Genomic DNA, 40914 nt, shown 5'->3' on the forward strand with positions numbered 1-40914 from the left:
TCCCACAATAAATATACGCAATTTGACGTTTCAAAAAACGGTGTCATTTTGAATAACTCCCCAAACGGCAGTAAAACGCAATTAGCGGGTAATATTAATGGTAATGCATCATTGCAAAATAGCGCCAAAGTTATATTGAACGAAGTGAATTCACAAAATATCAGCCAATTAAATGGTTATATCGAAGTGGCGGGTCAAAAAGCTCAAGTTGTCATCGCCAATCCGGCAGGCATAACCTGTAATGGTTGTGGTTTTATTAATGCAGACCGGGCAACCTTAACGACGGGTAAACCGATAATAGAAGATGGAAAATTGATGGGTTATCAAGTAGAAAGGGGGAAGATAGCCATTACAGGGGAAGGGTTAAAAAATTCAGGGCAGGATTATACCGATTTAATCGCACGCAGTGTCAGTGTTAATGCTGAGTTATGGGCGAATAAAGAAATTAATATTGTGACAGGTAAAGCGAAGGTGAGTGCGGACCTGACAAAGATTGAAAAAGTCGCCTCAGCCACCAATACCGAACAGCCTGAATTTGCAGTGGATGTTTCAGCATTAGGCGGAATGTATGCAGGAAAAATTAAGATGGTGGGCACCGAAGCAGGGGTAGGTGTTCGTAACAATGGGACACTTATGGCAAGTGCGGGAACGTTGAATATCTCGGCGGATGGTAAAATTTTAAATAATGTGGGGGGTAATCTTAAGGCAACACAAGATATCTCACTAAACAGTCAACATATAGAAAATCATGGCACGATTGCCAGTCAAAAAAGTGTCAGCTTAACGGGAAAAACAGACGTAAAAAATTATGGCACAATAGAAGCAAAAGAAGACATCCAACTTAAAGCTAAAGCATTGGTAGCCAATGAAAATAGATTATCAGCAGGAAAAAATCTTAGTGCAGAAAGTGATGAATTTCTGAGTACCTGGACAGGGAATGTGAACGCTAAAAATATTACATTAAATGCAATGCACACCAAAAATGTGGGCAAAATGAATGCGGTTGAAAAGGTGGAAATTAAAGCATCATATGCCGAAAATGCGGGTGACTTATCATCAGGAGAAAGCGTTACTGTATCGAGTGATAAAATCAAAAATGATTGGTTTGGCGTGATTCAGTCGAAAAATATTACTTTAGAAGGGAAAAATTTTGAGAATTATAGTGAAGTGAATGCCAAGGATAAATTAAGCATTATTGCTGATGTTCTGAACGTAAATAAACTGATATCTGAAAATGAAATATCGGTCGAAAATGAAAATAATATTATCAATAAGGATACAGGCTTAATTCAAGCTGGAGAAGTTGTTTCATTATCTGGAATAAATATAGTTAATGAAGGTAATATTAAAAGTTCATTTGTAGGTTTAGGTGCCGGACATGTTGGAACCGTGGTTAATACTTGGCGTGGAAAAATAGAAGCCGATCAATTTGTTTCCATAATAACAGATCAATTTGATAATTGGGGATTAGTAAGTAGTGAAGATGGGCGTATTGTATCGTATGGGAAAATGTATAACCAAGGTCAAATAGCGATAAAATCAAAGTTACATTTTCAACATAGTGAATTTAAAAATGATTGGAACGGTAAACTATCTTTCAACTATGCTATGATTGAGCCTAGTTCTGGGGATTTGGATAATGATATTATTAACTATGGTCTAATAGAGGCTGATACGATGAATTTGTATTATGCTAATGTTTTTAATTATGGAAAAATTTTAGCGACTAATTTAAATTTAGGTGGCAATCTTTTTGTAAATAGTTGGCAAGGTCTAATAAAGGCTAATGAAATATATACTGAGTTTGAAAATTTTAGAAATTACAATGAAATCACTGCTGCTAACAATTTAACTATTGCTGGTAAAGATGGCTATAACCAAGGAAAAATTCTCTCATCAGGAGAATTAGATATAATCAGTAACAACTTTAAAAATGACTGGCAGGGAGAAATCAGTGCCAACACGATTAAAATAGCAGGACAAAAAAATGAAGAAGGAATAATTGAAGGACGATTTGATAATCGAAAAACCATTCATGCTAATGATACATTGATGATAGACACAATTGAATTTTACAATAATGGAGAGTTATTTGCCCAAAATAAGATAGATGTTGTCAGTCAAAATTTTAAAAATGATTGGTTTGGCGTTATCGATACCAAACACCTAGTTTTTAAAGTTAAAAATGGGGTTGAAAATTATGGAAAAATCAAAGCAGATGAATTATTAGAAATAAGTGATTAATATTCATCAAAGATTAACGACTATAAACAGTAACAAATAAAAGTTTATATCGTTAAAATTATCTTTCTGGTTTATCGGTTATGATTCAATAATGGGTAAACCAGAATTAAGTTCTTATAAATTGAATAACTTATTAAATTGCATTCCGTATTAATAGATTAAAAATTTTATCGATCAATTATATTCATTAAATTTTAACGCAGCAAAGTCGGCACTATTTTTGATTAATGGATGAAAGTAAAGCTATCTAATATTCCCTGTTTAAAATATAATTAATTTAATAGTTAAAGTACCAAAAATACCAAAATTGACAAAAATATTAATAAATTCTTTGACTAAATATAACACTAAATTTTATTATACAAATATTAAGTTATCTAAACAATATAAAAAGATTTATTCTTGTTGCTAACTTAATGATAGTCTCTAATCATTATGCAAGCAATTTGTAGTAATTGTCCCAAACGTGTAAACCATATCGCAGTCGTTTTAGTTATATTAATTTCAAACTTTTTTGTGTTGTCTGATGTTGAAGTGATTTTAGAAAGTTTGTTGTACATTATTTAATGTTTAACCTTAGTATGATTGATTACGGCTATTAAGAAATAGATGAAAGGTGAAATAATTCTATGAATAAAGATTTTTATCGTATTATTTTCAATCGGGTTCGAGGGTTGTTCATTGTTGTATCTGATATTGCTCAATCAAATCAAGTTGTGGTTAGCAAACATCTGCAAGCAAAGAGCATTCACGTCAAGGATGATTCAATCAAAACTACTCAATCTTATGTATTAAAGCCGTTAGTTTTTTTATCCTACGTAGCATTAGGGCTTGTCAGTATGATTGGCATCAGTTACGCAAATAATATCGTTGTCGATCAAAAAGCCAATCAAGCTCACCAACCAACAATTCAAGGTTTACCAAACGGCGTGACACAAATCGATATTGCCGCACCATCAAAAGGGGGCGTATCCCATAATAAGTATACGCAATTTGACGTTTCAAAAAACGGTGTCATTTTGAATAACTCCCCAAACGGCAGTAAAACGCAATTAGCGGGTAATATTAATGGTAATGCATCACTGCAAAATAGTGCCAGAGTCATATTGAACGAAGTGAATTCACAAAATATCAGCCAATTAAATGGTTATATCGAGGTGGCGGGTCAAAAAGCTCAAGTTGTCATCGCCAATCCGGCAGGCATAACCTGTAATGGTTGTGGTTTTATTAATGCAGACCGGGCAACCTTAACCACCGGTAAACCGATAATGGAAGATGGAAAATTGATGGGTTATCAAGTGGAAAAGGGGCAGATAGCCATTACAGGGGAAGGGTTAAAAAATTCAGGTCAGGATTATACCGATTTAATCGCACGCAGTGTCAGTGTTAATGCTGAGTTATGGGCGAATAAAGAAATTAATATTGTGACAGGTAAAGCGAAGGTGAGTGCAGACCTGACGAAGGTTGAAAAAGTCGCCTCAGCCACCAATACCGAACAACCTGAATTTGCACTGGATGTTTCAGCATTAGGTGGAATGTATGCCGGAAAAATTAAGATGGTGGGCACCGAAACCGGCGTGGGTGTGCGTAACAATGGGACAATCATGGCAAGTGCGGGAACGTTGAATATCTCGGCGGATGGTAAAATTTTAAATAATGCTGGGGGGAAGCTCAAAGCCAAACAAGATATCTCGCTAAAAGGTAAAAGCATTGTAAATCATGGCAAAATTGCTAGTCAAAAAAATGTCAATTTAGCAGGAAAAAATATTGAAAATTATGGTGAAGTTAATGCTAAAGAGCAATTAAACATTGTTGCTAATGATGTTAATAATTTAAATAAACTCACATCTGAAAAAAATATATTAGTCCAAAGTGATAATATTATTAATAAGGAAACAGGTTCGATAGAAGCTAAAGAAAATATTTTTTTAAAGGGAAACGATATTATAAATGATGGTACTGTAAAGTCGAACTTGATAAGTTTAGGCGATTATGATGAATCCAAATTAGTCAATACGTGGCAAGGTAAGTTGATTGCAGGTGAGCTAATAAAAGTTTTGGGTAAGCAATTTTTTAATTATGGTTTAATTAATGGTGATTCTGCCAATATCATATTAAAAGATCTTATGAATAATCAGGGTAATATCATATTAAGGAAGGGGATAGAACTATTATCTAAGGAATTTATCAACGATAAGAATGGTAAGTTACAAAGTCAATTTCTAAAAATTGATAATAATGATAAAAACTCAAAATTCTTCAATTATGGTTCCATTAATAATGAAAATATATTTGTAAAAATTGGTAAAATTTATAACTATGGCCAAGTGTTAGTTAAAGATATGATTTTTTTAGACACTTCCATGCTTGAAAACAATAGTAAAGGGATAATAAAATCCGATAAAGTCTTTTTATTTTCTTTAAAACTCTATAATTTTAATGAAATTCTTGCTGAAGAATTGCTTCAAATTAACTCATTAGAGTTGTTGTATAACCAAGGTAAATTATATTCTAACGATACATTATCTATACTAAGTTATAATTTTAAAAATGATTCACAAGGAAAAGTTAAAGCCAATCAAATAATTTTTAATGGTGTCTTAGTGACTGATAAAAATAAATTTGAAGAGAATGAATTCGATTATCAAAGTAGCTCTACCGGCAAAAAAGATTTAAAATTTAATATTGATGATTTATACAATCAAGCAAAAGCAATGTCATTAGAAAGACTAAAAGCTAAAGGAGATAACTTCAAAAATGATTGGCAAACAGATACAAACTCAACCAAAACTGAAACAAAAGAGATAAAAACTGATAATAAAAAAGAGATAAAACCAAATGATAAAATAATAATAAATCCTAATGAAATTAAATATAATGGTCAATCATTAACTCAAAATGTGATAATGATTGATAATAAAAATTCAAACAGTGAAAAGTTGGGTATCCTAAGGTCACACCAGCTTGAATCCACTTTTGATTATGGAATGGAAAATTTGGATACGATCAAGAAGACAGATTTACACTCAGGCATTAATAATTCGCAATCTACAATTGATCATTCAGTTTCTAATCTGTTCCAGAATTTAAACAATAATACATTTATCAATGATGATCTAAATTTAAATAAAGCAAAAATGATAATATCCAACATTACTGATATGATTATTTTCTCTCTAATTAAAAGTAATAGTGTCAGTACCAAAATGGATAATCAGCCCAGTGAACTTTCTCATCCATAGAATAGTTCACTGATTATAAATCAGAACCTAATTTAGGTAGTAATAAATCACAGACTAAATTAGGTTCGATAAATTCAAGATTTTTTATACCGACCTCAAATTATTTAATGTAATTTTTTTAAATTTTTTCAGTTAAATTAGTATTAATAATTGTTATAAATTCAATTAGTAATATTAAAACCATAAAATTCTCTATTTCGTTGTAATAGTTCTTGTTTATTTATTGATCTATATGTTTCTTTATGTTTCTTAGGCAGTTATGTTTTTAATTAGCTGTATATAACTTAATGCATTAACAATTGATGAAAGGTGGAAATAAAATGAATAGAAATTTATATAGAATTATTTTTAATAAAGCTCGAAATTTATTTATTGTTGTATCCGAACTGGTTAAATCGCATCAAATGGTGGCAAGTAATAAAAATAAAGTTGAAATTATTCATCAAAAACACGACTCAATTTACCCAACAAAATCCTTCAAAATAAAGCCATTAATATTTATATCGTATATCGCATTGGGAATGGTTAGTCTGATTGACAGCAGTTATGCTAACAATATTGTCGCAGACAAATCAGCCAATCGTAATCAACGTCCTGATGTTTATCAACTTTCTAACGGAACCTATGTAAGTAATATTGCTACTCCATCGAGTAGTGGGGTTTCACATAATAAATATACTCAATTTGATGTAGCCAAAAATGGTGTCATTTTAAATAATTCCCCAGACGGTAGCAAAACGCAATTAGCGGGTTATCTTAGTGGTAATGCATTAATCAAACAAAGTGCTAAAGTCATTTTGAATGAAGTCAATTCACCTAATATTAGTCAGTTGAATGGATACATTGAAGTAGCTGGTCAAAAAGCACAAGTAATCATTGCCAATCCAGCGGGTATAACCTGTAATGGATGTGGTTTTATCAATGCTGACCGAGCAACCTTAACAACCGGTAAACCGCTAGTAAAAGACGGTAAATTGACTGGGTATCAAGTTGAACGTGGACATATTTATGTTACCGGGCAAGGCTTAAAAAATACCGGGCAAGATTATACGGATATCATTGCTCGAAGTGTAAAAATTAATGCTGAATTATGGGCTAATAAAGAAATCAATGTGATAGCAGGTCAAAATAATGTCGGTACAGATTTAAGCTTTACTGAGAATAAAAAAGATAATATTTATGAAGATAAATATAATTTTGGTATTGATGTATCTGCGTTAGGTGGTATGTATGCTGGTAAAATTACATTGAGTGCAAATGAACAAGGTGTCGGTGTACGTAATTCAGGAACATTGGGTGTAAGCGCTGGAGACCTTAACATTAATACCAAAGGTATGATTGTTAATAACCATTATATATCGGCAAAGGGTTCAATCAATGTTAATAGTTCTGCATTTGAAAATAATATGACCATCACCAGTGGAAAAAATCTTAATATAAAAAGTCATGAGGTAAACAATTTTGGTAAGATTTCCGCCGGAGAACAATTCACTGCTGATAGCTCTACTATAATAAATACCAATAACATCAAATCAAAAAACGTTCAATTAAAAGAAGTTAAACAATTTAAAAATTATGGTGTTATTGAAGCAAGTAATGATTTAAATATAAAGGCTGGAACGATACATAATGCAAATAAAATATTGGCGGAAAAGAATATTGCCATATCTAGTTCCTCATTATTCAATGATAAACAAAGTTTGATTCAATCAAATACTCAAAATATTAGTTTAGATTCTAATAATTTTGAAAATCAAGGCACGATAAAGTCATATCATCTTTATGTAAATAGTCAACATTTTATAAATCAAAGTACTGGAAATATAGAAATTGGTAAATATATCGGTTTAAAGGGTTCGACATTTGATAATTATGGTTTAGTTAAGTCTTCACTTGATTTAGAAAGTTCGGTAAATTACTTAAATAATTATGGAAAACTCTCATCCGATCGCATTAAAATCGATGCTAGTGAATTTAAAAATGCTGGAAAAGGTGAGTTATTCGCTAATGCGATATCTTTATCAAGTTCTAATTTCGAAAATCACAATTATATAAACGCGACAAAAATTCTGAATCTTACGGTGAAAGATAACTTTTATAATCAAGGCATTTTGAGCGCTAAAGAAAAGTTGAATTTTTCGACTTATAAACTTAAAAATGACTGGAATGGTACGATTGTTGCTAACGAAATATCAATTTCTTCAAGTCAAAAACTTGAAAATCATAATTTAATTGAAGGGTTAAGTAACTTAACAATTAACGCTAATGATTTATATAACCAAGGGAAACTAAATTCTTTTGGAGAAATCTTTTTTAAAGGTCTCAACTTTAAAAATGACTGGAATGGTAGGGTTAGTGCTAAAAAAATATCACTTTCAAGTGAAAAACTCGAAAATCACAACTCTATTAGTGCAATTAATGATTTAGCTATTACCGCTACTAATTTATATAACCAAGGCGATTTATCATCTGATAATTCAGTGTTGATAAGTCAAGGTTATTTCAAAAATGATTGGAATGGATTCGTTAAAGGTAAGAATATCACGATTACTGGACAAAATTTAGAAAACCATAATCAAGTTAATGCAGAAAAGTTATTAAGTATAAATTCAATAAAAGTTTATAATCAAGGAACATTAGCTTCTAAACAAACCTTAGATACAAATTCAAATTATTTAAAAAATGATTGGAAAGGGCAAATGCAAGGCTATGATATCAATATTTCAGGAGAAAAGTTTGAAAATCATAATATTGTCGATGTATACAAAACAATGTCTATAAAATCTAAGGATGTTTATAATCAAGGAAAACTTATTTCTGAACATTTTATAGATTTTACCCCAACTAAACTATTTAATGATTGGAAAGGTGAAATAATTGCTAGACAAGGAGTAAATTTTGCCGGTAAAGAACTTGAAAATCATAATTTTATTAAATCTAGTGATACAATAAATATTAACGCTGATAAAGTTTATAATCAGGGGCAAATAATTGCCAATAATAAAATGTTTTTAAAAGCGAAAAAAGTTAATAATGATTGGAACGGTAAAATTTATAGTAATACAATTCATATTAAAGTTCCTGAACTAATCAATGGTGGCTTTATTATTGGAGATATAAAACATGACGAATTTTAAGTGAATCATTGAATTGCTTATTTAACTAGAAATAACTACGATCCTAGCTTATAGATAATATAAATAGGATCGTAGTTAACTATTTATTAAATTATAAATAGTTTTAAATCTATATTCTTTTAATAATGATTAATTTAACATTAATTTTTACGCAGATAGCCTAAAACCCGAAATGAATCAATATTCCATAAACCGTCTTTATAAATTAAAGGAAGCAAGGCACGAGAGCTAGCATTAGGACCTGGGTTTTGCTGGACAATTTCAATCTCATTATCGCTGACTTTACTGATAATAGCGACATGACCATATCTACTCCATCCCATTACAATAATATCCTCAACTTGAGGTTTTGACGGTGAACCATTGTGATATTGCAGTAGATTGCGTTTGGGATTGATTTTTCCGTCGGCGATAGAATCATCAAAAAAATCTTTTGCATGACCATAACTATCTGGCATCTTATGATTAAAGCGCTCATAGTAATAACGCTTAATAAATTCGACGCATTGGTATTTCAAACCGAGATTATATCCATCCTTAGATGTATTGCGCCCACTCACATTATCTACGCTACCATTATAGTAAACTTTAACACCATTAAATTCATCGACAACAACGCCTATTTTATCTTTATCAATCAGAAAATACGCATCAATTTTTTGACCAAAAAGGTAGATACTTAATGACAAAATCAACATAATTAAAAATAGACTTTTTTTATATTTGAAAAATATTTTCATTGTTTTCTTGAAGTCGATAATTTGAATTCATCCTGATATTTTATTTGAAGTATTTTTTAATTAAAATCGCTTTTTATAAGAAAATCTAAAAAGAAGGTTAAATAATTTAATGTAAGATCTGAAAAATTTTTTCTCCATACATTGAATGGTCGAAATATAATCAATGTGGATATAGATATTTTGAAAATTATAAGATTATTTATTTAATTTACGATAAAACTGAATTATTATTGATTAAGCAAAAAAGTTAAGGAAAATCATCAAATGATAAGGCTTGTTAAGTTTATAATAAGTGGCTCGGTTCAAGGTGTGGGTTTTCGTTTTTTCACTTATCAAAAGGCTATTAAAATCGGTCTGGTTGGATATGTAAAAAATCTCGATAATGGTGATGTTGAAATAGTTGTTCAAGGTAGTAGCCATCAAATATCTTCAATGACACAATGGCTTAACCTAGGTGGACCTCGTTCAGCCAATATTGTTAAAATAAATATTTATGAATTATCGTCTAAAGAAAATTTAACTTCTTTTAATGTCAGATATTAATTTGATAAAAAATGCAGTAAAATGATATAAATATTTGGCTCTTAGAATAATTGCTTCTCTTAATCATTAACTAACTTTATTAGCGTAATTGAATTATGTTATGAACAAAAAAAATTTTATCTGTATTTTACTTCTGATCATAGTTGTTGGTGTTTACTATTATTATCAAAAGGGTGATGATAGAGTTGAACAATCGCCAGCAGATTTATCAACCATGCCCATTTATCAAAGTGATGCTATGGTTACTAATGTTTATGATTTATCAGGAGAAATTAGTTATAAAATTGAATCTGCGCATGTGAAGTATTTTGATAATTCAGACTATACCGAATTTGATTTACCAAATGTTACCCTTTATGATGAAAACCATGTCACAACATGGAAAATAAAGGCTAAGAAAGCCACTTTAACAAATGATAAACTAATTTACCTTTATCAAGATGTTCAATTAGATAATCTTGTTCCTGATGCTCAGTTACAACAAGTTAAAACAGATAATGCACTAGTAAATTTGAACACGCAGCATGTAACATCTAAAGATCCTGTATTTCTTAAAGGTATCGGATTTTATTCAACGGGAATTGGTTTAGACGGAGATTTACAGGCGAAAACGGCTGATATCCTTGAAAATATAAAAACATATTATAAAACTGAGGCAAAATAAAAAATGAGTTTCCCCAAAAAAGCTTTTTTACCATTATTTTTAATATTAACTATATCATTGAGTAGCTATGCAGAAGAATCCATCACTCAATTACCACCTGTAAAGCAAGAGCCAACACAAAATACAACGATTAACAATAAACCTATTGCTATTGATGCAGATAATCAACAAATTGATATAGAAAATAATACTGTTACTTTTAGTGGGAATGTCCATATTACGCAAGATGATTTAACCATTATTGCAGATAAAGTGGTGATTACGAATATGCAAGATTCGTCAAAACAAAAAATCACAGCTTATGGCAAACCCGTTAATTTTAAGCAAATTTTGCCTGAAAAAAACACAATTGTTACCGGTCATTCTTCACAAGTAATCTATAACGTTAAAGAAAACATGGTAACGTTGCAAGGCAATGCGAATATGTATCAACAAGATAATCATGTAAGTAGTGAAGTCATTACTTATGATGTAAAAAAACAACATATTGCAGCACATCTAAGTAAAAACGTGCGAGTTAAAAGCACTATCTTCCCAAACCAAGTTAAAGAGATAAATAAATAAAATGTCAATTTTAAAGGCGGAAAATTTAGCTAAAGTTTATAAAAAACGGCGAGTGGTTGAAGATGTCAGTTTAACGGTTAATTCGGGGGAAATCGTTGGATTATTAGGGCCTAATGGTGCAGGTAAAACGACCACGTTTTATATGGTTGTAGGAATAGTGACGTTAAATGCAGGTAAAATCTATTTAGATAATGATGATATAAGCGTTTTACCCTTACATGAACGAGCGCAAAAAGGTATTGGTTATTTACCACAAGAAGCCTCAATATTTAGAAAGTTGTCGGTTATTGATAACATCATGGCTATTTTAGAAACTCGTCAAGATATCGATAAAAACGAAAAAATCGAAAGAGCTGAAGAATTACTCGAAGAATTTCATATTACGCACATACGAGATAGCATTGGACAGTCTTTATCGGGTGGTGAAAGGCGACGTGTTGAAATTGCCAGAGCTTTAGCTGCAAATCCAAAGTTTATTTTATTAGATGAACCATTTGCAGGCGTTGATCCAATTTCTGTAATTGATATCAAAAATATAATAAAACATTTAAGAGATCGTGGTCTTGGTGTTTTAATTACCGATCACAATGTGCGTGAAACGCTAGATGTATGTGAAAGAGCATATATTGTGAATAAAGGACATTTAATCGCTGAAGGAACACCAAATAGTATTTTAAATAACGAATATGTTAAGCGTGTTTATTTAGGAAATGAATTTAAACTATGATAAAACCTAGTTTGCAGCTGAAAGTTTCTCAACAATTATCGATGACGCCACAATTACAACTTGCTATTCGATTACTTCAGTTGTCAACATTGGAACTACAACAAGAAATTCAAACCGCACTGGAAAATAATCCATTATTAGAAATTGCTGAACACTATGACGAAATTAACGTTGACGACAGTGAAGAGACTGAAGATTTAGATACCCGTGAAGCATTAGATAGCCAAGAAATACCTGATGATATACCATTAGATGCTTCTTTAGATGATCTTTATTCTGCAGGGACACCGTCTGGTACTTATTCGGATTATCGTAACGATGAATTACCTATCTATCAGGGTGAAACTCATGAAACGCTATACGATTATCTAAAATGGCAACTTGATCTTACCCCTTTTAGCGAGACTGATCGCGCCATTGCAATTTCAATCATTCAAGCCATTGATGATCGTGGTTATTTAACGGCGACAACGCAAGAACTGCTTGAAGCACAAGGTAATAATGAAATAGAGCTTGATGAAATTGAGGCTGTTTTAAAGCGGATTTGGCATTTTGACCCAATTGGCGTGGGAGCAAGAACGCTACAAGAGTGTCTGTTAATTCAAATTCAATATTTAGATGCCCCAAAATTAGTTAAACAGATAATTGATAATCATTTGGATTTATTGGCAAACCATGATTATCGGACATTGAAAAAATTACTCAATGTGAGTGAGGAACAACTTAAAGCCTCGATTGAATTTATCAAGCATTTACATCCTTATCCTGGTGACATGTTGAATACGACGCAACCTGATTATGTTGTTCCCGATGTACTAGTTAAAAAAGTGGCGGGTAAATGGCAGGTTGAATTGAATACCGATACCATACCCAACCTACGCATTAATCAACACTATGCGAAAATGGCAAAATCGGCTAATGACAGCGATGGTCAATATATTCGTGCAAATTTGCAAGAAGCGAATTGGTTTATAAAAAGTATTGAAAGTCGCAATGAAACTTTATTCAAAGTGAGTCAATTTATTGTTGAACATCAACAAGCTTTTTTTGAGCATGGAACAGAGCAGATGAAACCGCTGATTTTATCTGATGTTGCCACGGCAATTGAAATGCATGAATCCACTGTTTCGAGAGTAACATCGCAAAAATATTTGCAATGTTCGTGGGGAATATTTGAACTTAAGTTCTTTTTTTCCAGCCATGTTAATACGGAATCAGGTGGAGAAGCCTCATCTACTGCAATTCGAGCTTTAATCAAAAAATATATTTCAGCAGAAGACCGAAAAAAACCGTTAAGTGACAGCAAGCTAGTCTCAATATTTGAAGATCAAGGCATTATTATTGCACGCCGTACCGTCGCCAAATATCGAGAAGCATTATCTATTCCGCCGTCAAGCCAACGTAAACAACTTTAGTTATACCGTTAAATTTCATTCAATCATGATGTATGAGTGATAGCTTAACTGACGGGTGATGAAGCACAATCTATAAACCATTGAAAATGATCGCTAGATTGTTTAATTGAATTCACTCATCGTGATGATTTATTCTCATAATTTTTGTTCTTGTTTATGACTATCAGCATGCCACATAAAGATGATATCATCCCAACTATCATTCCACTTTTTTCATCAAACGTCATTTCCGTTGAATCATAAAAATGAAAGAATATGATTAATTGTAATATCACAACTAAACTAGACAATATGATACTCGTTAAATAACGATGGCTAGGTACGACAGAAGATGCGATTGAAACAGCAATTCCCCAGATTAACATTGCTCCCAAACCTGCTTTTAACAATATCCTATTCGGCCCATTTTGCATATGTGTTAGATTTTCAATAATATTAAAGAACATTGAAGCGCTAAAAAAACCGATTACATAGCCAATTATAAATCCAGGTAAAACACATAACCATCTTATCCAGGCAGACCAATTTCTCATAAAATAAATACCGCCATTGTCATCCAAATCTGCCCACCCTTTTTTCTTAGGTTCTAAATCGACAGATTCATTCAATTTGGCATATTTATCTAATATTGCTTCAATATATTGATAATCAGCTAAATGATCAAAACAATCTTTAGTTAATTTATAGCGATCTGATTCTTGATTCATTGTTTTTTGCATTAAGCAAATGCTGTTATTAGTATGATTATATTCAATATTATATAAAGAAAGATTTTCAATACTCTGATCATGCTTAATTATTTGAATTATTTGATTGTCAATAACAACTTTACTAATGATTGGATGCCGTTGAATGTTAATTGTATTTTGACATTCAATATTCTCATATTTTTTAAAATAGACAATGTATTTATACACTATCTTGTTTTCTTGCAACTGAGCAATCTTGTTAACCCTACTAATTCTCAACATTTCGCCTTCAATAGTCAGTTCTTTACCGATATAAAAATGTTTTTTGAAAATTTTATCTTGTTTATTCGGGGTTTGCTGGAAGTATTTTGATTGCGCAATGATGACTTTTTGTTTTAATGAGGGAAGTTCAACAATGTGTGTTTTATATCCCCCCTTTCTCTGTATAAAATAGATAGTAAAGACAATAAATGAAACAAAACCAATTAATATTATGGTGAGATCTAACCATATAGATAGGAAAATGTGTTGCATATTTTTATTCCTTATGAACAATTTATAGTAATAATTTTTTGATGTGAAAATAAGTTGCGGAAGTATATATGATATTGATCATCTAAGTGAAGTGTTATTGGGTAACTTATTTTAAAAGAAAGTGATATACCATCGCTTAAATAATAATAAGCGATGATATCTTCATTAAGATTTTATGCTAAAAAAGAAGGGATTTTATGTTCAAATGCACTGATTGCATCTTCATGTTGTAGCGTTAAACCAATATTATCTAATCCATTTAATAAACAATGGCGTTTAAATGCATCAATTTTAAAAGGATATTGCTTATCGCCTGCAATCACAACTTCGTTAACCAGATCGATAGTAAATTCGATTCCCTCATTGGCTTCAACAATTTTGAAGAGTTCATCAATGTCTTCTTCTGACAGATTCACTAACAATAGTTGATTGTTAAACGAGTTGTTATAAAAAATATCGGCAAAACTCGAACCAATAATCGTTTTAAAACCATAATCAGTTAATGCCCATGGAGCGTGTTCACGAGAAGATCCACAACCAAAGTTTTCACGAGCTAATAAAATACTCGCCCCCTTATAACGAGGTTTATTTAACACAAATTCTGGATTTGGTTGTTTACCGGCATCATCTAAAAATCGCCATTCATGAAAAGCATGTTTACCAAATCCAGTGCGAGTTACTTTTTGTAAAAACTGTTTTGGAATAATCGCATCGGTATCAACATTAGCCGCATCTAAAGGAACGACTAGTCCTGTGTGTGTTGTAAATTTTGCCATGACCGTCTCCTTAAAATGGTTTGCGAATATCTGTAAAATAGCCAGTGATTGCTGCTGCGGCTGCCATAGCAGGACTGACTAAATGCGTTCTGGCGTCTCGACCTTGTCGCCCTTCAAAATTACGATTACTGGTCGATGCACAGCGATCCCCCGGTGCTAATTTATCATCATTCATGGCTAAACACATTGAACACCCAGGTAGACGCCACTCAAAACCCGCATCGATAAAGATCTTATCTAAACCTTCGGCTTCAGCTTGTTGCTTCACAGGCCCAGAACCAGGCACCACTAAAGCTTGCACGCCGTTAGCGACTTTACGTCCTTGAGCAATTTTTGCCGCGGCACGGAGATCTTCAATTCGAGAATTAGTACAGGATCCAATAAAGACTTTATTAATCTTGATATCACTCATTTTTGTTCCTGCGGTTAATCCCATATAGGTTAATGCACGCTGAGCAGACTGTTTTTCAATGGGATCAGCAAAATCATTTGGATTTGGCACAGTGGCATCAATGGATGTGACCTGTCCGGGATTAGTTCCCCATGTGACTTGTGGGGCAATATCTTTGGCTTCAAGAGTAACAACATGATCAAAATGTGCACCGTCATCGGTTTTTAAGGTTTTCCAATAATCTACTGCTTTGTCAAAATCGTCCCCTTTTGGTGAAAATTGGCGACCTTTTAAGTATGCAAAGGTGACTTCATCCGGTGCTACCAGACCAGCCTTAGCTCCCATTTCAATTGCCATATTACATAGAGTCATACGGCCTTCCATTGATAAGGCTTTAATGGCTTCACCGCAAAACTCAACGACATGTCCTGTGCCACCAGCACTGGTTGTCTTACCGATAATGGCTAAAATAATGTCTTTAGCGGTAATGCCGTCGGCAACCTGACCTTTCACTTCAATTTTCATGGTCTTAGCACGACCTTGTTTTAAGGTTTGCGTTGCTAAAACATGTTCAACTTCTGATGTGCCGATACCAAAAGCGAGTGCGCCAAATGCGCCATGTGTTGCGGTATGTGAATCCCCACAAACTATTGTCATACCAGGTAATGTCATCCCTTGTTCTGGGCCGACAACATGGACGATACCTCGCAATGGACTGTGTAGCCCGTAAAGTGAAACGCCAAATTCTTCAGCATTTTTTGCAAGTTCGGTTAATTGAATTTGTGCCATTTCGCTACATGCATTTAAATCATTACTTTTGGTTGAGGTATTATGATCCATCGTTGCAAAGGTTTTATGGGGTTGTCTCACTTTTCGATTCATCGCCCGTAAACCATCAAAAGCTTGAGGTGAGGTCACTTCATGAACTAAGTGACGGTCGATATATAAAATAGGTGTTTCATTTGGCGCTTCATATACAACATGCGCATCATATAATTTTTGATACAATGTTTTTGGAGTTGTTGACATTGCTTTATTCCTTTATTGTTATCCTGAAGATTAACCGAATTTTTTCAACTTAAGCATAATAAATGTTGTTAGATAAAATGGCAGATAGCATCGCCCATTTCATCGGTTGAAACATACTGACCACTTCGAGCTAAATCAATTGTTCTGATGCCTTGTTCCAGCGCTCGATTAACTGCATTTTCGATTGCTTTAGCAATATCATCACGTTTTAAGCTATAACGGACTAATAATGCTAAAGAAAGTATTTGGGCGGCTGGATTGGCAATATTTTTTCCTGCTATATCGGGTGCACTACCGCCAGCGGGTTCATATAACCCAAAACCTTGCTCATTTAGACTTGCAGAAGGTAGCATTCCCATTGAACCGGTTATCATGGCACATTCATCCGATAAAATGTCGCCAAATAGGTTTGAACATAAAATCACATCAAATTGTGAAGGGTCTTTCACCAGTTGCATAGTGGCATTATCAATATACATATGTTCAAGCGTGACATCGGGATAACCTTTAGCGATTTCTGTGACAACTTCTCGCCATAAAATTGATGTTTGCAAAACGTTAGCTTTATCTACCGAGGTGACTTTTTTACGTCGAATTTTAGCTGCTTCAAAAGCCATTTTTGCGATACGTTCAATTTCAAATCGATGATAAACTTCGGTATCATAAGCCTTTTCTTGTGCACCTGTGCCTTCACGTCCTTTTGGTAAACCAAAATAGATACCGCCAGTTAATTCACGCATACATAAAATATCAAAGCCACGTTTTGCAATGTCTTCACGTAAAGGACAAAGTTCTTCTAAACCTTGATAAAGACTTGCTGGGCGCATATTAGCAAATAATTTAAAATGTTTTCGTAGCGGTAATAATGCACCACGTTCTGGTTGTTGATCTGGCGGTAAATGTGTCCATTTAGGGCCACCAACAGAACCAAACAAAATGGCATCGGCTTTTTCACAACCTTCCAACGTGTCATTAGGTAGTGGACATCCATGAATATCAATCGCTGCACCACCAACATCATATTCACTAGTCGTAATAGAAAGTTGATATTTTTGACGGATAATATTAAGCACTTTGTAGGCTTGTTTCATCACTTCTGGCCCAATTCCATCCCCGGGTAATACTGCAATATGGTAATTTTGTGACATGTTCTTATTCCTTAACAATCTAATTTAAATTGGTTATTTTGTTCACAATAAACAAAATGAGATTCGTTATTACGCATGATGTAATTTTTGTTTTTCCTCGGCAACTTGGTTTGCTCGATAAACATTATTCAAGACATTTATCAATGCTAAAGCTGACGAATGCACAATATCGGTAGCTAGCCCAACGCCGTGAAATTTTCGACCTTTATATTCAGCAACAATATCAACCTGACCTAGCGCATTTTCGCCTTGACCTTTTGATGCCAATTGATATTTAACAATTGAAATAGGTTCGCCAGTAATACGATTTATTGCTTGATAAACGGCATCGACCGGACCATTGCCAGTTGCTGCATCAGAGAATTTTTGGTCACCAATAATTAAGCTCACTGATGCGGTCGAAACGACCGTTGAACCTGATTGAACATTAAAGTAATCTAATTTGTAATGATCTTGTTCATCTTTTAATTGGTTAATAAATATTAATGCTTCAAGATCATAATCAAAAACTTGTCCTTTTTTGTCTGCCAATTCAAGAAAAGCTTCATAAACTTGATCTAAATTATAGTCTGTATCATGGTAGCCTAATTCTTCTAATCGATGTTTAACGGCTGCACGCCCTGATCGTGAGGTAAGATTTAATTGAACTTGATTTAACCCAATTGATTCGGGGGTCATGATTTCGTAGGTTTCTCGGTTTTTTAGAATACCATCTTGATGAATACCGGATGAGTGCGCAAAAGCATTACTGCCAATAACGGCTTTATTCGCCGGTATTGGCATATTGGTAATTTGACTGACAATTTGACTGGTACGATAAATTTCTTGATGATTGATATTAGTATGAACATTTAGGATATTTTGACGAACTTTGATCGCCATAATCACTTCTTCTAAAGCGGTGTTTCCTGCTCGTTCACCTAAACCATTCATCGCCCCTTCAATTTGCCGAGCACCTTCTTGAATTGCGCTAATCGAGTTAGCCACCGACATACCCAAGTCATCATGACAATGAACAGAGATAATCGCTTTATCAATGTTCGGGACACGTTCAAATAAGGTACGAATAATGCCACCAAATTGATAAGGAACAGTATAACCGACAGTATCTGGGATATTGATCGTCGTTGCCCCGGCTTTAATTGCCGCTTCAACGATCCGACATAAGTTATCAATTGGGGTACGACCTGCATCTTCACAAGAAAACTCCACATCATTAGTATAATTACGTGCACGCTTAATGCAGTGCACAGCCCTGTCAACGACATCATCAAATGTCATTTTTAATTTATCTTGTACATGTAACGTCGATGTTGCCATAAACGTATGAATGCGAAACTGATCCGCAACTTTCAATGCTTCAGCTGCAACATCAATATCCTTATCAATACAGCGTGATAGCGCACAAACCCGGCTATCTTTGATGGTTTTTGCAATGGTTTGTACCGATTCAAAATCACCGGGAGATGAAACAGGAAAACCAACCTCCATAACATCAACTCGCATTCGTTCTAAAGCTAATGCAATTTGCAATTTTTCTTTTACACTTAGACTTGCTTGTAATGCCTGTTCGCCATCACGTAATGTTGTATCAAAAATAATGACTTGGTTGCTCATTGTTTTTTCCTTTTCTTATTTAGCGCTATCTCGGTGTTTAGCGTTATAAAACAAAAAACCCGCACTTTAGCGCGGGTTCTTGTTAATTTGTCGAGTATTTTATATTTAAAACTTTTACTCCAAACACAAGCTATCCGCGCAAGATGATGCGAGGAGGAGGCTGAGGTTGTAAGTTAAAAAGTTAATAAACATAAAAATCTCTAAATTCAACAGTTATACAAAATAAATTGATGTTATTTTTACCAAATGATGATGAATGTGTCAACGATTATTTGTCAATGAACAAAAATTACTCTAAACTAAGCGTGTCTATACCTCATTCTAACTACTATTTTCGGTTAATTTTCAAAGTTCGTCCTATCAAAATAATATATTGAGCGTCTTATCATTCTGGTTATACTATTTCTTATGGTATTAATTATTTAAATCATTAATTAAGGACATTAAAATGAACATAGTTGAAATTTCAGAAAAACGTTATACCACAAAACATTATGATCCAACTAAAAAAATTCCGGCTGAGGTGATTGAACAACTTTTAACGGTATTAAGAAACAGTCCATCTTCGGTTAACTCTCAACCCTGGCATTTTTATGTTATTGATAATGAAGCGGCTAAAAATAAAATTTTGCCGGCAATAGCTGATTTTAATCAACCACGTGTCACCGGCTCATCACATACTATTGTTTTTTGTATTAAAACCCCATTGGATGAAGCCCATTTAGTTAATCTACTTAATCAAGAAGAGAAAGACGGCCGTTTGCCTTCGGCGGAATTAAAAGCGTCTCAAGATCAGGGCCGACGTTATTTTGTGAATTTAAATAGCAAAACACCTGAATCACAACAGTGTTGGGAAGGTAAACAAGCTTATATTGCATTAGGGCAATTGCTTTTTGCCGCTGCGGCAATTGGTGTTGATTCTACCGCAATAGAGGGTTACGATTCTGCTAAAATGGATGAAATTTTAGATCTTAAAAGCAAAGGATTGAAAAGCATTGTGGTTGCAACGTTAGGTTATCGTGCTCAAGATGATGGTAATGCGCATCGTCCAAAATCACGTCTGCCGAAAGATCAAATCTTCACCTTCTTATAATTTGATTAACATCCCACCTAGTATTAGGTGGGATGAGTAAAAAGGGTATGATATTACTTCACTGAATAATTGTTATAGTGTTTCAGATTCTCTTCCAGCGCTTGTTGTTGTTCTAAAGTAAACTCTTCATAAAAAAAGAAATAACCCATATGTTTCTGTATAAGAAACACATAACCTTTTGGTGTTTTCTCGATTTTGAAAAATTCAGCATAGTTAATATTAAAATAATTTTCTACTCTTTTTTCGCTACTGGTTATTAGATGATCATTATAAAAGATACAGGTCATACTGCCAAAGCGTTCATTCAATGTTATAACCTGCTTTTTTGATTGTTGTTTAAAATTAACCAAAAATATGGTAAGTAATAAAATAGACAGTATGAAAATTAGTGCTGATAAAGGAGGATTTTTTGCAAATACCAACAAACTCATCAAGAAAAGAATAGTAGATGTAATAAACATCATTTTTCTTAAATTTCGATATTGATAACAAATAAACGCATATACTTGTTGATAGTCAAATCGATAATTTACCGTTGCTATTTCGGGTTGTTGGTTTTTGCTTAAATAAGGAGCCAGATAATCTTTTAGGCGCTGTAACTCATCAGGTTGAAACAGATCATAACGAAGAAATTCAAAAATAATCTTATTACTAAAAAAAAATAACCCAGTTTTAGCTTCTTGAATTTGATACAAATCTGAGTAATAGAAAGTACAGACTTCGTTTTTATCGTTATTTAGCTTCACTATTTTTTCATTATCGAAGGTGAAGGTAAAATTACGCATATTATCAGCAATTGAATCATCTAATTTTTGTGTAAACACATCATCCAAACAATATAGTAGCGCGTAATAAGTATCGACAATATATTGTCGATCAATATGGCAATTAACGGTGATGTTACTCATCCTTGCTCCTAAAATGGTCTTTATCACTCATACTGTCAATTTAATAGACTATTGATTATATATGAAACCAATTATATTGCATGTTAAAAATAAAAGAGAGTGAATAAATCTAATCAATTCGACAAATAACCCTAGACCCCATTGACAGAATCGTTACAATATACGGCATGACTTTTATAGCAAGTAAAATTAACTTGGCTATGATTAATTTAACAAACGGATGATGTTTTATGGCGCAATATGTTTATACCATGAATCGTGTTGGGAAGATTGTTCCTCCTAAACGTTATATTTTAAAAGATATCTCTTTAAGTTTTTTCCCTGGTGCCAAAATTGGTGTTCTTGGCTTAAATGGGGCAGGTAAATCGACATTACTACGAATTATGGCTGGAGTGGATACCGAAATTGAAGGTGAAGCTCGTCCACAGCCGGACATAAAAATAGGTTATTTACCGCAAGAACCTAAACTTGATCCTAAGCAAACTGTACGTGAAGCAATTGAACAAGCTGTTGGTGATGCCAAAAAAGCATTGGCTCGTTTAGATGAAGTTTATGCGGCTTATGCTGATCCAGATGCCGATTTTGACAAATTAGCCAAAGAACAAGCTGAACTTGAAGCCATTATACAATCGCAAGATGCGCATAATCTGGATAATCAATTAGAACGAGCTGCCGATGCGCTACGCTTGCCTGATTGGGATGCAAAAATCGAAAATTTATCGGGTGGTGAACGCCGTCGAGTGGCGATTTGTCAGTTATTGCTGGAAAAACCGGACATGTTATTAATTGACGAACCGACTAACCATTTAGATGCTGAATCTGTCGCATGGTTAGAACGCTTTTTACATGACTATGAAGGCACTGTTGTCGCTGTAACCCATGACCGTTACTTCTTAGACAATGTTGCTGGTTGGATTTTAGAGCTAGACCGTGGTGAAGGTATTCCATGGGAGGGTAATTACTCATCTTGGCTTGAACAGAAAGATCAGCGATTAGCGCAAGAAGCGGCAACCGAATCAGCTCGCCGTAAATCGATTGAAAAAGAGCTTGAATGGGTGCGTCAAAATCCAAAAGGTCGCCAAGCAAAAAGCAAGGCTCGTTTAGCGCGTTTTGAAGAATTAAACAGCAATGATTACCAAAAACGTAATGAAACTAACGAACTCTTTATTCCGCCTGGGCAACGTTTAGGTGATAAAGTCATCGAAGTGCAAAACTTGACTAAATCTTATGGTGATCGAGTATTAATCGATAATCTTTCTTTTAGTATTCCTAAAGGGGCGATTGTTGGGATCATTGGTCCAAATGGTGCGGGTAAATCGACACTATTTAGAATGCTATCGGGCAAAGAGCAACCCGATTCGGGTACCATTATTTTAGGCGATACAGTGCAATTAGCATCAGTGGATCAGTTCCGTGACAGTATGGATGATAAAAAGACCGTTTGGGATGAAATATCCAATGGGCAAGATATCATGCGTATTGGTAACTTTGAAATCCCAAGCCGTGCCTATGTTGGTCGCTTTAATTTTAAAGGCGTTGATCAGCAAAAACGGGTTGGTGAGTTGTCTGGTGGAGAACGAGGACGTGTCCACTTAGCCAAATTATTACAAGTCGGTGGAAACGTACTATTACTCGATGAGCCAACCAATGACCTAGATGTCGAAACACTGCGCGCGCTTGAAAATGCGTTATTAGAGTTTCCGGGCTGTGCATTAGTCATTTCGCATGACCGTTGGTTCTTAGATCGTATTGCAACTCATATTTTAGATTACCAAGACGAAGGGCATGTTGAGTTCTTTGAAGGTAACTTTACCGAATATGAAGAGTGGAAAAAACGGACTTTAGGGGCTGAAGCATTGGAGCCAAAGCGAGCTAAATATAAACGTATAGCTAAATAGTTTATTTTTATTTCCGCCGATAACTTCGGCGGAACATTGCTAGACTTAACTTGCTATAACGATTAATCGAACTTATTTGACGCTTTAATTATTTTGGAAAAAGCGTAAATCAGAAGATGAGGAATGGATTTAATCCCTTTTGATTTTGCATAATCACAAACCGCTATTGCTAAATCGGGTTTTGAACTATTTTGGATCGCCTTTTGGATAATTTTGTGAACTGGCAAATCAATGTGTTCAACAGTTTTATACGCGGCTAATTTATAAACACGACTAAAGCCATTTTTGAAAAGGAAATTCTCGATGTCTCGAGCGGGTAAAACCGTCAGATAATCATTATAATTTTTATCTTTAGGACATAACGATTTTACCGTTTCGGCATATTTATTACCTGCTATGTCGCCGTCAGTAATGACGTACCAATGAATCCCCATTTTATTGGCATAGTTAATTAATGGTTTCAAACCACATTGAGCAAATTCCAGTAATTGTACCCCCTCGGAACTGAGATGATAGCCACTTTGTTCTGCAAGTTCTCGTAGTAACCATACTTCTGTTTCACCTTCTACTAATAGCCAACAACGTGCAAAGATAGCACTTGCCCGTCGATAAAGAACATGAAATAAAATTCGGCGGTTGTCATCAATACTCAGTGAATTCGGCGCAATATATTTTGTCACTATTTGATCAGGCAGACGAATTAATCGATAAATATTTTCCAATGGAAATAATGATACGAGATCACTTGAATTCGAAGTAATAATTTTTTGAGTCGGTAAATTTTTAAGTAACCGAAATCCAATTGATAAAATAATTGGATGTAATTGGCTTTCAGGCTCTTCTAAAATTAGAATTGGTACCGCGCTTTGCGATAAAGGATTATCACCTTTGGCAATCATGATGGATCCGAAAATACCTAATAAAGCTGTTCGTAAATAGTGATTATCGAGTTCATCTAAAATATTGTTAATGCGTTCAAGTGAATTCCAATCTTCATTACGAGGACTGTTTTTATTAGCTAAATATTGATTACGATAACGTTGCTCAGGATTGACAAAATAGTATTCTAACAAAGCACGAGCCGCTTTTAAGCCTCGTTGCAATTCATCTTGGCTTAGTTGTGCTGAATGTTCACGTAATTGATTAGCAAGTTGGTTAGTGAAATATTCAGACAATGGTTGATTAGTGATCGGTAAATTGTCAGTGTTCAATACATTTTTAAGTATCATTACCGGATTAAGATTAACGAGTGTCTCAATAAATATTTTTGGATCTGAAACGGCAAATGGTTTTCTTTGATGATCAACTAAGTTGTGTTGACTAATGATATTTTCGTTGATTTTATCAGCTGTAAGTTGATAAGTAATACGTTTTAAATTATCTTGCTCTATTTGATAAGCAACCGCTTGTAGCGATTGGTAACTCTGATTGTTAAGCTCATTTTTATAAGACTCACAATAGGTGGCATTAATACTAATTTTTGTACCGTAATTTTCATACTTATCGTGATAGAAGTCAGAATCAACAAATTGATAGAATTTTCTATCCAGTGATAATAGCATTAGTGCGCTAATTAAGCTTGAACGCCCCCAGCGGTTTTCGCCAATTAAAACACTCGTTTTTGAATTTAATTTTAAAGATATTCGGCTAATACCTCTAAATCCTTCAATATCGATTTGTTCAATAAACATAGTATTTCCTTATAGTTATAGATCATATTTTTCCGTCCGTTGTCGGATTCTTTCTGCTTTTTGTTGCGTGCGACTAATTAGTTTATGCTCATCTTGTAAAATCGTTTTTAATGGTTTATTAAAATAAACTTTTAAAAATAACCAAATATCCCGCGTTGTTAATCCAATATTGCGGGATGAAAAATAAAGTCCAATCAGATCTTTATCACGCCAACGAGTTGGTACTCGCTTACGAATTTGTGCCCGATGTAAGTCAATAACCGACAATTTTATTTGTTGATGATTTTGAAACAACGGTAAATCAAGCAGAAAATGACATAGATAACAATCACGATGATTGACCCCCGCTGCATGCATATTGGCAGTCATTCTTGCCAGATACACTATTAATGAACGCTTTAAGTGATAGCTAGGCGGTGTTATCGACCATGATTGAGTGAAATCTTCTAAACTGATAGTAGGATTAAGATCATGAGTAATAATAAATGAATGACGGGTAAGAGGATTTAGGCCTTTACGTCCAAAGGCTCGTCCATCCATGGTATTGACCCCAGCTTGCTCTAAACGATGAATAGCATCCCATTCTTGTTTAGCATCTAAAACGGGCAATCTGAATGATAACAGATTTTTTAGAATCTCTTTAATTGTTGAACCACGATGAATTTTAATAAAATAAGAATGCCCATCTAGCTTAAAATTTAATGTTTTTCGCTGTTTAACCTCTCGATAGATATGGCCCGAAATCAATTCAACTTCAGTAAACGGATCTTTATTTTTCCATAGCTGATCGAACGGTGATTTAAGTTTGATTTCATTCATAATGTCTGCAACCTAAAATAATGTCTGTGGCTCGTTCAGCCAGATGATATAAATCAGCTGTTTCGCCATAGTGAATGGCGTTATTATGCCAAGATAACAATTGTTGTTTGTCTACTATGGCATGATAGACGGCTTGATTTAATTTTGATTGATCAAACGGTTCGTTAAGCACAACACCGGCATTGGCATCGTGTACATGATAAGCATAGCCTGAAATGCCAGATACAATTACTGGCATGCCTGCCGCTAATGCTTCTATTAACACCATGCCAGCAGCTTCTTGTCTTGCTGGGTGTAGCAGTAAATCGCTTGAAAATAGAAAATCTGGAATATCATCACGGCCCGAAAAAAAACGCACTTGCTGTAAAATACCAAGTTGTTTAGCTAATTTTTGGTAAGCGTCTGGTTTGTCTTGTCCTACAACTAAATAGATCACCTGTTTTTTTAACTCTTCAGGTAATGAAGCAATCGCAATTAATGAGCGATCAACACCTTTTCGTTTAAAGTCAGACCCAATTTGGACGATGACAAAAGCGTCTTGCTGGATGTGGTTTGCGTGCCTAAATTGTTGCCGTTTAATTGGCGAATCAATGTGATATTGACGATCTTTTGCAATTCCGGGGGGAAGCAATACAAATCTAGATGCTTGAGTATGGTAATATTTTTCAAAATCGCTAATTTGTTGCTTAGTTAATACCATAATTTTGGTATTATGTTGAGGATTGAATACTGAATCTTCAAATGCTAAATAGTGTTTACACCGTTTAGACAGCTTATAAAAAAAACCTTTATGTGATACTTTTTCTGCAAAACAAGTATCGCCAGCAAAATAGACATCCAATCCAGGCATTTTATTGAATCCGACTACACTATCAACAGGATTTGCATTTAAATGATCTTTCACCCAATAGTAATAATTCTGATTTCGACGATGGTTCGAAATCCCCTTTTTAGGCACTAAGATGATATCAAAATTGACAGGTTTATCGCCTTGCCAGTCCATCACATAGACACGAACTTTATGTCCACGAGCCAGACAAGCATTAGCAATCTGCAAAAAATCACGTTGCAGACCACCAAAAGGAAAATATTTATAGATACAAAAAGCGAGTTGCATGCACATTGCCTCAAGTTTGAAAGGCATATTATATACTTGTTGCTAGACAAGGTACAAAAAATAGATTTTATTGTTAGTTTTTAGCGAAAATGAAATGTCATTTTTTGTTTGCTTTAACAATTTAATTCATGATTAGTTTAATTGTTAAAATGATTAGTAAGTGATAATATTCTCAACGCAAAAAAGTACACCTAAAAAATTTATTAACAATTTAAAATAAGGAATAGAAATGGCAGTTTATCAATTCAAGCAATCAATGTTAACCCCTTGGCAGAAATCAACAATTGAAATTAATGATGATGTCGTCAAAGTTGACGAATTTAATAATCCTCTTAGTAGTAGTGCCGTAAATAATCGAGAAATTCCAACAAAAAGTATTCGCTCTGTTTCAACTACTCGTACATTTAAACTTAAAGCGGTATTAATCGCCGTAATATTGGTTTTTTTAGGAATAAAAGGAATTATCAATCTGTTTTCAGGTTTTGTGAGTTTTGAGATTTTACTGCTGCCATTTGGTGTATTTATATTATTGTGTAGTATTAGTGAAACTTTATGCATTAGTTATGACGGCAAAGAATATGATATTGATATTTCTCTTTTTGAACGTGAAACATTATCTAAAATTGTTAACGATATAAATGAACGTTTAGACACTCATTCAAAAGTTTAGACTTGAATCATTTTTAATTGAAAATTTAATGAACTAAAGCGATGTTAAATGATTTTAAATCGATAATCTCGCTTTAGTTATTTCATATTCTGGTGCCAGAACATAATAATCTTCCTATTTCTATTTTAATCTCATTCATTATTGATAATTAATACTGCTTTTTTGAGGCAATTTGAATTTACTTTCTAATCAAAAAGTGAATAGGATTTTATTTTCTAGGATTGAGTGTAACAGTAATCATCCCCAATCGCACTACCTTGAACACCAAATTGCCTTAAATTGTGGTCTACGGCATTCATTGATTGCCAATGATTTTCGCACCAATCCGGAGCGAGTAGGGTAGGTTTGCGGGCATTGGCTGAGATGCGATGATAGAGAATATTTGACGGAGTTTGCCTAATGATATCGCCAGCAATATCAACATACTGCTCTAAAGAGAGTATATCGAGCCGACCTGCACGCCATGCTTTCGCCATTATACTGCCTTCTACGATATGTAACGGGTGCAGTTTTAAACCATCTACACCACTATTTAACACGCTATCAAGCGTTATTAGATTATCTTGCTTAGTTTCCTTAGGCAGACCAATAATTAAGTGAGTACAAACTTTTATGCCAAGACGACGAGCCTTTTGCACAGTTTGATGATAGACATCAAACGTATGTCCACGATTTATATTGTGTAACGTTTTATCGTGAGCAGTTTGTAAGCCAAGCTCAAGCCAAACTTCAAAGCCTTTTGCATGATAACTGGCAAGTAAATTCAGCGCTTCATCTGGCACACAATCCGGGCGAGTACCGACACAAAGCCCGACAATATCCGCACTATTGAGTGCTTCTTCATACATATTTTTGAGTATTTCAACTTCGGCATAAGTGCTGGTATAGGCCTGAAAATAGGCAAGATAGCGCTTGGATTTTTTCATCTGATGCGCTTGTTGGGCAAGCTGCTGTGAAATCGTTTTTACTTGAATGGACTCATCAATGATCGAGGCGACATTACAAAAGGTACAACCACCAACACCGATAGTTCCGTCACGATTAGGACAGCTAAAACCACCATGTAAAGTTAGTTTATAAATTTTTTCGCCGTAACGGCGTTGCAGGTCTGAACCAAATGTATTAACGACTAAATGAAGTTGCATAATCAGCCAAAAATAAAATTTTGGCTATTTTACGAAGCAAATGAATTAAATTCAACTTGTGGCAAATTTTTTATATTCTTGTGCGCCTTTACTCATAAAAATCTATTTACAAAAAATCTTCTAATAATGTCCCAAGCCTGCAAACAGAAATTTCGAAAAAAAGCATTTTAATTTTGAATAAAAAATAGTGTTAATGATAATAAAGTGTTGTGATACAAAATTTTCATAGTCGTCAGTCAATCGAGTAAAACTTCATACAAAGTGTATATAACATTTCAGTAATAAATAAGATATGAGTTGTTATAAAAAATTTAAGTAAAGGTAATTTAATAGGATTTAAGGCATGAAATCTTTTTTTAAAATAGATGATTACAAATCAATATGTTAAAAAATTATCGCTAATTTTCTTATTACTTTAATGATAAAAATGATAGTTTGTATTGATAATTGGAATTATTAGCAATAAGATAGCACCTCCATTAGATTACAAAAATGTCAGAGGTAATTATGCAGTATATTATGCGAAAAATAGTAGTCATTTTATTCTCATCATTATTTTCTATCTCTCTATGTTATGCCGATATTACTTTACCTGCTCCTCAAACAAAAGATGGAATGAGCTTATTTGAAAGTTTAAAAAAACGGTCATCAACACCAGGTCCTGGTTTTCCTAATGGACAAATTTCGGATGAAGAACTCTCTACTGTGCTCTGGGCCGCAAGTGGTTTAAATCGAGGAACAACGGGCTGGACTGTTCCAATGGGTACGGGTAAACAACCTTATGTAAGAATTTATGTTGCAAGCGAAAAAGGAACCTTTTTGTATGAGTGGGAAGGACATTATCTAAAAGAAATAAACAATAAAGATATTCGAGCCGATGTCGGTTTACAAAATTTTGTAAAACGAGCTAATTATGTGCTGATTTTTGTTACTGATTCAGCTGCATTTAATAATATCAAAGAAGAAAAAGCTAATAATTTTGGTAATATTGCTGTAGGTGCAATGAGTCAAAACGTCTACTTAGCTTCAGCTGCTTTGGACTTAAGTGCACGTTATATACACGCCATTAAACCAGACGTTATTAGTCAAGAATTACAGTTACCTTCAGACAATAAACCAATAGGTTTGATGTTATTAGGAAAATAAGAGGTTATGGCTGTGAAAAAATATTTAACGCTAACATTGCTATTTTTTGTTAGCGTCGTTGCTTTTGTTTCTTCATCTTATGCAGTTGAAAAAAAATATGAGACATGGAATGCGATTATTGACGAAATGGATGTCATTCTTAATGATGCCTATGATCTCTATTTTATGAAAGATCCTGAAAAGGCTAAAGCTCGCGTTAATAATGCTTATTTTGGTTTTTATGAAAAACACGGTGTTGAACGCGCCGTTATGTCTTATATTTCAGGTAAGCGTGGAACCGATACTGAATATCAATTCGCAAAAATTAAGCGTTTAATGTCTGATGGTGTACCAAATAAAACTGTTCGTGCCGAAATCGATGTCATTTTAAAAATGCTCCATGAAGATGCTAACGAATTAGACGGTAAAAAAGAGAGTGGTTGGAGTGTACTATTAGCTTCCTTTATCATCATCTTTAGGGAAGGATTAGAAGCAATATTAGTGATTGCTGCTATCTCTGCCTATTTAGTGCGTTCTGGAAATATCCGTATGGTAAAAGTGGTCTATATGAGTTCACTTTTTGCCGTTTTTGCTAGTGTTCTTGCTGCAATAGCACTTAATTCTATTGTCAATCTTAGCGGTGCTAATCAAGAGATTATTGAAGGTGTCGCAATGTTAACCGCGACAATCGTCTTATTTTTCATTAGTAACTGGATGTTCTCAAAAGCTGAAGCAGAAGCCTGGAAAAATTATGTAGAAGATAAGGTCAAAAGTGCTATATCTTCAGGTAGTAGTATTGCGCTGGGATTTGCTGCCTTTTTAGCAGTTTTCCGCGAAGGGGCTGAAACAATCTTATTCTATCAAGCTATGTTGAGCGAAAGTAAAGAACACATGGACATGGTTTGGTATGGGCTAGCACTTGGAACGCTAGTATTAGCAGTTATCTTCATTATCATTCGTTTTGGAACAATGAGACTGCCTCTCAAACCATTTTTTATTGGCACAAGTATCTTAATGTATATCATGGCTATTGCTTTTGCCGGTGGTGGAGTCAAGGAGTTACAAGAAGCTGATATTATTCAGGTAACACCTGTTGATTATGTTCACTCAATTGAAGTGCTGGGAATATATCCAACTGCTGAAACATTAGCTCCACAATTATTTATGGTGATGCTTGTTGCATTGTCCATTTTGTACTACAAAACAAATTATAATAAAAAACGGAAAAAACATTAAACAAGCAAGTATTGGTAGCGATAGCAATTTAGTTTATTTGTAATAAAAAGTAGTTAAAAAATTAGAGGAGTTTTCAATGAAAAAAGTATTATTAACCGCAGGGATTTCATCAATACTGGCATTATCTTCGATTGCTTATGCTGCAGCACCAGCTCCAGGTGAGCAAAAAGGTTTTGAAGAATTTCCAATTGGTGATGAAGTGACAGTAGGGCCTTTGCACATTGGCGCAGTTTATTTCCAACCAGTAGATATGGAACCCGCTGGAATGGGGGGACTTCCAGCTTCAAAATCTGATATGCATCTAGAAGCAGATATTTCGGCCGCTGAAGGAAATAAATTAGGCTATGGCGTGGGTGATTTCATTCCTTATTTAACGGTTAAATATAAAATTCAGAAACAAGGTAGCGATAAAACAATTGAAGGCAATTTTATGCCGATGAATGCTTCTGATGGTCCTCACTATGGTAATAACGTTAAACTTGATGGTGCTGGCAAATATAAAGTAACCTTCACTATCGAAAATCCTGAAAAACAAGGCTATTTATTACATGTAGATAAAGAAACCGGTGTTGAAGGCCGTTTTTGGAGTAAACCAATTGAAGTTTCTTGGGACTTTGATTACATCCCACGAGCTTGGTAATTTTCATTTAACCAAATCGAAATAATGAGTAATAAAGTACTAGATTATTGACGAGTTTAACGCTCGTCAATAATAAATAGCAATAATTAGGCAATCATTATGCTGCAATACCTGATCAACATCACCGATAATACTTTTGTTCCTGCAATTATGATAGCGTTAGTTTGTGCGCTAATTTATAAATTCAATACCCTTCATATAAAAACATTTATCGTTGTTGGTAGTATTTCGGGATTTATTGCTGCATTATCCTATGCCATTTTGAAACGTAACACAGGTTTTGCTGTTCGTGAGTATTACGATCTTGGTATCATTATTTTTTGGGTAGTTATTACTCTTCCATTGTTAATCATCATCCTTATTCGAATGCGTTCATCAAGACCAATTTATCAGCACCTATTTATAGGATTATCTGTATTTGCTATTGGTTTAATTACTGCTCAGTGTCTACCAAATTTAATACTTTTTCCTTTTGAATTCGATGTTGGAATGGAATCTATTTTTAATAATGATTATCTGTTCAAATGGATTGGTTATGGATTTGCACTATTGTTAGTTGTTTTTATTGGTCGGTTTACTTATCGAATATGTGGTCGTTTACCGACTAAATTTGTTATTGTTATTGCCTATTTATCTATTGTGATCTACACGATTGCAAACAGCATTAATTTACTTCAAATTTTAATTGTCCGACGTCTTATCTCCACACAAAAATGGATGATGGATTTAGTTATTTTTATTCTGGCACATGTCAATTTATTTACATTTATTTTTATGGCAATTGTGCTGTTAATCACGATTGTTTTATATATAAAATCTAAAACAACTTCTTTAGTCGGGAGTAATCCGGCTCAAATCCGCAAAATCAAAGCACAGCTACGCACAGATAGAAGAACCTCGTTACTACTTATGGCTGGCATAGCAATGACCGCTTATACCGTTACACGTGCGCGTTATATCTTTGAAAAAGGGGTGGAGTTAACGCCAGCTGAGCCTGTTTCTGCAAATAAAGAGGGGTTAATTGTTATTCCTCTTACTCAAGTCAATGATGGTAATTTACATCGATATGGCTTTCAAGCATCCGACGGTACGTTAATTCGTTTTATCGTTATCAAGAAAAGTGAGAATGCTTATGGCGTCGGGTTTGATGCATGTGATATTTGTGGAGCAAGTGGCTATTATCAGCGTGGCAATCAAGTGGTTTGTATTTTATGTGATGTGGTTATGAATATTGCCACTATCGGATTTTCAGGTGGCTGTAATCCAGTTCCACTTAAATATGAGATTATTGACGGAAATATGGTGATTCGCACCGCTCACCTTGAAGCAGAAAAAACTCGCTTTAAGTAGAAGTTTTTCCAAAGGAAGAAGATATGTTTCACAGAATGTTACTAAGTGTATTAGTTCGTCAAAAAAAGAAGCTGTTTTTGATAGCATTAACCGTTGCTTTAGGGGTATCGTTAGCAACCGCCATGTTAAATGTAATGTTTGACGTGGGAGATAAAGTGAATCAAGAACTCAAAGCTTATGGCGCTAATTTAAACATCGTGCCGCGTAGTACGGCTTTAGTCAGTGAACTGTATCAAATTGAAAATGCTGAAAATCAAGCCTCTATTCAATATATTAAGCAAGATGATTTAGTCAAAATTAAAATGATCTTCTGGGCATATAATATTGTTGATTTTACCCCGTATTTAACCACACAAGCAACCTTTAATGGTAAGCCAATTACGCTTGTTGGAACATGGTTTAATAAGCATCTTAACATTCCAACGGGTGATGAAGTGGACACGGGGATGTTAGCGATGAAGTCATGGTGGACAATTGAAGGAAGCCCCATGCAAGATGATAACTTGCATGGTGTAATGGTTGGCGAGACAGTCGCTAAACAGTGGAATTTAAAAATCGGTGATACGATTGAACTGATTTCGCCGCAAACTAAAAATACGATTACATTAACCATCAATAATATTTTTCATAGTGGTGGAGTTGAGGATTCTCAACTTTATGTTTCCCTTCCTGTTGCGCAAAACTTAGCAAATAAAAATGGTCTTGTTGAACGGATCGAAGTGAGTGCGCTAACGACGCCTGAAAATGAATTGGCCCGAAAAGCAGCGCAAGATCCTAATAGCTTATCAAGAGCAGAATGGGATACATGGTATTGTACAGCATATATTAGTTCGATTGCCTATCAAATAGAAGAGTTGATGCCAGATGTGCGAGTAAAAGCCATTATGCAAGTCGCCGAATCTGAGGGATCTATTTTACAAAAAACGCAGTTATTAATGCTTTTATTAACGGTTCTATCACTAATTTGTTCCGCGCTTGCTATTTCTAATTTAGTGACTGCTAATGTCATTGAGCGTAGTACTGAAATCGGACTTTTAAAAGCACTTGGTGCAACCAATAGAGCTGTTGCAATGTTAGTTTTAACCGAGATTTTTATTATTGCCTTGTTGGGTGGTGTTTTCGGCTATTTTATTGGTCTTGGCTTTGCACAGATTATTGGTCACACGGTATTTGGTTCATTTATTGAGCCTAAAATGCTCATCATTCCATTGGTATTCATCATGGTGAGTTTTATTACGTTTATGGGAAGTTTACCAGCATTGCGTTTTATGATGTTTTTACGCCCAACTGATGTTTTACATGGACGGTAATTGAAAGGTCAAAATCATGATTAATAAAAATCAGCGCTTTATCATTAAAACAGTATTTAGCTCTTTAATTCGTCGCCGTTCACGTATTCTTATTGCTTTACTTGGTGTGGCAATAGGGGCAACAGTTTTACTTGGTATGATAACACTTTGTTATGATATTCCTCGCCAAATGGGAAAAGAGTTTCGATCTTATGGTGCCAATATGTTATTAATGCCTGCTGATAATCAATCCATGATGACAATGGAAGATGTCTCAAAAGCGGTAAGTTTATTACCAAAAGAAAAACTACTTGGTGTTACCCCGTTTCGTTATGAATCTATTCGCAGTAATCAACAGCCTTATATTATGGTTGGTACGGACTTTGAACAAGTGATGAAAACAAGTCCTTATTGGAAAATTGAAGGCGAACTACCTAAACATTCCCATGAAATTTTAATCGGTACCGATATTGCAAACTTTACCAAATTAACCATTGGAAGCACCATACCGGTTTTAGGAAAAAACAAACAAGACTCACGCTACAACGAAGAGTTAACAATAACGGGAATTGTTAAAACCGGACGTACTGAAGATGGTTATATTTTTATTGGTTTACCGGATCTAGGGGAGTTTTTGAAGGATACTGATAAAGCGGAAGTGGTAGAAGTGAGTATTACAGCCACACAAGATGAGTTAAAACACTATATTGATAGGATAAAAGCAAACTCTTCAACGGTCGACCCTCATTTAATTAAATGGGTAACACAATCTGAATCATCCGTATTGGGTAAACTGTCTTCATTACTTTATTTAGTCACTTTTGTGGTGCTAATACTGACTATGATATGCGTTGCCACCACCATGATGACGGTAGTCATGGAGCGTCGAAAAGAAATTGGACTGAAAAAAGCAATTGGTGCAAACAATAAAAGTATCGCAAAAGAATTCTTAGCCGAAGGATTAGTCTTAGGCATTATCGGTGGGATGATAGGTGTCGTTTGTGGAGTGATATTTGCACAGGTGATAAGCACTAATGTATTTGGTCGATCTATTGTGATTGAGTTTTACCTCATCCCAACAACAATTGTTATTTCAGCTATTGTGACTGTCATTGCGTGTTTAATTCCCGTAAAACGAGCGCTTGAAGTTGAACCTGCACTCGTTTTACGTGGCGAATAGGATGTAAGTATGAATATACTCGAAGTTAATAATGTCTCTAAAATTTATGGTTCACTGCATGCATTATCGGAAGTGAACTTAACCGTCGAAGAAGGAACATGGTTATCGATAATGGGGCCGTCAGGGAGTGGTAAAACCACATTGATGAACATTATCGGTTGTATGGATAAACCTTCAATTGGATCAGTAATACTTGATGGGCAAGATATTACTCAACTCTCATTACCACAATTAACCGAAATTCGCCGAGATAAAATTGGATTAATATTTCAGCAATTTCATTTAGTCTCTTATTTAACGGCGCTCGAAAATGTCATGATAGCGCAATATTATCATAGTATGGTAGATGAAAAGGAAGCTTTGCAAGCATTAGAGCGGGTAGGGCTGGCAGCAAGAGCTAAGCATTTACCTCGCCAGTTGTCAGGCGGTGAGCAACAACGTTTATGTATTGCTCGAGCATTAATTAACTATCCGAAATTAATTTTAGCCGATGAACCAACGGGTAATCTAGATGAAAATAATGAAGCAATGGTGATGAACTTACTTCATCAGCTACACGAAGAAGGTAGTACTATTATTGTCGTAACGCATTCGGTTGATGTCTCAAAACATGCACAAACCACCGTCGTTTTAGAGCATGGTAAAGTGGCACGTGTGATTAATAATAAATAAGGCTTTAATGATATGAAAAATCGAATAATTTTATCACTATTTTTTGTGTTTCTTGGATTAATGATTATCCTATTTCCCATCTATATTTTACCTGTGTGTCCTCATCCCGATGCACTAGTCAATACCGCTCATGGCATAAACAATCAGGTTGCCAATACTGGGCATATGCATACAGGTGCCGGTAAAATTATGAAGTGTTTTTGGACTGCCCGAGCCGAATTAGGTATTGGTGCATTAATCATAGTAATTGGCACATTAATGTTACTGAGTCGGACAATTTTTGTTCGTCTTGGTTTAAGTATGGCATTAGCGTGTATTTCACTTTTGGCTATCGCTATTCCGACTATTTTAATTGGGGTATGCTCAAACGAGATGATGCGATGTAATATGGGCGCAAAACCTGCTCTAGTTCTGTTATCTGGTATTTTATTTGTTGTATCGATACTTAATTCACTCTATTTAAATAAACTCGTTAAAAAAAATTAAGTATGAATTAATAAAATCATTAAAAAAATATTAGATAGATGGACATAAAACATGCAAGAAACTCCTATAACTATTGCCAATCTAGCATGGCGAAATATACAACGTAGACCTTTTCGTAGCTGCTGTCTGATTATTATTATCATGCTATTTTCTGCGACACTGTTCGGTGGTAGTGTATTAATGAAAAACCTGAGTTTAGGGATTTCAGGTATGGCGGATCGTTTAGGAGCAGATATCCTGATAGTCCCTTATGGTTATGAAAAAAATCTTGAAGTAGCATTATTGCGTGGTGAACCGAGTAGTTTCTATTTGAAAGTTGATTTAATGGATAAAATCAAAAATATTAAAGGGATACAATCTATTTCACCGCAACTTTTTATCGCTTCGTTAAACGCTGGATGTTGTAGTTCTAAAGTGCAATTAATTGGCTTTGATCAACATAGCGATTTTGTCATTAAACCATGGTTACAATCACAGTTAACTAATCCATTAAACGATAATGAAGTTGTGGTTGGCGCAAAAATTACATCAAATATTGGGGATGAAATTATGTTTTTTAATCATCCCTATAAAGTGGCAGCAAAAATGGATTCAACAGGTATGGGGTTTGACACCTCTGTATTTATGACCATGTCAGCGGCACAATCTTTAATGAAAGAAGCAAAATTAATTGAAGGCGATGTCGATCATTTTGCCAATTATGCCTCGTCGATTTTTATCAAGGTTGATCCCGATTCTCAACCTAAAGATATCGTCAATCAAATCATGCCGAAATATGCTATAGATTACAATATCGACTTTGTTATGACTAAAGGTATGTTAAGCAATATAGCTAAATATTTAAACAGCTTTTCGACCATTGTGTATAGTTTATCTGCTACTTTCTGGATACTGGCTATTGCGGTGATCTTTATCATTTTTTCTTCGACATTAAATGAGCGTAAACGAGAAATTGGACTACTTCGTATTTTAGGCGCCTCACGTCGTGATATTGTCAGCATGTTACTACGTGAATCATTAATTATTAGTGCATTAGGCGCTATTGCCGGAATCATCATCTCTGGCGTGTTGTTATATGCATTTAGCTTATTGATTTGCCAATCAATTGGTTTACCGTGTATGAGCATTTCACTGTTAGATGCAGTAATCTATGCCACAATAGTGTTTATTCTTACTTTAATTATTGGGCCTCTTTCATGTATCTACTCAGCATTATCCATAACTAAATTTGATACTTATCGCACATTAAGAGAGGGTGAATAATGTTGTTGGAGATTAAAAATTTACGCAAGGATTATCAACGAGGTAAGCAAATTTTCTCGGCAGTGAATAACGTAAGTTTCACAATGAATAAAGATGAATTTGTTTGCATAATGGGAAAATCAGGCAGTGGTAAGACCACCTTACTTAATATGATTGCTGGTTTACTTACGCCAACTCAAGGTAAAATCATACTTAATAATACCAATTTATTTGAGCTTGATGATCAGCAAGTGTCTGCGTTTCGTAATCAACAGATTGGTTACATTCCACAAGGTAGCAGTTTGTTGCCAAATTTAACGGCATTAGAAAATATTCGCTTACCTTTCTATCTAACCAAACGCCAAAATCAACACTGTTTAAGTTATGCTCAAAGCCTACTTGAAAAGGCGAAGGTCAGTTATCTCCAAGATGCCTATCCTGCTAATATGTCAGGCGGTGAAATGCGACGTATTGCTATTTTACGTTCACTGATTTGTCAGCCAAAACTTATTATTGCTGACGAACCGACAAGCGATCTGGATGAAGAAAGTGCTGCTGACATTATGCAACTTTTATCCGATATACATCATCAAGGTACTGCACTATTAATTGTCACACATGATAATGATGTGGCAAGTTATAGCCAAAAAATTATGAAAATGTCAGCGGGTCGATTGACCAACGAAGAAAAATAAGTCAGTGTGTTACTTAAGTGAACGCTGACTTATGAGATCAAAAGTGGATTATATCCCATTGTTATCATGATTTTATTCAATTTTAACAAGGGTAAACCCACTAACGAATTGATATCCTCACCCTCTAATTTATCAAATAAAGTAATGCCGAGCTCATCACATTTGAAACTACCAGCACACTGTAATGGCATCTCTTTTAAAATATATGCGTCAATTTCAGCATCGGTTAACTGGCGAAAAGTGACTTTAAAAGGTTCACAAATTGTGGTTGATAGTCCATTGACGGTATTGATAACGGTCATACCAGTATAAAAATAAAACGCTTTACCACTGCTATTTCTTAATTGCTTACGAGCATTTTCGACAGTATGGGGTTTACAAACAATCTGATCATCTAAAACGCCAACTTGATCAGAACCAATAATTAAGCTATTTGGATATTGAGCCACTAATGATTGAGCTTTAAGCGTTGCTAAACGCACAACTAACTGTTTTGCAGATTCTCCAGGAAGTGGAGTTTCGTCACAAATAGGTGCTACGCACTCAAATGGAATGGCTAATTTTTCCAGTACTTTTTTTCGAGAAAGTGATGTTGATGCTAATATGATTTTCATGTCAATTTATCTTCTAAAATCCAAGCTAAAGGATAAGCATTAAAACCGATATGACCTTAATAATCAATAATCTTAAGCGCAGTAAGTAAAGTCATATCACAATGTTGATTGCTCTTCTTTGGGCACTTTTTTATTAATTGATTAACTATAATTTTTGAAATTTTTCATGAACTGCAAGATTGGCTGAACAGTCGATAACAACAAAATCGGTTATACAATGAGTAATTCCAATTGGTTTTTATTTATCCCATATAGTAATAATAAGATTAGCATGATTGTATATTGCTTGAAAGGGTAAAGCATTATCAAGGGATCGACGTTGCTCCAACCTATTTTTTATATCAGTTTGTTGCTTGCGTTAAAGTTGGTTTAATATATACAACTATAAACAATTTTTCACCATTATAAATAAGATCAACACAATTGCACCAAACATTCAGTTTGATTAATCGTAAGTTAAAATATTAGCAAATAAATTTAAAACTAGTATGATAATTTGTAATGACTCTATTTTTTTAAATAAAAAGTTGTGTTATCAAATGTTATTTGCGAGGTATTGGTTATGTATAAAAAAATTCTTGTTCCTATTGATATTCTTGAAAATGATCTCACCCAAAAAGTGATTCCACATTTGGAATGTTTAGCCAAATTATCGAATGCGGACGTTATTTTTTTTCACGTTTTACCTATTGCATCCGCTATTGTAAATGCTTATTCATTTGGTTTTGATGAATTTAAAGATAAAGCAACGGTGCAAACTGAAAAAGCATTTCACCAGTTGCTTGATACCATTAACCTTCCACGAGAAAACTTATCGTTTTCGATAGCATTTGGTAATCCAAGAGATGAAATTCTCCATATAGCAGAAGAATTAAAACCCGATTTAATTATATTAGGATCTCGCCGTCCAAATATTACCACCCATTTATTAGGTTCCAATGCATCCGGTGTTGTTCGTGGCGCTCAAACGTCAATTTTAGTTGTTCGTTAAAGTTTACCCAATAGATACCTATAAGGAGTGAATATAAAAGCTCCTTGTAGATAGTTATCTATTTTTAGAGTGATTATCAGTGCGAAAATTATGATGATTGAAATTTTAGCAATACATGGATGCTCATTTTGATATTTCTTAAACCAACTGGTTACCCAAATTTAAATAATTACTCCTCAAAATATATTCTGCCATATATCAATAATAAAGAAAATTCATTATCTTTTTCAAATATATAAAAAAGTAAATAACAGTAAAATGAGTTGACTGCATAATGAAAACACGTATATTAATTTACGTGTTTTAGCTTATCATTATTATGTGATTTATGTAGTCATTTTACATGGATAGTCAAAAGTATTTAAATATTAAACGTGAGGTGGGAATGGATATAAAGGGGCAGTTTACCAATGGTTTATCTTCTTTTATGGAAAATTCAGCACTCAATCATTATATTCTTTCCATTGATAGTGTTGATGCCTCAGCGGAAATTTCAGTATTATCAATAGAAGGTAAAGAAGAATTAAATCAGCCATGGCGGTATACGATCAATTTTAATAGCCCTAATAAACATATCGCTATTGATTCTGTTC

The 40914-nt window shown here is 34.2% G+C and carries 35 protein-coding genes; 23 read left to right on the forward strand and 12 right to left on the reverse strand.

The window, feature by feature from the left end; all coding sequences use genetic code 11:
- The 3 genes from ACKJXD_RS10950 to ACKJXD_RS10960 all read left to right on the forward strand — a co-directional run.
- Positions 1–2244, forward strand: a 2244-nt coding sequence (locus ACKJXD_RS10950; RefSeq protein WP_430876300.1) for a filamentous hemagglutinin N-terminal domain-containing protein, incomplete at its 5' end; no start/stop codon positions are given.
- A 629-nt stretch (positions 2245–2873) separates the two neighbouring features.
- Positions 2874–5486: a filamentous hemagglutinin N-terminal domain-containing protein gene (locus ACKJXD_RS10955; protein ID WP_430876301.1), complete on the forward strand. Its 2613-nt coding sequence runs from the start codon at positions 2874–2876 to the stop codon at positions 5484–5486.
- A gap of 320 nt (positions 5487–5806) precedes the next feature.
- A complete protein-coding gene (locus ACKJXD_RS10960) occupies positions 5807–8623 on the forward strand; it encodes a filamentous hemagglutinin N-terminal domain-containing protein (protein WP_220215703.1) in 2817 nt (938 codons plus the stop codon).
- 140 nt (positions 8624–8763) lie between these two features.
- Here the strand turns inward: ACKJXD_RS10960 and ACKJXD_RS10965 are convergent, their stop codons facing one another.
- Positions 8764–9363 carry a CHAP domain-containing protein gene (locus tag ACKJXD_RS10965; RefSeq protein WP_220215702.1) on the reverse strand — a complete coding sequence of 200 codons (600 nt, stop codon included), beginning with the start codon at positions 9361–9363 and terminating at the stop codon, positions 8764–8766.
- A gap of 264 nt (positions 9364–9627) precedes the next feature.
- Here ACKJXD_RS10965 and yccX point away from each other — a divergent pair, with 264 nt between their 5' ends.
- From yccX to ACKJXD_RS10990, 5 genes are all read left to right on the forward strand, one after another.
- Complete coding sequence (gene yccX, locus ACKJXD_RS10970) at positions 9628–9906, forward strand: acylphosphatase (protein WP_430876302.1); 279 nt, start codon at positions 9628–9630, stop codon at positions 9904–9906.
- 100 nt (positions 9907–10006) lie between these two features.
- A complete protein-coding gene (gene lptC / locus ACKJXD_RS10975; RefSeq protein ID WP_220215700.1) occupies positions 10007–10570 on the forward strand; it encodes an LPS export ABC transporter periplasmic protein LptC in 564 nt (187 codons plus the stop codon).
- A 3-nt stretch (positions 10571–10573) separates the two neighbouring features.
- On the forward strand, positions 10574–11134 hold the full coding sequence (lptA, locus tag ACKJXD_RS10980) for a lipopolysaccharide transport periplasmic protein LptA (protein ID WP_220215699.1): 561 nt from the start codon (positions 10574–10576) through the stop codon (positions 11132–11134).
- A 1-nt stretch (position 11135) separates the two neighbouring features.
- Complete coding sequence (gene lptB / locus ACKJXD_RS10985; protein WP_220215698.1) at positions 11136–11861, forward strand: LPS export ABC transporter ATP-binding protein; 726 nt, start codon at positions 11136–11138, stop codon at positions 11859–11861.
- Positions 11861–13276 carry an RNA polymerase factor sigma-54 gene (locus tag ACKJXD_RS10990; RefSeq protein ID WP_430876321.1) on the forward strand — a complete coding sequence of 472 codons (1416 nt, stop codon included), beginning with the start codon at positions 11861–11863 and terminating at the stop codon, positions 13274–13276. Before lptB ends, ACKJXD_RS10990 begins: the two co-directional genes overlap by 1 nt.
- A 116-nt stretch (positions 13277–13392) precedes the next feature.
- On the opposite strand, the gene ACKJXD_RS10995 is transcribed toward ACKJXD_RS10990, so the two are convergent.
- The 5 genes from ACKJXD_RS10995 to leuA form a co-directional block, all read right to left on the reverse strand.
- The gene (locus ACKJXD_RS10995) at positions 13393–14499 is read right to left on the reverse strand and encodes a hypothetical protein (RefSeq protein ID WP_430876303.1); all 1107 of its coding nucleotides are present in this window, start codon (positions 14497–14499) and stop codon (positions 13393–13395) included.
- Positions 14500–14672: 173 nt separating this feature from the next.
- Positions 14673–15275, reverse strand: a complete 603-nt coding sequence (leuD, locus tag ACKJXD_RS11000) for a 3-isopropylmalate dehydratase small subunit (RefSeq protein ID WP_220215695.1) — start codon at positions 15273–15275, stop codon at positions 14673–14675.
- Positions 15276–15285: 10 nt separating this feature from the next.
- The gene (gene leuC / locus ACKJXD_RS11005; RefSeq protein ID WP_430876304.1) at positions 15286–16695 is read right to left on the reverse strand and encodes a 3-isopropylmalate dehydratase large subunit; all 1410 of its coding nucleotides are present in this window, start codon (positions 16693–16695) and stop codon (positions 15286–15288) included.
- Between the two features lie 68 nt (positions 16696–16763).
- Positions 16764–17843 carry a 3-isopropylmalate dehydrogenase gene (leuB, locus tag ACKJXD_RS11010; RefSeq protein ID WP_430876305.1) on the reverse strand — a complete coding sequence of 360 codons (1080 nt, stop codon included), beginning with the start codon at positions 17841–17843 and terminating at the stop codon, positions 16764–16766.
- Between the two features lie 69 nt (positions 17844–17912).
- Positions 17913–19460, reverse strand: coding sequence for a 2-isopropylmalate synthase (leuA, locus tag ACKJXD_RS11015; protein ID WP_430876306.1), 1548 nt, complete (start codon positions 19458–19460; stop codon positions 17913–17915).
- A 448-nt stretch (positions 19461–19908) separates the two neighbouring features.
- Here leuA and nfsB point away from each other — a divergent pair, with 448 nt between their 5' ends.
- Positions 19909–20553: an oxygen-insensitive NAD(P)H nitroreductase gene (nfsB, locus tag ACKJXD_RS11020; RefSeq protein WP_220215691.1), complete on the forward strand. Its 645-nt coding sequence runs from the start codon at positions 19909–19911 to the stop codon at positions 20551–20553.
- 53 nt (positions 20554–20606) lie between these two features.
- On the opposite strand, the gene ACKJXD_RS11025 is transcribed toward nfsB, so the two are convergent.
- On the reverse strand, positions 20607–21461 hold the full coding sequence (locus ACKJXD_RS11025) for a hypothetical protein (RefSeq protein WP_430876307.1): 855 nt from the start codon (positions 21459–21461) through the stop codon (positions 20607–20609).
- A 230-nt stretch (positions 21462–21691) separates the two neighbouring features.
- Between ACKJXD_RS11025 and ettA the strand changes: the two genes are divergently transcribed.
- On the forward strand, positions 21692–23359 hold the full coding sequence (ettA, locus tag ACKJXD_RS11030) for an energy-dependent translational throttle protein EttA (protein ID WP_430876308.1): 1668 nt from the start codon (positions 21692–21694) through the stop codon (positions 23357–23359).
- A gap of 62 nt (positions 23360–23421) precedes the next feature.
- Here the strand turns inward: ettA and ACKJXD_RS11035 are convergent, their stop codons facing one another.
- The 3 genes from ACKJXD_RS11035 to ACKJXD_RS11045 are packed head-to-tail and all read right to left on the reverse strand — an operon-like array spanning position 23422 to position 26986.
- Positions 23422–25050, reverse strand: a complete 1629-nt coding sequence (locus ACKJXD_RS11035) for a DUF2813 domain-containing protein (protein ID WP_220215689.1) — start codon at positions 25048–25050, stop codon at positions 23422–23424.
- Between the two features lie 15 nt (positions 25051–25065).
- Positions 25066–25869 carry a lipopolysaccharide core heptose(I) kinase RfaP gene (gene rfaP, locus ACKJXD_RS11040; protein ID WP_220215688.1) on the reverse strand — a complete coding sequence of 268 codons (804 nt, stop codon included), beginning with the start codon at positions 25867–25869 and terminating at the stop codon, positions 25066–25068.
- Positions 25862–26986, reverse strand: a complete 1125-nt coding sequence (locus tag ACKJXD_RS11045; RefSeq protein WP_430876309.1) for a glycosyltransferase family 4 protein — start codon at positions 26984–26986, stop codon at positions 25862–25864. The genes rfaP and ACKJXD_RS11045 overlap by 8 nt, the downstream gene beginning before the upstream one ends.
- Positions 26987–27215: 229 nt before the next feature.
- Here ACKJXD_RS11045 and ACKJXD_RS11050 point away from each other — a divergent pair, with 229 nt between their 5' ends.
- Positions 27216–27656, forward strand: a complete 441-nt coding sequence (locus ACKJXD_RS11050; RefSeq protein ID WP_220215686.1) for a hypothetical protein — start codon at positions 27216–27218, stop codon at positions 27654–27656.
- Positions 27657–27871: 215 nt separating this feature from the next.
- On the opposite strand, the gene ACKJXD_RS11055 is transcribed toward ACKJXD_RS11050, so the two are convergent.
- Positions 27872–28801: a TIGR01212 family radical SAM protein gene (locus tag ACKJXD_RS11055; protein ID WP_430876310.1), complete on the reverse strand. Its 930-nt coding sequence runs from the start codon at positions 28799–28801 to the stop codon at positions 27872–27874.
- A 519-nt stretch (positions 28802–29320) separates the two neighbouring features.
- Here ACKJXD_RS11055 and ACKJXD_RS11060 point away from each other — a divergent pair.
- From ACKJXD_RS11060 to ACKJXD_RS11105, 10 genes are all read left to right on the forward strand, one after another.
- Positions 29321–29947, forward strand: a complete 627-nt coding sequence (locus tag ACKJXD_RS11060; RefSeq protein ID WP_294826923.1) for a nitroreductase family protein — start codon at positions 29321–29323, stop codon at positions 29945–29947.
- A 6-nt stretch (positions 29948–29953) separates the two neighbouring features.
- Complete coding sequence (locus tag ACKJXD_RS11065; protein WP_430876311.1) at positions 29954–31162, forward strand: FTR1 family iron permease; 1209 nt, start codon at positions 29954–29956, stop codon at positions 31160–31162.
- Positions 31163–31238: 76 nt separating this feature from the next.
- Positions 31239–31802, forward strand: a complete 564-nt coding sequence (locus tag ACKJXD_RS11070; RefSeq protein ID WP_430876312.1) for an iron transporter — start codon at positions 31239–31241, stop codon at positions 31800–31802.
- 99 nt (positions 31803–31901) lie between these two features.
- On the forward strand, positions 31902–33152 hold the full coding sequence (locus ACKJXD_RS11075; protein WP_430876313.1) for a Fe-S-containing protein: 1251 nt from the start codon (positions 31902–31904) through the stop codon (positions 33150–33152).
- Positions 33153–33175: 23 nt separating this feature from the next.
- Complete coding sequence (locus ACKJXD_RS11080) at positions 33176–34462, forward strand: ABC transporter permease (RefSeq protein ID WP_430876314.1); 1287 nt, start codon at positions 33176–33178, stop codon at positions 34460–34462.
- Positions 34463–34478: 16 nt separating this feature from the next.
- Entirely contained in the window at positions 34479–35621 is a 1143-nt protein-coding gene (locus tag ACKJXD_RS11085; RefSeq protein WP_430876315.1) for an ABC transporter permease, read from the forward strand.
- A 9-nt stretch (positions 35622–35630) separates the two neighbouring features.
- The gene (locus ACKJXD_RS11090) at positions 35631–36293 is read left to right on the forward strand and encodes an ABC transporter ATP-binding protein (RefSeq protein WP_294826940.1); all 663 of its coding nucleotides are present in this window, start codon (positions 35631–35633) and stop codon (positions 36291–36293) included.
- 12 nt (positions 36294–36305) lie between these two features.
- On the forward strand, positions 36306–36779 hold the full coding sequence (locus ACKJXD_RS11095) for a DUF4418 family protein (RefSeq protein WP_294826943.1): 474 nt from the start codon (positions 36306–36308) through the stop codon (positions 36777–36779).
- 51 nt (positions 36780–36830) lie between these two features.
- Positions 36831–38042, forward strand: coding sequence for an ABC transporter permease (locus tag ACKJXD_RS11100; RefSeq protein WP_430876316.1), 1212 nt, complete (start codon positions 36831–36833; stop codon positions 38040–38042).
- A complete protein-coding gene (locus tag ACKJXD_RS11105; protein WP_430876317.1) occupies positions 38042–38716 on the forward strand; it encodes an ABC transporter ATP-binding protein in 675 nt (224 codons plus the stop codon). Before ACKJXD_RS11100 ends, ACKJXD_RS11105 begins: the two co-directional genes overlap by 1 nt.
- A gap of 29 nt (positions 38717–38745) precedes the next feature.
- On the opposite strand, the gene ACKJXD_RS11110 is transcribed toward ACKJXD_RS11105, so the two are convergent.
- Positions 38746–39330, reverse strand: a complete 585-nt coding sequence (locus tag ACKJXD_RS11110) for a Maf family protein (protein ID WP_430876318.1) — start codon at positions 39328–39330, stop codon at positions 38746–38748.
- A gap of 562 nt (positions 39331–39892) precedes the next feature.
- Between ACKJXD_RS11110 and ACKJXD_RS11115 the strand changes: the two genes are divergently transcribed.
- Both ACKJXD_RS11115 and ACKJXD_RS11120 read left to right on the forward strand, forming a co-directional pair.
- Complete coding sequence (locus ACKJXD_RS11115) at positions 39893–40321, forward strand: universal stress protein (protein WP_430876319.1); 429 nt, start codon at positions 39893–39895, stop codon at positions 40319–40321.
- A 343-nt stretch (positions 40322–40664) separates the two neighbouring features.
- The coding region (locus ACKJXD_RS11120) for a hypothetical protein (RefSeq protein WP_430876320.1) at positions 40665–40914 on the forward strand (250 nt) is incomplete at its 3' end.

It is taken from the genome of Gilliamella sp. G0441, from assembly GCF_050589305.1.
Taxonomy (GTDB): Bacteria; Pseudomonadota; Gammaproteobacteria; order Enterobacterales; family Orbaceae; genus Gilliamella.

Excerpts from the sequence above, each read along its gene's own strand:
- ACKJXD_RS11105 (WP_430876317.1), top strand. The coding sequence starts at position 38,042 with ATGTTGTTGGAGATTAAAAATTTACGCAAGGATTATCAACGAGGTAAG.
- ACKJXD_RS11075 (WP_430876313.1), top strand. The coding sequence starts at position 31,902 with ATGCTGCAATACCTGATCAACATCACCGATAATACTTTTGTTCCTGCA.
- ACKJXD_RS11090 (WP_294826940.1), top strand. The coding sequence starts at position 35,631 with ATGAATATACTCGAAGTTAATAATGTCTCTAAAATTTATGGTTCACTG.
- leuD (WP_220215695.1), bottom strand. The coding sequence starts at position 15,275 with ATGGCAAAATTTACAACACACACAGGACTAGTCGTTCCTTTAGATGCG.
- ACKJXD_RS10995 (WP_430876303.1), bottom strand. The coding sequence starts at position 14,499 with ATGCAACACATTTTCCTATCTATATGGTTAGATCTCACCATAATATTA.
- ACKJXD_RS10965 (WP_220215702.1), bottom strand. The coding sequence starts at position 9,363 with ATGAAAATATTTTTCAAATATAAAAAAAGTCTATTTTTAATTATGTTG.
- ACKJXD_RS11115 (WP_430876319.1), top strand. The coding sequence starts at position 39,893 with ATGTATAAAAAAATTCTTGTTCCTATTGATATTCTTGAAAATGATCTC.
- ACKJXD_RS10960 (WP_220215703.1), top strand. The coding sequence starts at position 5,807 with ATGAATAGAAATTTATATAGAATTATTTTTAATAAAGCTCGAAATTTA.
- lptA (WP_220215699.1), top strand. The coding sequence starts at position 10,574 with ATGAGTTTCCCCAAAAAAGCTTTTTTACCATTATTTTTAATATTAACT.
- ACKJXD_RS11070 (WP_430876312.1), top strand. The coding sequence starts at position 31,239 with ATGAAAAAAGTATTATTAACCGCAGGGATTTCATCAATACTGGCATTA.
- ACKJXD_RS10955 (WP_430876301.1), top strand. The coding sequence starts at position 2,874 with ATGAATAAAGATTTTTATCGTATTATTTTCAATCGGGTTCGAGGGTTG.
- leuC (WP_430876304.1), bottom strand. The coding sequence starts at position 16,695 with ATGTCAACAACTCCAAAAACATTGTATCAAAAATTATATGATGCGCAT.
- ACKJXD_RS11065 (WP_430876311.1), top strand. The coding sequence starts at position 29,954 with ATGGCTGTGAAAAAATATTTAACGCTAACATTGCTATTTTTTGTTAGC.
- ACKJXD_RS11100 (WP_430876316.1), top strand. The coding sequence starts at position 36,831 with ATGCAAGAAACTCCTATAACTATTGCCAATCTAGCATGGCGAAATATA.
- nfsB (WP_220215691.1), top strand. The coding sequence starts at position 19,909 with ATGAACATAGTTGAAATTTCAGAAAAACGTTATACCACAAAACATTAT.
- rfaP (WP_220215688.1), bottom strand. The coding sequence starts at position 25,869 with ATGAATGAAATCAAACTTAAATCACCGTTCGATCAGCTATGGAAAAAT.
- ACKJXD_RS11110 (WP_430876318.1), bottom strand. The coding sequence starts at position 39,330 with ATGAAAATCATATTAGCATCAACATCACTTTCTCGAAAAAAAGTACTG.
- yccX (WP_430876302.1), top strand. The coding sequence starts at position 9,628 with ATGATAAGGCTTGTTAAGTTTATAATAAGTGGCTCGGTTCAAGGTGTG.
- ACKJXD_RS11050 (WP_220215686.1), top strand. The coding sequence starts at position 27,216 with ATGGCAGTTTATCAATTCAAGCAATCAATGTTAACCCCTTGGCAGAAA.
- ACKJXD_RS11080 (WP_430876314.1), top strand. The coding sequence starts at position 33,176 with ATGTTTCACAGAATGTTACTAAGTGTATTAGTTCGTCAAAAAAAGAAG.
- leuB (WP_430876305.1), bottom strand. The coding sequence starts at position 17,843 with ATGTCACAAAATTACCATATTGCAGTATTACCCGGGGATGGAATTGGG.
- ettA (WP_430876308.1), top strand. The coding sequence starts at position 21,692 with ATGGCGCAATATGTTTATACCATGAATCGTGTTGGGAAGATTGTTCCT.
- ACKJXD_RS11055 (WP_430876310.1), bottom strand. The coding sequence starts at position 28,801 with ATGCAACTTCATTTAGTCGTTAATACATTTGGTTCAGACCTGCAACGC.
- leuA (WP_430876306.1), bottom strand. The coding sequence starts at position 19,460 with ATGAGCAACCAAGTCATTATTTTTGATACAACATTACGTGATGGCGAA.
- lptB (WP_220215698.1), top strand. The coding sequence starts at position 11,136 with ATGTCAATTTTAAAGGCGGAAAATTTAGCTAAAGTTTATAAAAAACGG.
- ACKJXD_RS11035 (WP_220215689.1), bottom strand. The coding sequence starts at position 25,050 with ATGTTTATTGAACAAATCGATATTGAAGGATTTAGAGGTATTAGCCGA.
- ACKJXD_RS11060 (WP_294826923.1), top strand. The coding sequence starts at position 29,321 with ATGCGAAAAATAGTAGTCATTTTATTCTCATCATTATTTTCTATCTCT.
- ACKJXD_RS11025 (WP_430876307.1), bottom strand. The coding sequence starts at position 21,461 with ATGAGTAACATCACCGTTAATTGCCATATTGATCGACAATATATTGTC.
- lptC (WP_220215700.1), top strand. The coding sequence starts at position 10,007 with ATGAACAAAAAAAATTTTATCTGTATTTTACTTCTGATCATAGTTGTT.
- ACKJXD_RS11095 (WP_294826943.1), top strand. The coding sequence starts at position 36,306 with ATGAAAAATCGAATAATTTTATCACTATTTTTTGTGTTTCTTGGATTA.
- ACKJXD_RS11085 (WP_430876315.1), top strand. The coding sequence starts at position 34,479 with ATGATTAATAAAAATCAGCGCTTTATCATTAAAACAGTATTTAGCTCT.
- ACKJXD_RS11045 (WP_430876309.1), bottom strand. The coding sequence starts at position 26,986 with ATGCAACTCGCTTTTTGTATCTATAAATATTTTCCTTTTGGTGGTCTG.